Raw genomic sequence first — 57,671 nt, 5'->3', positions numbered from 1 at the left:
CCGCCGTAGCCAGGGGCAAGTTTACCACAGCCTTCCCTTTGCGTGCGCCGATTGCGGGTACGGTTTCGCAGATTACAGCCAGCTTGGGCAGTTTTGCCGACATGCAGACTCCGCTCATGAAGATTCAGAACAACCAGGCGGTAGAGTGCGATCTGAACATTTTTGAGAAAGATTTGCAGAAGGTAAAGCCGGGCGATAAGGTTTATCTCTCGCTTACCAATCAGCCGGGCGTGAAACTCGCAGGTCATGTTTACGGCTTAAACCAATACTTTAACGATAATTCGAAATCTGTTGCTGTTCATGTAAAAATAGATGCGCAGTCGCTTAAAACCAACGGGGTTCACGGCTCAGCCCGACTCTTCGACGGAATGTATGTAAGCGGCAAGATAGCTACGGGCAGCCAGTCGTGCATCGCCCTTCCTTCCAAGGCCATCGTCACTACCGACGGCAAGCAGTTTGTCTTCGCTCTGAATGGCAAACCAAAGAAGGGCGAGTACAGTTTCTCCCGCCATGAGGTCATTACGGGCGTTTCTGACGGAGCTTATACCGAGGTAAAACTCTGCAAGCACCTGAAGCAGGAAGGAAAGAAGATTGTGACAGAAAACGCGTATTATCTGGCTTCGCTCACGGGCGAGCATGCAGATGAGCATTAATATAATATAAGGTAAGCTTTTTCATCAATAAAGAGCACTTAAAAGAAAGACAGATTATGTTTCAGAAACTGATTACTTACTCCATCCGCCACAAGCTGGTGGTGGGAGTTTTCACGATAGCCCTTATCATCTGGGGCATCGTATCGCTCATCCATCTTCCTTTCGATTCCACACCAGATATTACTGACAATCAGGTTCAGGTCATTACTCAGGCGCCTTCGCTCGGAGCGCAGGAGGTGGAGCAATACGTTACTACTCCGGTGGAAATGGCACTCGCCAACATCCCCGAACTCAAGGAGCGAAGAAGCATCTCGCGAAGCGGACTCTCGGTCATCACCCTCGTCTTTGATGACGATGCAGATATCTACTGGGCACGTTCGCAGGTGAGCCAGATGCTGACCCAGGTGGAGAAAGATTTGCCCAATAATGTGGAAACCGAGATGGGGCCGATTGCTACCGGACTGGGCGAGATTTACCATTATACCGTGCGTGCCGAGAAGGGTTACGAGCACAAATATTCGCTAACCCAGCTGCGAACCATCCAGGACTGGATTGTGAGAAAGCAGCTCTCGGGAACCCCGGGCGTAGCGGAAGTGAGCGGCTGGGGAGGCTACGTGAAGCAATACGAGGTGGCCATCAATACGGATCAGCTCAACGCCAGCAATCTTACCGTGAGCGACGTGTTTGATGCGCTCGAAAAGAATAACGCCAACACGGGCGGAAGTTACATAGAGGAGAACTCCAATCAGTATTTCATCCGCGGCATAGGCGTGGTGAAGAGTCTGGAAGATGTGGCGAATATCGCCGTCAAGACCATGAACGGCACTCCTATTAAGATAGGTGATGTGGCGAAGGTTCAGCTGGGTCACGCCACCCGTTTCGGAGCCGTTACCCGAAATGGCGAGGGCGAAGTGGTAGCCGGAATAGCCATCATGCTGAAGGGAGAAAACTTTCAGGAGGTTATCAGGAATGTGAAGTTGCGCATAGAGCAGATTCAGAAATCTCTGCCCGAGGGCGTGGTTATCGAGCCGTTTATCGACCGAACCAACCTGGTTGACCGCGTGGAGGGAACCATCGCCCGAAACCTGATAGAGGGCGGACTCATCGTCATCTTCGTGCTGGTTATTTTCCTGGGCAACTGGCGGGCTGGACTGGTTGTGGCGAGCGTCATTCCGCTCAGCATGCTCTTTGCTTTCGGCATGATGAAGACCTTCGGAATCGACGGCAACCTGATGTCGCTCGGAGCCATCGATTTCGGTATGATAGTCGATTCTGCCGTCATTATCGTAGAGGCGGTTGTGGCCCATCTGGGCGTGAAGAGTATTGAGCGGAAGGCAAGAAATTCTGCCGATACTCCCATCCGTTTTTCTCAGGCTGAGATGGATGAGGAGGTTCATGATTCCGCTTCGCGCATCCGCAAGAGTGCGGCATTTGGCGAAATCATCATCATGATAGTTTACATTCCGCTAATGACGCTTGTGGGCATCGAGGGCAAGATGTTCCGTCCGATGGCGCTTACCGTTTTCTTCGCCATCCTGGGTGCCTTCATCCTCTCGCTCACCTATGTTCCGATGGCAAGTGCGCTCTTCCTGAGCAAGAAGGGGCATGTACGTAAAACCTTTAGCGACAGAATGATAGAGAAACTTCAGAGCTGGTACCGACCGGTTCTGGAATGGGTTTTGGCGCGTCATAAGGATGTGATTACCGGCGCCGTTTCGCTCTTCTGCATGAGCGCCGTAGCCTTCCATTTCCTGGGTGGAGAATTCATTCCGAGTCTCGAAGAGGGCGATTTTGCGGTAGAAATGAGCATGTCGCAGGGCACTTCGCTCTCGCAGATGGTGGAGAGCTGCTCCAAGGCGGAGAAACTTCTGAAGGCTGAATATCCTGAAATCAAGCAGGTGGTGAGCCGCATAGGAAGTGCCGAGATTCCTACCGATCCGATGCCGGTAGAAAGAGCCGACATCATGGTGGCGCTCAAGCCGAAAGCCGAGTGGACTTCGGCAGAAACTACCGCCGAACTGATGGAGAAGATGGAAGAAACCCTGAAGACGATTCCGGGCTTGGAGGCAGAGATTTCGCAGCCTATCCAGATGCGTAACAACGAGTTGCTTACGGGTATCAAGCAGGATGTGGCGATTAAGATTTTTGGCGACAATCTCGATGTGCTTACCCAGCAGGCTGATAAGGTTTCAAGAATGATAAAGAATGTGCCGGGCGTGAGCGGAATCTTCATAGAAGAGGTTTCGGGACTGCCTCAGATTCAGGTGAAATACAACCATGAACGTATGGCGGCTTATGGGGTGAGCGTTGACGAAATCAACCGCATTCTTGAAACTACCTTTGCGGGCGCTACGGCTGGAGCTATTTACGAAGGCGATAAAAGATTTGACATCGTTTTGCGTCTTGACCCTAAGGAGCGCAACTTCGAATCGCTCCAGTCGCTCCGTATTCCGCTGGCTGGAGGCGAGAGCATTCCGCTTTCCCAGTTGGCAGATGTGGTTTACGAACCGGCTCCGGCTCAGGTTTCCCATGAGAATGGCGCCCGCCGCATCTACGTAGGTTTCAACGTGAAGGGTAGGGACGTGCAGAGTACCGTGAAGGACATTCAGACCATCCTCGACGAGAAGCTGAAACTGCCTGAGGGCTACTATTATAATTATGGTGGCGAGTTTGAGAATCTTCAGAGTGCCACCCAGCGCCTGATGATCGTGGTTCCGGTAGCGCTCATCATCATTCTGCTGCTGCTCTACGCTACGGTCAAGAATCTGCGCGAATCACTCTTCGTGTTCTCCGCCATTCCGCTTGCTGCGATAGGTGGCGTCTGGGCGCTCTGGTTGCGCGGAATGCCTTTCAGCATTTCGGCGGGCGTAGGTTTCATCGCCCTCTTTGGCGTGGCAGTTCTCAACGGCATCGTGCTGATAGGTCAGATGAACCAGATGCAGAAGCAGACGGCTGAGGTTCATGCGGAAAATGGCGCAAGTAGGTCGGCTGTTATTCAGAACAGAATTATTGACAGTTGCATGATTCGTCTCCGTCCGGTTCTGATGACGGCTCTGGTAGCCTCTATGGGTTTCCTCCCGATGGCATTATCCCATGGCGACGGAGCAGAAGTCCAGCGTCCTCTTGCTACGGTTGTGATAGGCGGTCTCATTACCAGCACGCTCCTTACGCTTCTGGTTCTGCCAGCCATCTACAAGATGTTTACGAAAAAGTAAGATTTTAACTTAAGAAAATAATGAACAGAATAAAGATAATAGAAAATAGGGTGGTGGCTTGCTTTGCCGCCATCCTGCTCCTGCTGCCATCCCCAGCTGGAGCCCAGCATTTTGATGCTCATATTGCGGGCAGGAAAGTTACCCTGCAGGAATGTTTCGATTTGGCTGCCCGACAGAACCTTCAGATGCAGGCAGGAAAGAAGTCGGTAGAGCGCGCGCAGATTATGCAAGGCACGGCTTGGGAGCTGGATAAAACCGAGGTTACTTTCTCGCAAAACCCAGCCACGGGAGGAGAATCAGACAACGGCTTTACCTTCACCCAGAGCCTCGATTTTCCTACCGTCTACGCCTCGCGCCGCAACCAGCTCAAGGCTGAAACCCAGGCAGAAAAGAGTCGCTTGAACATGGTCAACCAGCAACTGAAGGCTGAAATCGCCAACACCTATTATCAGATGCTTTATCAGACTCACAGACTCCAGATATTGCAGCGAATCGACTCAGTATTAGAACGTTACAGCAAGATAGCAGAAATGCGTTACAAGGCAGGAGAGAGCCGCCAGCTGGAATATCTCTCAGCCGACCGCAAATGTAACGAAAACCGCCTGGAAATGGCTGATGTGAAGAGCGAAATAGAGCGTCTGCAAATCGACCTCATGTCGCAGCTCAACACGCAGGAGCCCGTAAAACCGGCAGAAGAGAATCTCTCGGCCATCGCAGCCCAGAATCTCAATTCCTATAATTATCAGCAGTCTGCCGACGGCATTTACCAGCAGGATAAGCTCATCGCTCTGGATAAGGAAATCAAGGCAGCCAAATCAGGTTTTGCTCCGAGTTTATCCTTATCTTTGCGTACCCAATGTGTCATTTCCAGTTGGAATCCATACAACATAGACCGTTCGAGATTTGCCGAGGGCAATTTTTTCGGTTTTGAGATTGGCGTAGGCATTCCTTTATTTTACGGTTCCACGAAGGCAAAGGTAAAGGCAGCCAAGAAAGACCGCGAATTGGCTGAAATCGAAATGCGCCAGGAGCAGACAGAGAAAGAGCGCGATTTCCGTCTCTGTACGAAGCGTCTTCAGGCAGCATCCAACCGTCTGAAATATTACGAGCAGAACAACCAGGCTCATTCTGCGCAAATTTCGAAGTTGAGTGCGATAGAATATGAAAATGGCGAAATTTCGTATGTAGAATATGTGAATGCCATAGAAGAAACCATCGATGTTCTGATGAAGCATGCCGATGCGATTAATGAATACAATCAGGCAGTAATCGCCATCCAGCGTCTTACGGGCATGATGTAAGCTTCCTGTTCTGAGATTTTTCTTTTTGATTGAAAAGAGAATTTATCTCGGAGCAGGCAGAAAGGAAGAAATGATCAGAAAGGGGTGAACCGGTTCCATTTTTCAGGCTCCAAATTTCACCTCTTTCTTATTCTCATAATGCCTATTTACCATAATACCGGTTAGAATTAAAAAGAGGAAAGAAAAAAAGGGAGGTATAAACACGCCCTTGTTACACATGTCATTCAGGTTCCTGCAGTTTTCCTGCGCAAAACAACACATTTTTGATAAACCACCAAGAAAAATGCTCAAAAAACTTTGCTTATTCCAAATAATAATCTTAACTTTGCGGCATAAAAACAAAAAGTTGGTTTCGATTATGGCAAAAATAGAAAGACAAAAGCGAATCTATCGCAAGCGCATCCCTTACGGAATGCAGAACTTCGAGGATGTTATCAAGGAAGATTGCTACTTTGTTGACAAGACTCCTTTCATCGAGAATATAGAAGAATCAAACAAATATTTCTTCTTCATACGCCCTCGCCGTTTCGGAAAGAGCCTTACAATCTCTATGCTCGAAAACTATTACGACATCAATAAGAAAGATCAGTTCGAAAGTCTCTTCGGGAAACTTTACATCGGAGCAAATCCTACCCCCGAACGCAACAGCTATCTCATCCTACACCTGAATTTTGCCATGATTTCTGCAGCATTGGATAATTATAAAAAAGGACTCGATGCCCATTGCAACAACAAGTTCAATTCCTTCTGCAGCAGATACGCCTACCTTTTACCACCAGGCATAAAGGAAGAGATGAACCAGAAGGAAGATGCCGTTGCCCAATTGGGATTTCTATGCGACAAATGTGCTGAAGCTGGCTTGAAGATTTATCTCTTCATCGACGAATACGACCATTTTACCAATCAGATTCTTGCCCACAAGGAGCATGAAACCCGATACCGCGAGCAGACTCACGGCGAGGGATATCTCCGCCATTTCTTCGATACCATCAAGGGAGCCGCAGGCGATTCATTGGGCAGAATCTTCGTTACAGGAGTAAGTCCCGTAACCATGGATGATCTGACCAGCGGTTTCAACATCGGCACCAACTATTCCCTGTCTCCGGAGTTCAACGAGATGGTGGGATTTACCGAGGATGAAGTACGCGAGATGCTGGCTTATTACGCCAGCGTGCTGCCATTCCGCCATAGCGTGGATGAGCTGATAGAAGTGATGAAGCCATGGTATGATAACTATTGCTTCGCAATCAGAAAATACGGCAAGACAACCATGTACAACTCCGTGATGGTACTCAATTTTGTGGACAATTACATCCGCAACGATTACGATATTCCTGATAGCATGTTGGAAACCAACATCCGCATCGACTACGACAAGATTCGCATGCTCATCCGCCACGACAAGGAGTTTGCCCACGATGCCAGCATCATACAGGACATCGTGACCAAGGGATTCACCACGGGAACCCTGATGGAGAATTTCCCTGCCGAGTGCATCAACGATCCTGACAATTTTCTTAGTCTGCTCTTCTATTTCGGCATGGTAACGATAGGCGGCACCTACCAGGGCACCACCCGCTTTGTGGTTCCCAACGAGGTGGTACGCGACCAGATGTACACCTATCTGCTGGATACCTACAAGGAGAACGACCTCACCTTTGAGCAATACGACAAGACCCAACTGGAGAGCAAGCTTGCATACGAAGGCGCATTCAAACCCTACTTCGCCTACATAGCCGATTGCCTGAAGCGTTTCTCTTCCCAGCGCGACAAGCAGAAGGGCGAGGCCTACGTTCATGGTTTCACTCTGGCTATGACGAGCCAATGCAAGTTCTACCGTCCTATTTCAGAACTTGACAACGATGGCGGTTATGCCGACATCTTCCTCCTACCCCTCTGTGACATCTATAAGGACATGGAAGATTCCTACATCGTGGAGTTGAAATATTGCAAGCCGGGCACCAGCGATGAGCAGCTGAATCATCTCTTCGAGGAAGCCTCTGCTCAGATAAGGCGCTATGCTGATAGCGACATCGTGCGCGAATCTGTAAAAACCACGAAGCTTCATCAACTCGTTGTGATTTACCGGGGAGCAGAGATGGCGTTGTGCGAGGAGGTGAAATAAAAAGAAAGGGCAAAAGCATATACCTGATAGATAGGTAATGCCTTTGCCCTTTTATCTTTAGCTGATAATATATTTCAAGATGCCGATAACGGCAAGATTTGCTTCATTATCTTCTGGAACTTCTATGGTCTTGAAACCATCCTTGTTGAGCGGTTGGAGTTCTATCTTAGAATGAACTTCCGCCCCGTCCTCGTTTGCAGTTTTCTCACTATGAAACTTTTTGATGGTATATTTTCCGCCATATTCCTCGTAATATTCATTAACCTGCGAGAGTACGATTTCTCCTTCTCTCGATCCTCCATGGTAACGCTCAAACACGCACAAGTCTACATCCTTAATTTTCGGCAGCATCGAGTTGCCCTTGGCGTGAACCACGAACATTTCTCTGTTCGGAGTGAAAGGTAATGAGGATACATCCACCCATCCTTCCGCCTCCGGCTCCTCATATTCATCGAAGTAACCACATGCAGCCTGAATGGAATACAGAGGGAGAAAACGGGTGAAGCGGTCGGAAGGAGAGATGCTATGAAGAATTGCTGCATTCAAGCTACCCCCATCCATAAGCACATCAAACATATCCTGCATCATTTTCCATCCATCTGTACTACCAGGCTGATAGGCATATTCCTCATTATCATTATAATACCATGTACCATTAGCAGCTATTACAATACCGCCAACGTATTTTATTCTGCCTTCAGCCAACCTGTTCAACATGGCAAGACGCTTCTGCAAAGCCTCAGCCTTGTTTTTCGTGTCTTTAGATGCAGCCGTCTGACCTCCTTTGGTGTCAAAAATGCCGATAGTACCATCCTTCTTTTTGAAAACCCAATCGGGATAGAAAAGTGCTTCTTCGTTGCGTTCTTCGCTGAAATAACGAATGGCAAGCCAATCCTTACCGCTATCTCCATTCTTAAACCACCATTCTATACCATCCTGGCTCTCAAGATACTTATAAAAGCTCTCTTCCGTTTTTCTGCCAGTATAGTCTTGCCCCAAGAAGAAAGGATGCAACAGGCATTTCTGCTCCGTCAGTTCATCATGTTCTTCTGTATAAGAATACATCTTCTTCAATACAAAAGGAACACTCTGCCGCTTTCGGTTTTCCTCTCTGCGCTTACGTAGTTGTTCTTCAAGCAAAGGATGATATGCCTTAAGCGTATCTGTGATAAGACGTCTGAATATACTTGAAGCAGAACTGTTTAATGCATCATGTAAGAAGATACGATACCATTTATCTTCGTCTTCATTCTTCAGAGCATAATACTTGAACCACAAGCGTAAGGCACTTTTCAAAGTTGGAACAGAACGCACGATGTTTCCCACCTTGCAATCATTATCTGATTGCGAACGTAGGATTTCCACCAAAGTGAAAGTAAAGAGTTTCTGCACATCACTCCTACTCCACTCACGCTCTACTCCTTTAGCTTCCTTGAGGTTGATTCCAATATTTTCGTAATCATAGAATTGAGCATCTGAAACTATCTCATGCGCCAAATTTCCCTTCAAGTTGAGTCCTTTAGCCTCTAGTTTTCTTTTTACAACATCTTCAAAAACATCCCCATCAGTAATGCCGAAATAGCGATTGAATGTATCAAACAGACATTGTTGGAATTCCCCCGATTTACCCAAATCTCCATAATCTACACGCGACAGCATATCTGTCATCAGATTAGGGTCGATGATATAATCTTCCCCCTTTTTGTTGTAAGAGATAAGCGTTTTTGGCTTGTTGCCCATTCCGCCATAATCAGCCTCTGTTACAGCTTTGCGCGAAAAGTTGGTATAAAGATAACCATTACGGAAAACCTTAGACACTTCTTCGTGCATGATTGGAACACGGAGAATTCTTCCGATGGTCTGAGTACTGAAAATTTCAGATTTAATATCACGAAACATGACCAGAACCTGAGCACGGGGACAATCCCAACCTGTACCGGCTGCGGTTTTAAACAGAAGGTATTCGTATTCGCTATCATTCCGTTCCAGCCCCTCAGGCTTAGCCTTACCAGTAAACCAGGATGCAATTCTGTTTGCCTTTACCCCCTGCGAGATAAGATATTCTTTTGTAATCTCTTCCTTGGTAGGCTGCCCCTGTTCTATCAAGGTTTCATCATCATTTGGCAACTGGATAATGACCAGCGGATTGACATTTTTACCGAAAGCCTCAATCTCTGCCTTAAGTTCCCTGCGCTTTTCGATAGCAAGTTTCAGCAGGACATGATCTTCGTCTTCGCCTTTATATTTATCCAAATCCTCTTTCGTCTGGGTAACGATGCTCTCCTTGATCAGCCCTTGTGCTACCACATCTTCATGCTTTATCACTACATTCGAGTCATAATCTGCAGCTTTTGCCATCACTTCAGGAGGCGGAGTAGCAGAGACATGAATGCAGATTTTCGGGTCGAGTTTACTTATCACGTCACGATTAGCAGCTTCGGTTACATTCAGATGACACTCGTCGATGATAAAGACTATTTCCACGCCGTTGGCATGGGTATTCTCTACAAAATCCTCGAAGTATACTCTACTCTCATGTCGCTCATCTGGATTTTCCGGTCGTCTGTATATACGGTTTCCGGCTTTCTCGCTCACCAGTTTTTGCCAGTTGATGAAAAGCACATCGTTTTTCTGCAAAGCCCTAAGGCTAAAATCTTCTATCGTCAACAATCGCCCATGCTTACTCGTAGGGAAGTAGACTTCAAACTTATGCTTGCTCTGCATGGCGAGGTCGTCGGAGAATGTGATCCATACATAAGCCACATCTCTATTCCAATCTGGCTGTTCTGCCATCTCGCAAATCATCTTCTGAGTCATATAAGTCTTACCGCTTCCTGTAGGAGCTTTCAGAACGACAGGAATCTGGCGATCCCCATGCCCCCATAATCGCTTTATATTAGCCACTAGTTTATCAACGGCTTCTATCTGAAAAGGTATCTGTTCCATACTTTCTTAAGCATTTAAAGATTTGTAAATATCGAGGATAGGCTGAGGAATGCTCTTCAGATTTACCCCAGAAAGATATTCGAAATAGGAATCGAATGATCCTACATCGCCCCAACTGAAAATATATACATTCTTCACGCCCTGAAGCTGCTCTACTTCATGAACAAATTCGTTGAAATATTTCGGGCGATAATCTTCTTTAAAATAGATTGCCGTCCATACATCATGATTTTTGTCCTTGAATATCTGATAGCTATCAGTTTTCTTTATTTCGTAAAGCGTATTCTCAGCCAAGGCCAGCAGGCATCCAGCCTTTTGGGCAAGGATTGTCTTGTCATGGTCTGTAGCCTGATTGGCCGTACTTGTTCCTACGAAAGAAGTGCGATAGTACTTGAGAGAATTGCCGAGAGGTAGGACCTCAGCATTCATTTTATGAGTTCCTTCCAACACTAGGGCATCTTCTTTTATTAAAGTCTTAAACGACTCATAATTATTTTCGTTATCAAATTGTATTTCTCTAATCTGAGACAACAAGTCTTCGGATTTCAAAATATTCTTTGTTGTAAGTTTTATGCGACACAACTCTTCCGTCAAATTATTGTGAGCTACATAGCCTTTTATTGCAGCAGAAACTCGCGGATAAGTAAAAGAAGAACACACTTTATCCTCATCATCGTTAGATTGACACAAGATACATCGTCTAGTTCCACCATCTTCTTCATTCAATTGCATAACAGCTTGTAGCGTAGTACCAGTACCAGCAAAGAAATCCATGACGCAAATGTTTTTATCTTCATAGAATCCCATTTTCACTAAATATTTTACTAATGAAAGTGGCTTTGCATAATCAAAACTTCCCACCAAACCTATACTACGCAATTCCTTTTTTGCATCCTCATTTGTTCCAACTCCTACTTGAGAATCTATTATGTTAGAGGGTATTTTATATGACTTACTAGCCTTCTGATAACGTATAGAAAACAACTTACTTTTAATCAAACAGTATGTACCATTCCCTATTTCGTTCATCAAATTATTCTGCCCCCATTTAAAATGACCTGAAGCTCTAAACTTTTTGGCATTCAAACCATTCTTTACCACCACCTCATCCAACAATTTTATTTTTTTGTCATCAGATGCAGAATACACACCATCGGCTATGTTGAAATGTACAGAACCTATTGGAAACTCTAATGTACCAATAGGATTACCAGCATTTAATAAAGGGGCATCATCTCCATCCACATAACCTTGAACAAACTGCCGCTTAGGAAGAGGCTTTGATGTATAACATAATACATACTCTAATTTTCGTCTTACTTTATTTGACAAAGAAGGTGGCGTATCTGTTCTTTTCCATAAAAAGACAGCTGCAAAATTTGTTGAGTCGAAAATTTGATCACATAATTCTCGTAACTTTGAAAACTCATTATCATCTATAGAAATAAAAATAACTCCCCTATCAGATAAAAGACTTTTTGCCAACTTTAAGCGTTTAGCCATAAACGAAAGCCAAGAGCTATGCCTTAGCGGATGGTTTGAAGGAACTTTTGCCCCATCAGGATACTTATCTAGGAATCTCTTATCCTTATACGTAAACCCATCACTACCCGTATTATAAGGAGGATCAATATAAATTACATCCACCTTACCTTGATGCGTATAATTAAGGCAAGTAAGAGCATGATAATTATCACCTTCTATGAGTATATGAGTAGGTTTTCCATCATCTGTCGTGATGGAAAGATCTGGTACTTCCTCAAGAATCGGAATAGCATTTTCTCCTCCAGCTTCAAAAGCTTCAGGCACATCTATCCAATGAAGTCCAAAACGGTTATCTTGCTTCAGCTGAGCATTAAGATAAGCCACTTCACCCTCCAAATCTTTTATTTTCCGATGTAATTCATCAATATTGTCTGCCATATTCTGATAGTTATTAATAGCTGCATCCAACTATCATCAGGCTATTCACAAAGAGACACAAAAGAAGGGTGTGAACGATTCTTAAGGTCTTCCGTGGCAAGCCTAGGAAATGTCTGAACCACCGTCAAATATAAGAATGCTCACACCCTATATCAGGCATGAACATTGACTCTACATATTTGACGAGAGGCTCACCTATGCTTACCACAGATGAAGCCAACCATTATTGGTGCGGTCGTATATTCAGAAAGAAAGTTTCCTAGGCTTTTTCTGGAAGACCACAATAATAGTCAATGCTTTGTTTTTACTAAAATGTCTGGAAGCGGCTCCTGCCGAATCCATCTGCAAAGGTACGAAGAAACTGGCAAAAAACAAAAAGAAATGGGATTTATTTTCATTTTTATTGCTGATAAGCAAGATTAAAAGAAGCTCTTTAGCTATTCATAAATTAAATTTTACCATAGAATTGGCTTTTTAAAGCAGGAAAAATAACGAAAAACACAACTTTTAATATTAAATTACGTGAATTTATCACGAAACACGAGATTTCGCTTTGCGTTTCTGTTTTTTTATCGTAAATTTGCATCAAAATAAAAAAGAACAGCTATGAATCAAGTATTTCAAGTACAAAAATTTCTTCAGCATCAGGGAAAGGCAAACGCTAAGTTCCTTCCTACTAATGATAACAAGATGAGAAGCCAATGATGAATTTGCCTCTCCTTGGAAGTTTTTTATCTGGATAAGGAGGATTAGACCGAGTTGTATGGAGAATATTAAAACATAATATAGAAAACTTAATAATATAGATAAAAATGAATTTCGAGATTACTGCAATCAGATACCAAATGCCTGGAAAGAATTTCGAGGAGAAGACCAAAAATGCCATAGAATTTGTAGCACAGCTACCTATTCCATCAACGGTTTATTTGAAAAGAGAACCAGACAATATCTATAGTCCAAACGCAATTGCCGTATACAACCAAAACTATACTAAAATTGGCTATGTATCAGAAAACTACACCAAAGAAATACAACGTGTATTTCCCCAAGAGCAGTCTTCTACAACAATAGTAAAGGTCAAGGTTATTGGCAAGGTTGGCTACATCACTTTAACAGCAGATGTTGACATTCCAAAGGAATGCCTGTTGCCCCCCGAACCATACAAAAGAAAAATCGATCCATCCCCATTTGATATTTCTATGCCATTCATGGAGGAAGAAAATAAGATTGAGTTAGTAGCAAGTTTACTGCTACCAAGAGATTTCAAGGATGAGGATGCAGAAGAACTCATTAGGCTAAGTGAGCACTACTGCGCCCAAATTCCCCTAACACTTTGCGATGTTGATTGCAAAAATACAAGTCGAATTCTCAATAAGTTGAAAGATTTCACAAATAATCACTCAGCAATATCAAGTTCAACTAAAAAGAAATTAGAAAAACTCTGCCATAAAATCCAGAATCTTGTGGCAAATATACATAGAGAAGAGGATAGAAACAAGATTTACGAGACCCATCTGGTTAGAATGAAAGAGTTTTTCTCCAATGAAAAGGATGGATTTTTTAAAAGATACGACGACAACTATTTAAAAGTTCCTTTGGGGCTGGCTAAAACGGATGTAATAGAATCTGAAATCAACAGGCTTACAGCTTGGCTAGACAAAGTACCAAGAGGAATTTTTCATTCCCACAACTTGAAAAAGAAAGATATCGTACCTCAAATGCGTTATCTGCACCTTTCAAGAAGAGAAATGTATGATATCATGGGTACCGAACTTGTGGTTTTAAGACTCAAAGAGCAACTCTATCAAAACGAGTTGATAGAGAATTTGGAATCCAATACAAAACAGCAAAATGCAGTTCCTGATGAAGTATGCATCCCAGATGACTGTAGAGATGCCATCAATAAAGTAATGAAACCTACTTTTACTTTGCCAAATGGGGTTGTGAAGATTTCCAGAAATCAAATTGTAAAAGCAGCTTATGTGATTGACTTGACAACCAATGTACAGGTAGCCATGCTCATGGCTATTGGCATGGAAGTAAAAGCTATCCGTCCTGGAGTGAAATGTATAGATTTTATCCGTGCTCTGATTGGAATTGGAGTACTTAAGTATAGTGATGAAAAAGCCATAAAAAATATGGCTGATGGAATGAACAAAAAATTGCACGGAGGCAAACAAAAAGGCAAGACAGTACTACCGCTCCCACCAAAACATTTACAATGGAAGGAAATAGATAGAAATATCGGAGAGGATATATTTAAAGCTATGACAACGGAATAACTATAATCTGTTGTTTTCTGAAGACTAAATACGCTATTGAAAGCGGCAACGATTATCCGACAAAAGGATGGTGGTTGCCGCTTTTTGTGTTTTTGCATTCCGATTGATTCCTTGATTTTATTCCGATTGATTCCGATTGATTCCTACTGATTCCTAATACCATGAATTTCAAGGATTTAAACCGAATATTTTTGCACTCGCACGGATTTTTCGCCTTATCTTTGCACCCGTCATCAGATAACAAGATGGCTACCCATCAGGCGAGTTGCAAATCACAAAATGGGGAATGATGGTACTAGAAAAGATGACGGGGAAACCTCTTCGAACGTCATCGTACCAAAGAGGCTTATTTAATACTCAGAAAAAAATGATTATAGTATTAAATGGCAATATGAACGAAAGTTCAAGTAAGGATGGAAAGGGATTCTACCCAAACACAGAATTGGGTATCGACCTCAAGTTGATGACTAAGGAGCCAGGGCGCATGGCCGTTGGCGAGTATCTGGATGGAGCCATTACCCACGATGGAGAAGACCACTTCACCTTCGTACAGAACGACTCCGAGAAGAAGAAGGAAAAGGTGGTGCAGAGAAACCCACACGTGTATGAAGGAACATTCATCAACGTGAACCGGAAGAAAGACGGTACGCTCTACCCTACCTTCAACCGGCCGCAGTTCACGGAGAGTTTCACTTTCCAGGATTTTTGCCAGGGTGCCGCCGACGAGCTGCGCATCATCAGCGGAAAAGGTGATAACAGGTAAACGGAGTTTAGGCTTTCTAGAGGAAATGGGGACTTCGTGGGAGTGACTGGAAACAGGCTCAACTAAAATCTTCCAATATTCCAGTTCTTCCAATATTCCAAAAAGGGTGTTTCAAGACAAATCCCCTTTTTATAGATTATATAACTACTTAATATATAGATAGTTATATATATAATATAAGGAATTGGAATCCTCGAAAAATTAATTGGAAGAACTGGAATTGGAAGATTCTGGAAGTCCCCATTTCCCCTAAAAGGCTCATTATCAAAACATTAATTAAAAATGAAGAAGACAAATTTAAAGTACGACATTACAAAAAGTACCGCTCCGAAGATGCCAAAGCTGGGAAAAGGAACGGAATGTGTGCAACTTTTGCTCTCTCAGGTGTCAAAAGACATGCATGAACCCTTAGTTCCGATGCTCTTCCCTATTCTCGGAGCGCAGGTTAGCGGTACGGAATTTCAGTATCCCGACCTCAGTTGGAAGGAATTATGTGGCATGATGGGCAATCTAGTGGCAGATTCAGGCTGCAATAAAGGACAATTGGGAAACTTAGTGGAAGCTATCTGCCGAAATTTCCGCGAACATGATGAAAAGGAATTAGAGAAACTCGTGGAGTGGCAAAAACAGATAAAATCCAAGTCGGCAAACAAGGAAAAGCCTATAAGACCCGACGTGAGTTTCTGGTTTCCTCCTGCCGACGTAACAAATGCCGCCTTCATTCTGAACGCCATGGGATGCGAGAAGTTGGGTGACAGAACGCAATACCTCAATCTGCCTGAGGTAGAGATGGCTGACCGGATGTGTGGCGGACATAAGCAGATATCGCAGATGCTGCGCAATATCTACGACCGCCAGCGTTCGGGTGCATTAAGAGCTACAGCCGATGGTGTGACAGGAAATCCTATTCTACGTGCCAACGTCACCATCTCTTCCACCCCGTATGCTGCCCGAAAATTCTATAAGAACGAACTTTTCAATGGTACATTCGGACGAATGGTGTTCTCGTATAAGCCTAGAATGGGGCGTGATGGAAAAATCCCGAGACAGGGAAAATATGATGAAGCATTCTATAAGAAACTGGATGAGTATCTAGTAAAGCTCAGCATCTGTAAAGGTCGGTTCGTCATCAAACCGCTGAATAAACTCACAGACCAGCTGGCTGCTGACATGGCTTCGCTTGCTGACTTGACGGATGATGATGTTTTTTGGGATATTTCGAAGCGCTCCATCGTGTCGGCATGGAAGGCGGGTTGTTTGCTCTGGGTGCTGAACGACCAGACTTGGACGAAGGCGATGGGTGATCTGGTGGAGTGGCTGGTGTATCATGACCTTTGGAGTAAGGCGAAAATCTTTGCCGATTTGCTGAACCAGGATGCTGATTCGGTTAGCGAGGCTCAGAGAAGAGGACCGAAGAATCTGCTCGATGATCTGCCAAATTCATTTAACGAGGCACAACTGGAAGCACTCCGCATTTCGCAAGGAAAGACAAAGGAGGGTACGAAAAACCAACTCTACAAATGGATATATCGCAAGTTTATCACCTTTTCGGCAGAAACGGGGCTCTACACGAAGACTCCTGAATATCTGACAGGAATGCCGGCTGAGAAAGAAAAAAGATAAAGTAAATTTTTATGGAGAAATATGAGATTCAGAAACTGCGCGAACTTCCGATAGAGAAGGTTGCGAAAGAGATGGGGATGAAGGTGGAGCACCATAAGGCGCTCTGCCCCTTCCATGACGACCACCACGCCAGCCTCACGTTCAATAAGACCAAGAACAGCTGCAGATGCTATGTCTGCATGAGAAACTCCTTAGGCACCATCGACCTGGTGATGAGATACCTGGGGAAGGATTTCCCCGCGGCTTGCAGATGGCTCGCTGGGGAACATCAGGTGCAACTGGAGGAGGATTCTTCATCTGGCTCTTCATCCGGTGATTCTTCTTCGGGTGATAATTCGGAGAAATCTTCCTTCGATGCCAGCAGGTATGCTAGGTTCTTTGAGCATCCCTGGCTCAACGAGGCAGCTCGTAGGTTTCTCTTCGAGGAGAGGAAGATTGACTGGAGAGTGGTGAACTGGTGCCGACTGACTTCATGGACGGATAAGAAGGGCATTAACTGGCTGCAGATTCCTTACTTCGATACCGATGGGCGGCTTATCGGAATCCAGAACCGGAACCTGGATTACCGGAAGGCTCCCACAGATTTAAAGGGGGTGACTGCTGATAAATCTCCCACAGATTTCACAGATTTCACAGATTCTGCTTCGCATCGGAAGGACGGGATTGGGATGGCTGCTGACAAATCGCCCACAGATTTCACAGATTCAGCTTCGCATCGGACGGACAGGATTGGGATGACTGCTGATAAATCTCCCACAGATTTCACAGATTCTGCTTCGCATCGGATGGACGGGATTGGGGTGACTGCTGACAAATCGCCCACAGATTTCACAGATTCTGCTTCGCATCGGAAGGAGCAGGATGCTCCCCGCTTCCGGTTCCCTTACGGCGCCAGATGCAACATCTATAACCTGCCGGTTATTAGGAGACTGAAACCGGGCGAGAGGTTGTTTATTACAGAGGGATGTAGCGACTGCTGGGCGATGCTTTCTGCCGGACATAAGGCGATAGCCATCCCTTCTGCCACGCTCCTCAAGCCGGAAGATAAGCAGCTGCTGGCGGATATCGGAAGACTGTATCAGGTGGAATTCCACATGTTTCCTGATCAGGATGTGCCGGGCGAAAGCCTCTTCATGCAACTCAAGGAGATGCTCCCCCAGCTGGTTCACCACCAGTTGCCACCGGGCTGCAAGGATTTTAGCGAATACTATCTCTCGAAGGTTTCCCGTCCTTCTGGGCGTAAGGAGCCGATGAGCGAAAATTCAGAGAAATGATTTATTTAAAAATTGAGATTATGGAAGAATTTATAAACCGTTCGTATACGAAGAAGGAACTGGGGTTGATGTACTTCCCTGAGAGTATGCCTCGCACGGCCGTGAATCATCTTATGAGTTGGATTCGGCGTTGCCAGCCGCTATGGGATGAATTGCTAGAGATGGGATATGATAAGAGATGCAAATCGTTTACGCCTAAGCAGGTGAAGGCTATTATCGATAACCTCGGGGAACCGGGATAGTTTTTAATGTTGAATGTTGAGTGTTGAATGTTGACTTGGCGTGTGACGGACCAGCGATAGAATCGCTGGGAACGGAGGCTTTTTTTATGTTGAATGTTGAGTTTTTATTCAGAAAATGTTCCGCTATCGCATGGTATCGCACGCTATCGCACACCTGATAAATCGGGATTTCGTATCTTTGCATCGTGATTCAGAAAGCGCGCAAAATCACTTGCCCAGTTGGAGAAAAATATCTCCCTAATTGGGAAAATAAAAAAGGCCTGAAGAAAGAGAAAGATGGAGCACAGGAAAACAAGACAACAACCACGATTCTCTCATGGCAAGGCTTTTTAAAAGAAACAAGAGTAATGAAAACAAGACTCCAAGCCTCGAAACGAGTCGTTTCGTTAAGCGAAACTTAGCAGGGGGCAGAAAAAAGATTATGAACCAGAACATGAAGGCATTCATCCGGTATCTCATCGTGGCGATTTGCTCTGCCATCGTCACCTTCCTATCCAGCTCCTGCACGGCAGGACTCGTAATCGGAAAGAACCAGCGGCAACATCAGGAGAACAACATCTCCACCAAGGTAGATTCTACCTACTATGTGCCAACCATTACCATCTGGTAATTTAGAGTTAATAGTTGATAGTTAATAGTTTATAGCAATTTAAAATTCAAGAGATTATGGCAATTAATTTGAAAGCAAAGGAGACCCTTATCCAAGTAGGCGAAATGAAGGGTCAGTACAGATTCATCCTCGGTACCGAACTTTACAACAAGCTCTCAGAGAGCAAGGTTATCAAGGAGGCGGCTATCAGAAGCGGCGTAAGCGTGGGCGTGATGCAGGTTTGCTGGGATGCAGCAGGCGAGGTGATCAAGGCGTGGTGTACCGAAGGCCATTCCGTAGCCGTTCCGGGATTGGGAACCATGCGATTCGGCGTAAGAGCCAAGAGTGTGCCTACCGTAGGCGAAGTGGCTACCAGTCTGATTACCAACCGCCGCGTTATCTTCACCCCAAGCGTTGACATCAAGCGCGAACTGCAGGAAACCTCTATCCAGATTACCTGCTACGACCGCAACGGAAAGGTGGTGAAGAACGTTACCTCCGACGACAAGGGCGATGTGGAAGACCCAGACAATAACCCAGGTGGTGGCGGCGGTTCGGATACCAACCAGGGCGGAAATACCGAAGGCGGCGGAACCACCGGCGGTAACGAAGGCGACGGTTTGGAGTAAGCGAACTCCCCGAAAAACCGAACAGGAACCCCTGATTTTACCATAATAAAAAAAGAGCCCCTGATGCAAGGAAACGAGCATCGGGGGCTTTTATCTTATCCCATTACATAAAGGATGGAGGTATAGAGTTGCATCACGAGAATGTAGAAAAGGAAGCAGGGCGACAGGAGGCGGATGCCCAGATTCATCGCATCATAAACCTGGCTGATGCCCTTGATGCTCTCGCTCATGATGCCGTAACTCATGCTCATCACCATGACCGAGAAACAGATATAAGGAATGATACTCTGCGAGAACGGACCCGGAAAGAGCGCTCCTACGGCATTCAGCAGAATGGCATGGGGCAAGAGGGTGAGCGCCAACATGATACCTACAAAGATGCACAACTCGATGAGCATCAGGCGCAAAGCCGTGCGCTGGCGATACTGGGTATGGTCGAAATGGAGCACCCTACTCTGCTTTACCACCCCGATGGTGATGCTGATGAGCACCAGCCATACGAGCCAGGCAGAAGTGAGATGGTCTACGAAATGGCCCGTAAACCAGCGGATGCCCTCGGCGCTGGTAAGCGAATGGGTGAACGACTCGGGCATCGCAGCTGTAAGCAGCCACGAAACCAGAACCACCACTACTTCGGCTATTCCCAACGATAATGCCAGATAGGCCAATACTTTCTTATACATTCTTTAAAATGAACTTATACTGAAGTTTTGCATGTGAGGAAGTTAAGGGAAGTTAGGGAAGTTAGAGAAGTTAGAGGGAAGTTAAGGGACAAATGTCCTATGTTTAAGCTAGAAGACTATTGTCTCTTAACTTCCCGAACGACCGTAGGGAGTGATAACTTCTTTAACTTCAATCAATTCCCTCACTTGCGAAACTTGAAACTTACATATAAACTTTATTCTTCATCTGCCTGCAGATGGTCGATATCGAGGATGCGGAGCTCGCAGGCTTTTACTACCAGGCGCGTAGCGTTGATGCCCATGCCGTGGTTGCCATCAGGAAAGAGTTTCTGAACCAGTTCTGCCTGGCGCTTCTCCAGACTCTTTACGCCGAAAGGCATTTCGCGCAGGTTGGTAATCTGCTCCTTGGTATAGCCCAGCGCAAGATGGCGAAGGAAACGCTCATCATACTCATCAATCTCGTAATTCACCAGAGCCTCCTGACGCATCAGCTGGCTGTTTACGCTCCGCTTGAAACGGTCTACTATCTTCTGAAGGATAGGCTGGTTGAACACCAGTTTCTTACCTCCCATGCAGCTCGCCACATCGCCACGCGTAAGGAGTTCGCCACTCTTCAGGATGATGCCGTCGCAGCCCGCATCGAGCACATCTACCCAGAGCTTTTCGTTCAGAATTTCTCCCGTAAAGATGAGCACCTTCACGTTAGGATACTGCTCCTTGGTCTGACGGCAGATTTCTACGCCTACCGTGGTAGAACCGCCCAGACCCAGGTCGAGCAGAACCAGGTCAGGCAACTGCTGCTTGATGAGTTTCCAATAGGCTATTTCGCTCTCGGCAGTACCGATGATTTCAGCCTCGGGAATATCGTTTTTAAAGATTCCCTCTGTGCCCTTCAGTTCCAGGGGCACGTCTTCTACTATGATGACTTTAAAATTTTCCATTGTCTAATATTTTTATTTTCTTATGATTTTAAACTTTCCCATTTGATTCGTGCAGGCAGCAAGGCCTCTATCCTAAGGCAACCTTTTTCGCCCTTACATGCCTTGATACCGCAGCCACGCAGATTGGTTACCTCGCCCAGTTCCCTCACAATCTGCCGGCAAAGCAGATAGCGCAAATCGCCCGTGAGAGGAGTGAAGAGCTGGGCATGGAGCGCCTCGTCGTAGGCCACATCCTGCTGGTCAACCCAATAGCGCACGTAGGCAGAATCCGGAATCTCAGCCGCCCCGGTATGGTAATCATTGGAATTGCCGCGCATCAGAGAAACAAGATAGCGGTTCAGGAAATCATCTGCCTTGATGTTGCCCTCTACCTGCTCCATCGCCTGGGCGCTAAGCAGAGAATAGAGCGATTTATAATAATCTACCAGTTCCTTGAGCGAATCAACATCATCGGGCTGCGAATCGATAAGCTGGCGGATGCGCGAAGGATAATACATCGTTTCGTGCTTGAGCGTAGACAGACAGTTGTCGAGCACGGAATTGGAGATATGTAGCTTATCGTTCTCATATTCAGCACGATGCAGTTCATCGGTCAGCAATTCCAGCTTCAGGGATTCCTGTTCGGCCTCGTCGGTCCGTTTAGCCTTGGTCTGTTCAATCATGGCAAACCGGTAGCTCAGCACGTGGCGGTAATAAATGAGATAATAAGCCAGCGGCAACTGCAGCAGCAACAGGATGAGGAGCACCACAGCCACGGTCTTCGAGTTCTCGCTCTGCTGCATCGTGTGCACATAATTACCGAGCGTATTATCGGCACTTATCTCGCGGAACAGCTGGGTATAAACCTTGTTGTTACTCTGGTAGAGCGACCATTGGTGCAACGCCAGGGCAGCCACGGCACACTCGTTTCTCAGGTCGAGAATAACGTGATAATTGGTAGGCAGCCCCGAGCGAATCCAATAGAGTTCTGCCGCCATTCCCACCTCCGGATGAGCCACCATGAGATACTTTCCGTCGGGATACTTCGAGAGGTAGAACGCGTTGAGATAATAACGCGAAGAATCGGCAAAAGCCAGGGTGCGCTGGTAGGTGCCGTTGATATTGCTGTAATAGGCGCTATCGGCAAAATCGTCGGCACGCTGGAGATTGGCATCTACGTTCGTCTTGAGATGATTGTGGCGTTGGCGGATGCCGTTGGTCTTCTTTGCCTCGCAAGGCTGGACCGATGCCGACAGCAGCACGAAAAGCATGATGATGATGCCCAGCAGCTGATGGGTTCGGCGTGCGATGCCCTTAGGCAGACGGAAACTGAAACGGCTCCCCTCGCCCAACTTGCTTTCTGCCTTGATCTGACAGCCGGCAAAGAGCGAACTTACCTTCTTATATTTCTCGATGATGCCCTTGCAGTTGAGCAGTCCGAAGCCGTGGCCGCCTGTATAGGTCCGGTCGAAGACATGAGCCAGCTGCTCCTCGTCCATACCCTTTCCGGTATCTGAGATGCTGATTTCCACGAAGTCAGAAACCTTGGCGCTAATGGTTACCTTTCCGCCTTCGGGTGTAAACTTGCGGGCATTATCGGCGATGGTATTGATCATGAAGAGCGTAAGGATGCGGTCGGCCTTGACCACGGCATCTGTCGGCTCTACTTCGAGCGTTACGCCCTGCATCTGGAAACTCATCTTGCCCTTGGCTACAATATCGAAGAGCCCCTGGAGCGGGAAACTCTCTATGCGCAGACTGAGCGAGCCCTGGCGCATCTGAATCCACTCCGTAAGCACGTTGTTATACTGGTTTATCTTATCCGTGAGTTCGGCGATATACTGGTAGCGCTCCCGTCGTACCTCGTCGCTTTCGCCCCCTTCTGAGAGTCGGTTTACCTCATGGATCATGCGGTCGATGAAAGGCGTAATGCTGTTTACGAGCGAAATTTTAGCCCGTTGCTCCAGATTGCGTTTCTTGTTTTCTTCGATGTGCAGTCGGGTTACGTTCAGATTATCCTGTACCTCCTCTTGCTCATCTTTTAATTCGTTGATTTTCTTAGTGTTATTCTTGCTCCATTCACGTAAAGGTGCAAGTAGTTCGTCCATCGACTTGTTCTTCATTTTCTTACGTTTCATGAGGTCGAAAACGTAGAGCAGAACCACCACGAGCACAATCATCGCCACCACGGCAGCAATCATCAGGTTGAGCTGCTGGGCGTTCTCGTCGAGCGCCGTAGCACGTGCCTCGAGCTGGCGGTCCTGTCGGGAGTGGTCTTGCAAATCCAGATAGATGTTGCGGTTGTAATCGCTCTGCTGCTTATCGTCGATAGCCGAATAAACCAGACAAAGCTGTTCGCGGATGGACGCCACAAGGTCGGGAGCCTGCTCTATCGCCTTGTTGTCGTTCAGGGCATGGTTCAGACAGGAGAGTGCCGAAGAATAATCATGAATATCCCAGAAACATTCTGCCAGCGTACGGTTGGCTCCGGCGGTTTGATAAACATCTCCGTAGCTCGAAAAGAGGTTGAGGGCACGCTGGGCAAAGTTGCCTGCCAGCAGATTGTTTGGCATCTGCTCGATGTTGAGATACTGGAAGGCCGGCAGGTTGTTGCGGATAAGGAATTCGCTCACCTCCCCTTTTCTGAGGTGCTCGCTAATAGACTGCAGGGCGTTAGCCTGCCAGTAAGGATATGGATTTGCTGCATCGCTAGCCAGCATGTAGCAGCTGATCAGCCGGTCGAATTCCGCCTGATTAATTTCGTTTTCGGTTCCCTTGACGATGGCTCCGCCCGAACCGAAATTATAAAGATAGTTGAGGTATTGTGCCGAATCCTGTTCCAGCTCATCCGGGTCCAGACGGTTCAGTTCCTGAAACATCGGTTCGTCTAAGCCCACATAATAAAAATAGGTGGCGGCAACAATATTGAATTCAGATTTCGCATAAATCACACGTTTGCTTTCCCTCGGGGGCATGGAATTCACCTCTTCGCGAATTCTGCGCAAACGCCTCATCGCCTTTTCGCGATAAGCATAAAAATCTTTGTTGTGCGATTCTCTCTGGCAGAGTCGCATGTTTTGAACATCGGCAATAGCGAGTTCAATCTGATTATCGCTCTCCTCTTCAACCTTCTTCAGCCATCCCTTGGCTCCCTTATAATCCATCTTGGCTATGCATACAAAGGCAAGGTTGTTGTAGGCTTCGGCACGACCAGAAGGATAATCTTCTGAAAGCTTTAAAGCCCTTTCTGCCAGCACTTTAGTGGAATCGAGGTTGCGGTAATGATAAGCATAGGATTGCTCGTTCAGCTCATCAACCCTTGCCTTATTCGCAGGAGAACAAGCTGAAAGAAAAAAAGCCGCCACCACCAGAACTGATGATGGCGACATAAAACAAAATGATTCGAAATTTAGCATCTCGAATGGAAAAATAAAATCTCTTTATTAAGCGCGAGCCTTCGCGATATAACCGAGAGCCTCCTGACACTTGGCTGTGATGGCAGCCCAGTCGCCAGCAGCAACAGTCTCCTTAGGGAAGAGCTTAGAGCCCATACCTACGCAGAGAACGCCAGCCTTGATCCAAGGAGTAAGATTCTCCTCTGTTGGCTCTACAGCACCTGTTACCATGATGTTGCTCCAACGCAAAGGTGCCATAACGTTCTTAACGAATGAAGGACCACCTACGTTACCTGCAGGGAATACCTTTGTTACGTCACAACCTGCAGCCTGAGCATTATTGATTTCAGTTACAGAACCGCAACCTGGTGAATAAGGAACCAGACGACGGTTGCAAACTGGAGCGATATCAGGGTTGAAGTTAGGGCCTACGATGAAGTTAGCGCCGAGCTGGAGATACAGAGAAGCTGTACCAGCATCAACAACTGTACCGGCACCCAGAATCATCTCAGGGCAAGCCTTGTCAGCCCACTTTACCAATTCTCCGAAAATCTCGTGAGCGAAATCACCACGGTTAGTAAACTCGAAAACACGTACGCCACCCTCGTAACAAGCCTTGATGACGTTCTTGCAGATTTCAACATCCTTATTGAAGAAAACAGGTACCATACCAGTCTCTTTCATGGCTGCCATAACCTGCATTTTGCTAAACTTTGCCATTACCTTATTATAATGTTAAATTTTAAATGTTAAATGTTAAATTAGGAAGAGCAAATGATTTTTTCCCTCTTCACTCTTCCCTCTTCACTTAAATTATCTCTGAACGCGACCATTGGCGTTACCGCCAGCCAGGCTCTCTACCTCGTCAGCAGATACCAGGTTGAAGTCGCCAGGGATAGTATGCTTCAAAGCAGAAGCAGCTACCGCAAACTCAAGAGCCTCGCCCTGAGTCTCCTTGGTAAGAAGACCGTGGATCAGACCACCTGAGAAAGAGTCACCACCACCTACGCGGTCGATGATAGGGTTGATGTCGTAGTGCTTGCTCTGATTGAACTCCTTGCCATCATAGATGAGAGCCTTCCAGCCGTTGTGTGTAGCAGAAAGAGACTCGCGGAGAGTAGAAACTACATACTTGAAGCCGAACTCCTTCATCATGCCCTTGAAGATTCCGTAGTAACCCTCAGCATCAGTCTTACCGCCCTCTACGTCAGCATCTGGCTTGAAGCCCAGGCAGAGCTGAGCATCTTCCTCATTACCGATGCAAACATCAACATACTTCATCAGAGGACGCATAACAGAGATAGCCTTCTCAGAAGTCCAGAGCTTCTTGCGGAAGTTGAGGTCAACAGAAACAGTTACGCCGTGACGCTTAGCAGCCTCACAAGCCAACTTAGTAAGCTCAGCAGCCTTGTCGCTAATAGCTGGAGTAATACCGCTCCAATGGAACCACTGGGCACCCTCCATAATCTTATCGAAATCGAAATCAGATGGGTCAGCCTCAGCAATTGCGCTGTGTGCACGGTCGTAGATTACCTTGGATGGGCGCATAGAAGCACCAGTCTCAGCATAGTAGAGACCTACGCGGTCGCCACCACGAGCGATGAACTCTGTGTTAACGCCGTAACGACGGAGACCGTTGACAGCAATCTGACCGATCTCGTGCTTAGGGAGCTTAGATACGAAGTAAGCATCGTGACCATAGTTAGCCACGCTTACAGCTACGTTAGCCTCACCACCACCAGGGATGATACGAAGTGATTCACTCTGAATGAAACGATCATTGCCTTCTGGTGATAAACGAAGCATGATCTCGCCCAATGTTACAATTTTTGCCATGTTTGATAGTTTTAATTTTTTTGTTTTTATTTTGTTTGTTATGAGTAACAAATTAAAATTCCACTTTTTTGTTGAGAAATGAAGTTCAATTATTAGTTGGCGTTCAATTTCGTGGGCAAAAATAACCATAATTTCTCGAATAACGAAATAAAATCGCATTTTTTTTTGTTTTTCGTGCAAAAAAGTTGCTGTGTCTTCGCACAATTCAAAAAATTGTTGTATATTTGCGGCAAAATTCGTACTTGTGGTCGCACACAACAGAATTGCTTAATACTAATTGTGGTCTGTGCACAGCTAGGAAGTACCTGCGACGTTTTATCTATCGTAGCCCCCAGGAGAGGCTCCTTATATAATAAGTACACGCGAGGCAACAAGACCCGTAATGCTAAAAAACAATGGCCGAAAAAATCAGAATCAAGGATATTGCCGAGAGAGCTGGCGTATCCGTTGGAACCGTAGACCGAGTCCTGCACGACCGTCCTAACGTGTCGAAACCTGCACGCGACAAGGTGGAGAAAGCCCTCAAGGAAATGAATTATCAGCCTAATGTGTACGCTAGCGCTCTGGCTTACAACAAATCCTATACCTTCTACCTGCTGATTCCGAAACACGAATCGGAGGCTTACTGGGAGGAGATTGAGGAAGGCGCAAAAAAATGTGAAGATACCCGACGTGACTTCCACATCGACGTAGAGATTCGTTTCTATGAGCGTTCCAACGAGGAATCGTTCCGCGAAGAAGGCAACATGATTCTTGAGGCCAGTCCGGAAGGAGTCATCGTGGTGCCTTCTTCGCTCGATGTAACCCGCGAGTTTACCGAGGCGATGCACCACAAAGGCATCCCATTCATCCTGCTCGACTCCTACATGCCCGATCTCCGTCCGCTCTCTTTCTACGGTCAGGATTCGTTCTGTTCGGGGTTCTTCTCAGCCAAGATGCTGATGATGTTAGCCGCAAAGGAAGATGAAATCATGCTCATGAGGCAAACCAAAGACGGAAGAGTGGTCAGCAAGCAGCAGGACAACCGAGAGGTAGGATTCCGCCATTACATGCACGACCACTTCCCTAACGTGAAGATTACCGTGCTAGACCTGCCGCTGATAGGAACACGTGCAGAATATGCCAAAATGCTGGAGAAGTTCTTTGCCGAGCATCCTAACGTGCACCATTGCATTACCATGACTTCGAAGGCGCATATCGTGGGCGACTTCCTGCTGAAGACCAACCGCCGCTACGTTCAGATCATGGGCTATGATATGGTAGAGAAAAACGCCCGCTGTCTGCGCGAAGGAAGCATCTCCTTCCTCGTCGCCCAGCACGCCTACATGCAGGGCTACTCCTGCGTAGAGACGCTCTTCCAGGCCATCGTGCTGAAGAAGAAAGTTACGCCGGTAAACTATATGCCTATCGAGCTGCTGATGAAGGAAAACGTAGATTTCTATCGCAGAACCCAGCTCTAAGGCTATCGGGCAGAACAGGGCTTCCGCATGGAAGACAATTCATACAGGAACATTATAAATTATAAACAATAAATAAAAGACAGACTACGTATGGAACAATCAAGTTTTATCAAGATTAACCCTGCCGACTCGGTAGTGGTTTGCTTGCGCCCTATGAAGAAGGGTGAAACGATTGAAGTAGATGGCAAGGCCATCACATTATTGCAGGATACTCCTGCAGGACACAAGGTGCTCATCAACGATGCAGCCGAGGGTACAGACATCCTGAAGTATGGCTACCCTATCGGTCACGCAAAGACCGATCTCAAGGCGGGCGAATGGGTAAACGAGAACAACCTCAAGACCAATCTTGCAGGTACACTCGAATATACCTACAACCCGGTAGACGAGCAGCTGAATATCGCTAAGGAAAACCGCACCTTCAAGGGCTACGTTCGCAAGAATGGCGAAGTAGGCGTAAGAAACGAAGTGTGGGTAGTTCCTACCGTGGGCTGCGTTAACGGCGTGGCTGAGAAACTGGTAGAACTCCTCAAGAAAGAAACAGGCTGCGAAGGTATTGACGCCATCCATGCATGGCACCACAACTTCGGTTGCTCACAGCTCTCGGGCGACCATGAGAATACCCGCAAGGTGCTTCGCGATATTTGTCTGCATCCAAACGCAGGTGCCGTGCTCGTTCTCTCGCTCGGCTGCGAGAACAACCAGCCAGATGATTTCATGAAGATGCTCGGCGACTATGATCACGACCGCATCAAACTTCTTGTAACACAGAAGGTTGAAGGCGATGAGCTCGAGGAAGGCATGAAGATTCTGCGCAACCTCTATGCCCAGGCTAAGGAAGACAAGCGCGAGGAAGTTCCGGTAAACAAACTGCGCGTAGGTTTGAAGTGTGGCGGTTCTGACGGCTTCAGCGGAATTACAGCCAACCCATTGGTAGGTGAATTTAGCGACTGGCTCGTAGCTCAGGGCGGCACAAGCATCCTGACAGAGGTGCCGGAAATGTTTGGCGCAGAAACCATTCTGATGAACCGTTGCGAAAATAAGGAACTCTTCGACAAGACCGTTCACCTGATTAACGACTTCAAGGAGTACTTCCTGAGCCATGGTGAACCAGTTGGCGAGAACCCTTCTCCAGGTAACAAGGCAGGTGGTATCTCTACCCTCGAAGATAAGGCTTTGGGTTGCACCCAGAAGTGCGGACGTGCTCCGGTAAGCGGCGTGCTCCAGTATGGCAACCGTCTGGAGACAACCGGTTTGAACCTGCTTTCAGCTCCGGGTAACGACCTTGTAGCAGCCACAGCTCTGGCTTCAGCAGGTTGCCAGCTCGTACTCTTCACCACAGGTCGCGGAACCCCATTCGGAACCTTCGTACCAACGATGAAGATTTCTACCAACAGCAATCTGGCTAAGAACAAGCCAAACTGGATTGACTTCAACGCCGGCGCTCTGGTAGAAGGTGTAGAAATGAAAGACTTGGTAAGCAAGTTTATTGATAAGATTATAGCCGTAGCAAGTGGCGAGGAGGCTCGCAACGAGTACAATGGTTATCGTGAAATCTCCATCTTCAAGAATGGAGTAACTCTGTAATAAGAATAATAAAGAAGTATGAGTAATAAAAAAGGTTTGTTGGCGTTATCGCCATTATTTTTGCTGATAGTCCTCATCGTTGCTTTTACCGCTTATTCGGTAGACAGCAGCCATAAGGACACCAGCCTCTCGCTCACAGTAGCGTTCATGATTTCGAGCATTTATGCCGTGGCTATTTCCGGCGGAATGCCTGTCAGGAAACGAGTGGACACATACAGCAAGGGAGCCGGCGCCAACAACCTGATGCTCATGCTCTGGATTTACGTGCTGGCTGGTTCGTTTGCCGCATCAGCCAAGGCGATGGGAGCCGTTGATGCAACCGTCAACCTGGCGCTCAGCATCCTGCCAGCCAGCATGATTCTGCCAGGACTCTTCCTGGCTGCCTGCTTTATCTCCGTATCTATCGGAACAAGTGTGGGAACCGTTGTGGCTCTGGTTCCGATAGCCGCCGGACTGGCCCACTCGATGGATGCTAACGTAGGCATGATGACCGCCATCATCGTAGGTGGCGCTTATTTCGGCGACAACCTCTCGTTTATCTCCGATACGACCGTCGTTGCTACGCAGACGCAGAACTGCAAGATGAGCGATAAGTTCAAGGTCAACTTCATGATTGTGGGTCCTGCCGCCGTACTCGTCCTCATCGCCTATTCTGTCATGGGAATCGGTCTTCAGGCACCTACCCACATCAACGAGGTAGAATACATGAAAGTATTGCCTTACCTCATCGTCCTCATTACCGCTATTGCCGGCATGAACGTAATGGCTGTTCTCACCCTGGGCACCCTACTCTGTGGCGCCATCGGCATAGGCAGTCATCTTCTGGGCGCATCCGGAAGCTACGACCTCTTTGGCTGGTTTTCGGCCATGGGCAACGGCATTATCGGCATGGGCGAACTCATTATCATCGCCATGATGGCAGGTGGTATGCTCGAAATCATCCGCGAAAACGGCGGAATCGATTTCATCATCAACAAGATTACAGCCCACGTAAACAGTAAGCGTGGAGCCGAACTTTCTATCGCCGCCCTCGTTTCGATGGTGAACATCTGTACAGCCAACAACACGGTAGCGATTCTGACAGTAGGAAATATTTCGAAAAAAATAGGCGACCGGTTTGGCGTAGACAACCGCAAGGCAGCCAGCATTCTCGACACCTTCTCGTGCATGGTTCAGGGACTGATTCCTTATGGCGTGCAGATGCTTCTGGCAGCCGGTCTGGCCAATCTCAGTCCGATGGACATTCTTCCTTATCTCTACTATCCGCTGGCGATAGGTGTGGCAGCCCTGCTGGCCATCCTCCTGCGCTATCCTAGGAGATATAGTTAGGAAGACTTCTCAAAACAGAGGATGGTTTCCTTCTGCGTTAGAGATTTCTTGACAGGAATACTTTATTATTGACTATTATTTTAAGAACAAGGCTTATGAATTTTCTTCAGCGCAACCTTTTTACTAAGCTCCGTGCCGACAACTTCGGCATTAAGGAAGAAATGGAACCGATGACTACCTTTAAGAAGAAAAAGATAGCTCAGATGCTCAAGAACGTGAATGATGTTCCTGCAGGAGAGGTGAAGATGAACAACAGTTTTCTGAACCGCCGACTCAGCAAGATACAGGAAGACGAACGCCACGCCATCGATACTTCTATCGAGACCATTTATCTGCTGCGCATTATCGTGGCAAACGTAAATGGAATGCTGGCTAACGGCATCAATCTCAGAGGAATCATCCAGCTGGGAGACTATCTGAGAACCCGAGGCGACAAGGTAGATTTCGTAAAACTGGAGAAGTGGCTCGCCAAGCTCCGTATCCAAAGAATCGCCCAGTTGGAAGGAAGCGTGCTCATCACCTTCTTCGATTTCGAACAGGACGAAATCCCTTTCGTTCATCACATAGAAAGAGGTGCCTACAAGCTGACGCTCCGTTCGCTCTACTATAACATCATGGACCAGCAGGCCATCCAGTTTGAGCAGACCAGTAGCGGCTTTGTACGCACCACGGGGGGAACCATGCGCAAGAATCTGCGCCGCAGCATGCGCTATCTGCAATATGCTCCGATAGAAACCATGAGCAATTTCATGAACAATTTCTTCCGTTCATTATCTGAGATAGAGGAGTAAATTTCAGAAAGATTTGAAGAATGTTTCCGAAGGAAAGAGGCTTGTTTCTGGAATGATTGAAGGGGCTAATCAGGGATTCTTCAGGGCGAAGAGTAAAATATCTATAAAATTAATCTCTTAGTAGTACGATTTTCATCTGATTTTCGTATCTTTGCATCTATGAAAAAGTTATTTATCTCTATTATAGCATCCATTATTGCCTTGGGCGCCCATGCCCAGGTGCAATGCGAAGACACTTGTCAGCACGTTCACGGCATCGACTTGAGTCATTATCAGGGCAACGTGTTCTGGGAAACCGTGGGTGACAACTCTAAGATGGCTTACGTTTATCTGAAAGCTACCGAGGGAGGAACCAACATCGACAGCAAATACAAGCAGAATATCGACCTGGCTCATCGCTACGGAATGAAAGTGGGTTCTTATCATTTCTACAGAGCCCGTATCCCGCAGCAGACGCAGCTGGAAAACTTCATGGCCCAATGCCGTCCGGGAGATCAGGACCTTCTGCCGATGATTGACGTGGAGACGAAAAGCGGCATGAATACAGAAGAATTCTGCGATTCGCTTTTCAAGTTTCTTCATCTTGTAGAAAAAGCATACAAGCAAAAGCCCCTCATCTATACGGGAGCCAATTTCTATGATAACTATCTGCTGGGCAAACTCGACAGCTACAAGCTGATGATTGCCCAGTATACGAAGCGCATACCTGTGCTGCGCGATGGTAGGGATTTCGAAATGTGGCAATATACGGGTAAGGGCAGGCTCAACGGAATAAACGGCTATGTTGACAAAAGCCGTTTTATGGGGCGCCATCGCCTGAGGGAAATCAGATTCAGACACAGATAAGGACTTTGAACTTTGAATATGGAACTTTGAACTTTATGATTAGCTTCGTGGTTTGGGTTCTATTGGTCAGAAATATCAATATTATTAAGTAAATCAATAAACATAAAATAGAATTATGGCAATTATCAAATGTCCGGAATGCGGACGCCAAATTAGCGATAAAGCACCTACCTGCCCTAGTTGCGGAGTAGAAATAGCAGGCAAAATTACCAAATGCCCAAATTGCGGCGAGGTTTATTTCAGCAATCTGGAAATGTGTCCAAACTGCCACGAACTGAATCCTTCGCTCACAAGAATGACTCCTCAGGCAGGAATGAACCAGCAGGTTCCTGCAAACCAGGCTCCTTCTATGGCTCAGCAGCAAGAAACAGAAAATGCAGACAAGCAGAATGCTATCAGACAAGAGGAAATGCGCCGTCAGGAAATGCTCAGACAGCAGACCCGTCCTCAAGCGCCTGTCAGAACAGCAACCCCTCCTACTCCTCCTGTTCCACCGGTTCGCCCACAGCAGACCCATTCCCAGAACGGCGGAAACGGAGAAGGAACCCAGGAAAAGAAAAAGAGCAACCGTGGCGTTATCATCATCTCGCTTATTTTCGCCTTCCTCGTTTGTGGCATCTTCTATTATTTCTACGATAGTGCCAATAAGAATAAGGAACTGGAAGCTTACGAGTATGCCATGCAGAGTAGCGACCCGATGGTTCTGCAGAGTTACCTCGATACTTACAAGGATGCTGACGAGGCGCATCGTGATTCCATCATGGCTCACCTTGAACTCCTGAAGCAGACTGATCAGGACTGGACCAACGCCGTAGTTAGCGGTTCGAAAGAGGCCCTGCAGGCTTATCTCGACAAATACCCAAACAGTCCGCACAAGCAGGAGGTTCTGAACAAGATAGATTCCATCGACTGGAATGTAGCCAAGAATGCTGATAATGTGGAAGCTTATCAGGCTTATCTCGCCGCTCATGCTGACGGTTCACATATCGAAGAGGCTGAGAATGCGATGAAGAAAGCCAAGAGCAGAGATTTGCAGCCAGAAGAGAAAGACATGATAAGCAGTCTGTTCCGCCATTTCTTCCAGAGCATCAATACCCGCGACGCAGATGGTTTGCAGGCTTCATGCGAAGATATTCTCTCTTCTCTCCTGGGCAAGAATTCAGCTACCAAGGCAGATGTTGTTACCTTTATGAATAAGCTTTATAAGGATGACGTGACCAACCTGAACTGGTTCCTTACCAACGATTACCAGATCAAGAAGCGCGAGGTGGGTGACGAAGATTATGAATATCAGGTTCAGTTCTCAGCCCGTGAGGAAGTTCAACTTACCGACGGCACGAAGAAAACCAACCATTTCAAAATCAACGCAACCGTATCGCCAGACGGCAAGGTTTCTGCGTTCAACATGTCGAAGATTAATGCAGCAGAATAATAAATAAAGACTCATCTGAGACGAAGCGATTTTAATTTCAGAGAATCGTTTAAAGATAAATAGAAAAAAATGCCCTGCAAGAACAGGAACTTCATTTCTGAATGTTCCCTTCTTGCAGGGCGTTTCTTTTTTGCTTTCATGTTTCGGGAAAGTTCTCATGTCCGAGAACCTGTTCCCTTCCTACAGAAACTACTTTGCATCCTTCATCTGACGGAGCAAATCTTTCTGCTTTTCATTCAACCCGGTTGGCAACTTCACGTTAAAAGTAATCATCAGGTCGCCAAAGGTTCCATCACCTCGGTCGTATCCTTTTCCGCGAACACGAACCTTCGTACCATTCTGCGTTTCCGGTTTAATCTTCAGTTTGATTTTAGAACCATTACTCAATTTAATGATTCCTTCACCTCCCAACAGAGCCGTGTAAAGGTCGATGTTCACATTCATGTTCATTTCGCCGTTATTGGCACGGGCATTCTGGCCGCAACCGCCGCCACAACCGCCAGTACCAAAATCAGCACCAGCTCCATAGCCAGCCCCATTAAAGCCACCAAAGTTGCCAGAACCGAATCCACCTGCCGACTGCTGACTTCTGCCACGGCCTCCGAAGAGATTTTCGAAGAAGCTGGAGAAGCCTCCACCTCCGCCAAACTGGCTGAAGTCGAAACCTTCGAATGGATTTCCACCTGCTCCACCATAGCTTCCGGAACCGCCTGCTCCACCAGCTCCGCCGAAACCTCCGAATGCATCAGCATTCTTCCATTGTTCGCCATACTGGTCGTATTTAGCACGCTTATCTGGGTCAGAAATCACCTCATACGCCTCGTTTAGCGCCTGGAACTTAGCCTTCGCCTTCGGGTCGTTAGGGTGCAAATCTGGGTGAAACTGTTTTGCACGTTTACGATACGCAGCTCTCACATCCTTCTGTGGAATGTTCTTGTCTACGCCGAGAATCTTGTAATAATCAACAAATGCCATATTATAAAACCTCCTATTTTTTTGTTTTTAAAAAATATCCTACAAAAAGTATGCCTATTTAAGTTCTTTTTTGTACTTTTGCAGAGAAAATAGGAAACAGAGCTCATCTGATGGGCTTTCATTACTCAAAAGTAATACATTAATTAATATGAAACAATTATTTGCGGCGCTTCTTCTGGCGCTAACATTCAATTCACAAGCGATGGCACAACAACGTACCGTAAAACTGAGAGTGATAGAGACAAGCGATGTGCACGGCTCTTTTTTCCCTTACGATTTCATCAACCGTAAGCCAAAAGCAGGAACCTTGGCGCGCGTTTCTTCCTACGTCAACAATTTGCGTAAAGACTACAAGGATAACCTCATCCTCTTGGAAAATGGCGACATCCTGCAGGGCCAGCCTACCTGCTATTATTATAATTATGTAAACACAGAGGCAAGAAACGTGTCTGCCGATGTGGTAAACTACATGAAGTATGATGCGCAAGTATTTGGAAATCATGATATTGAGACGGGTCATCCGGTTTACGACAAATGGATAAAAGAACTCAACTGCCCAGTTCTTGGTTCCAACATCATCAGCACTTCTACAGGCGAGCCTTATGTCAAGCCTTACCTTATCCTGAACCGCGAAGGCGTAAAGGTGGCTGTCTTGGGAATGATTACTCCTGCCATTCCAAACTGGCTCACGGAGAATCTCTGGAGCGGACTGAAATTTGAGAATATGGTAACAAACGCCCGCAAATGGGTGAAATATCTTCAGGAAAATGAGAAACCGGATGTCATCATCGGCCTCTTCCATAGCGGAAAAGACGGAGGCATTCAGACTGCAGAGTATGATGAAGACGCCTCTATCAAGGTGGCAAAAGAAGTGCCGGGCTTCGACCTGATTCTCTTCGGTCACGACCATACGCGCGACAACGAAACCATTACCAACGCAGACGGAAAGCAGGTGGTTTGTCTGGACCCTGCCAACAACGCCATTAGCGTGGCAGATGCTGAAATAACCCTCACCCTCAACAAGAAGAAGGTGAACGGGAAGAAGCAACTGATGGTTACTGACAAGAAAGTGACAGGCAAGATTGTAGATGTGACAGATTGTCCTATCGACGAGGATTTCATGAAGGCATTCGAGCCTCAGATTGCGGAAGTAAAGAAATATGTGGGCAAGCAGATAGGCAACTTTAAAAATACCATCTACAGCCGCGACCAGTTCTTCGGTAATTCTGCCTTCAACGATTTCATCCTCAACCTCCAGTTGCAGATTACAAATGCCGACATTTCGTTCAACGCTCCCCTTCAGTTCAACTCGGTTCTCAACGCCGGTCCAATCTGTGTGAGCGACATGTTCAATCTCTATAAATATGAGAATCAGCTCTACGTAATGCGCATGACGGGCGAAGAAATCAGAAAGCATCTGGAAATGAGTTACGACCTCTGGGTGAACACCATGAAGAGCCCGGACGACCATCTCCTGCTGCTCGATGAGAAGACCGCTGGCGACCAGCAACGCCTCGGTTTCAAGAATCTCTCGTTCAACTTTGATAGTGCTGCGGGAATCGATTACGAAGTTGACGTAACCAAGCCAGATGGCGAGAAGGTGAAGATTCTGCGCATGAGCAACGGCGAACCTTTCGATGAGAAGAAATGGTACAAGGTAGCCGTTAACAGCTATCGTGGAAATGGCGGCGGCGAACTCCTTACCAAGGGTGCCGGAATCCCGAAAGACAGTCTTGAAAGCCGAATCATCTATCGCAGCAAGCGCGACCAGCGCTACTATCTGATGGAAGAAATTGAAAAGATGGGAACGGTTGATGCAAAACCAAACAACAACTGGAAGTTTGTGCCGGAAGCATGGACCAAGCCAGCTGCCCAGCGCGATTTTGAATTGCTGTTCGGTAAGAAGGAATAGCTCCTTGAAACGCTTCTAGAAAAGCATATTATAAAGCTCAAAGTACAAAAGCAAATAAGTTCAAAATAAAGAATGAAGTATTGGTTTATATTTTGCAAGACTGATCTCTTGCTCGAAAAGAAAGAAGACGGAACCTATACGATTCCTTGTTCAGAAGAGAGTCCAATCCCAACAAAGCCTTGGACTCACATTCTCAACATTACCACGATGGAAGACGGAACAGAGGTAAAGACCTTCACCATTCCTGAGCCCGTTACCGGCAATCCGAAGTACGAAATGTGCGGCTTGCGCCCTAGTTTCTACAAACTCTCTCCTGCCCTTTACCAGAAAGCAGGAAAGTGTCAGGAACTCAACTATTGGGACATGAATACCCAATTCTGCGGCGTTTGCGGAGCTCCGATGAAAATGGCAACCGACATCAGTAAGAAATGTACAGAATGCGGCAAACAGGTCTGGCCTTCGCTTGCCACAGCCATCATCGTTCTGATTAAGAAAGATGATCAGGTCTTGCTGGTACACGCTCGCAATTTCAAGGGAAATTTCGACAGTCTCGTGGCTGGTTTCGTAGAGACTGGCGAGAATCTGGAAGAGGCGGTTCATCGTGAAGTAATGGAAGAAACCGGTCTGACTATCAAGAACTTGAAATATTTCGGCTCCCAGCCTTGGCCTTATCCGAGCGGTCTGATGATTGGCTTCTCGGCAGAATACGTAGATGGAGAAATTCATCTTCAGAAAGAAGAACTCTCTCGTGGTAAATGGTTCACGAAAGAGAATCTCCCTATTCTCCCAGAGAAACTTTCCATCGCCCGAAAACTCATCGACGCCTGGCTGGCGGACAAACTCTAATAATGAGGACAAACTCTAAAAGTGAGGATAAACTCTAAAAAATGATGAAAGAGAAACTTTGGAATGCAAACTACATCAAGGTGATGACTACCAACTTTCTGTTGTATTTCGCCTTCTATCTGCTCACACCTTTGCTCCCTCTCTATCTGAGCGAAAATTTTGGAGCCACGAAAGATGTGATTGGAATTGTGCTGAGCGGCTATACGGTTGCCGCCCTCATCATTCGTCCGTTCAGCGGATATGTGGTTGACAGCTTTTCGCGCAAGAAGGTTCTGATGGTCTGTCTCACGGCCTTCGCCATCTTCTTTGCCGGCTATATTGCAGCCAGCACCATCCTGATGTTTGCCATCTGCAGAACCCTGCACGGAGGTCCGTTCGGAGCCGTAACGGTTGCCAACAGCACCTGCGCCATCGACGTTCTTCCGGCAAGTAGGAGAAATGAAGGAATCGGACTCTACGGACTGAGCAACAATTTTGCCATGGCAATTGCTCCATCCATCGGAATCTATCTCCATAATGCGGTAGACAGTTACATGATTCTCTTCTGGATAGCTTTCATCGTGGCGATTGCCTCAGTTGTGATTGCAGGAACCATCCGCCTTCCCGAAAAGGAAATCGTTAAGAACAAGGAGAAGCTTTCTCTCGACCGCTTCTTCCTGACGCGTGCCTGGCTCCTTGCCATCAACATCGCCATGTTCGGTTTCTGCTGGGGCGTTCTGAGCAATTATCTCGCAATCTACAGCAAGGAGGAACTCGGAATTACGGGCGGAACGGGCACTTATTTCGCCCTTCTTTCCATGGGTCTGTTCCTGTCAAGACTGCAGGGAAGAAAAGCTTTGAGCCAGGGCAAACTTACCCAGAATGCGGCCGAAGGAATGCTGCTTTCGCTTGTTGGTTTCATCATCTTTGTTGCCGTCAAGCACCCGGTAGCCTATTATCTTTCGGCTTGTCTTATCGGCCTGGGCAACGGTCATCTTTACCCAGCCTTTCTCAACATGTTTATTAATGTGGCTCGTCACGACCAGCGTGGAACGGCAAACAGCAGCATTCTTACAGGTTGGGATTTGGGCTTCGGAATCGGCTGTCTGCTAGGTGGAGTTGTGGCAGAACATTTCGGTTACAACGGAACATTCTGGATGGTTGCGATAGAAAATGCAGCTTCAGTTCTCCTCTTCTTTGCTGCCTCAAAACAATTCTTTGAGAAGAGACGGAGAGAATAAAAGTTGTTGACAAAAGAATAAATAAGACTATCCTCAATAGGTAATCATAAAGAAAACAGAAGATAGGATTAAGAAAAAAATTAATTGAACAAAAAAGAGCACTTCATCCGAGACAGAAGAAAGTCTCAGGCGAAGTGCTCTTGTTTTTATCTTACTTTTCTATATTAGAAAGGAAGATCATCTGCGCTACCACCCTCAGCTGCAGGAGCTGCAGGCTGAACTGGAGGGAATGCTGCAGTTGCACCATTAGCAGGAGCTGCTGGCTGAGCAGGAGCTACAGGAGCACCTACAGGAGGAAACGCACCTGGCTGCATTCCACCCATAGCACCAGCTACGGCGTTAGGATCAACACGCTGGATGTTCCAGGCGCGGATGCTATTGAACCAACGGCCCTGATACTCGTGAGCATCGATGTCGAAAGAAACCAGAAGTTCCTCACCACTCTGAATATTGAACTGAGCCAGACGGTCTGCTCCGAAAACATCAAAGCACAATTTCTTTGGATACTGCTCATGAGTTTCAATTACGAACGACTGAGCTTTCCACTCTCCTCTTGCAGAGACGCCGCTTCTTTCAGGCAAAACGGCAATAACCTTTCCTTGTAATTCCATATGATAATATTTAAAGTTTTTCCTTTGTTTAAAGGGTGTTTTTTTCTTTCAGACTGCGAAATTACTAAAAATAGTTCAAAAACTAGAACTTTTCTCCAATTATTTTTGCTTATCAGCGATATTTTTTGTATTTTTGTGCTCAATTAGGTGATATTGCCTAATTAAATTAAGGTGAAACAGAAAACAAAATAAAATTTAAATAAAATACTCATGAGATTTACAGTATCAAGTTCTGCATTGAGCAGCAAGCTCAACATGCTCGCAAAAGTGATTGGAAGCAAGAATTCGTTGCCAATCCTCGATTGTTTCCTTTTCCAAGTTGCTAACGGTGAAATGAGCATCACGGCTAGCGATAGTGATAATGTCATCAAGAGTACACTCGCTCTTACCGACCACGATGGAGAAGGTGAGTTTTGTGTGCCTAACCGCGTAATCCTCGATGCGTTGAAGGAACTGCCTGAGCAGCCTCTTCACTTCGATGTGGATGCTGCCGGAGAAGCCGTTGCCATCAAGATTGTTTACCAAAACGGTCTTTACAACTTCACAGGTCAGAGCGCAGAGGAATATCCTCGCACACAGAGTATGAACGATGCTTGCACCACCGTTTCTTTGCCTACAGAAATGCTGATCAACAACATTTCACGCTCGCTCTTCGCTACAGCCAACGATGAGTTGCGCCCTGTCATGAACGGTATTTACTTCGACCTGACAGCAGATGCTCTCGCTATCGTAGCAAGCGATGGTCACAAGCTGGTTCGCAGCAAGAACTTCACTATCAAGAGCGAATCTCCTTCAGCATTCAACTTGCCTAAGAAGCCAGCTTCTCTGCTGAAGAACATTCTGAGCAAGGACGGCGACGACGCAATCATCAAGTTTGATGACCGAAGCGCAGAAATCCAGTTTACTGACGGCGTTATGAGATGCAGACTGATTGATGGCCGCTACCCTAACTACAACTCTGTTATTCCAAACAACCCTAACGAGGTTACAGTAGACCGCAGAGGCTTGCAGAGTGCTTTGCGCCGCGTATTGCCATTTGCAAGCGAGAGCAGCCAGCTCATCCGTTTCCACATCGAGTCAGGCCGTTTCGAGGTTTCTTCTGAGGATATTGACTTCTCAACATCTGCAAAGGAACAGTTGTCTTGCGAATACAACGGCTCTCCTATCAGCATCGGCTTCAAGGGAAGCAGTCTGATGGAAATCCTGAGCAATCTCACCAGCGACAACATCATCATCCAGCTGGCAGACCCAAGCCGTGCCGGAATCATCGTACCAGCAGAACAGCCTGAGAACGAAGATATTCTGATGCTCATCATGCCTATGCTCCTTAACGACTAAAGGAGCACGGGCTTTCTCTGAAACAACAAAAAGAAAAGTATTTCTACAAAAATGAAACTCAATTTAACAAAGCCTCTGATCGTGTTCGACCTGGAGACAACGGGTCTTGACATGATCAAGGATCGTATTATACAGATTTCTTACATCAAGGTAATGCCTGATGGAACTGAAGACCGCAAGAACCTCTACGTAAATCCTTGCAAGGAGATTCCTGCCGAAGTAGTTGCCCTTACAGGCATCAGCAACGAAGATGTAAAAGATGCGCCAACCTTCAAGCAGCTGGCTGCCACATTAGAGAAGGAATTTACAGGTTGCGATTTCGCAGGCTACAATTCCAACCACTTCGATGTACCGATGCTCGCAGAAGAATTCCTGCGTGCTGGAATCGACTTCGATTTTAACAAGTGCCGTCTCATCGATGCGCAGACTATCTTCATGAAGATGGAACGCCGTAACCTGGCTGCTGCCTACAAGTTCTATTGCGGCAGAAAGATGGAGGAAGATTTCGAAGCTCATCGTGCAGATCAGGATACAGAGGCTACTTACCGCGTGCTCATGGGCGAGCTCGACAAGTATGCTCCAGGCGTGCAGGATGAACCTGAGCGCGTGCTCAACAACAACATGGATGAACTTGCCGATTTCTCTAAGCAGAAGGATAATGTAGATTTCGCCGGACGCATCGTTTGGGAAGAGGTAAAAGACGCCCAGGGCAACGTTGTAAACGATGAGAACGGAAATCCTTTGAAGCACGAAGTATTCAACTTCGGCAAATACAAAGGATGGGATGTGGCTGAGATTCTGACCAAAGATCCGGGTTATTTTACATGGGTCTTGGGAAGCGATTTCACCAACAATACCAAGCAGGTACTTACCCGCATCCGCCTTCGTGAATTCAACAAGAGAATGGGAAAATAATTGTTACCGGACTTTCGCAAGCAGTTGAAGAACAAACCTTGCGAAATTCGGATTTATTTCTTAACAGTTAGAAAAATTCATGTTAAAAGGAAAGAAAATCGTATTGGGCATTACGGGCTCTATTGCAGCCTACAAGTCTTGCCTCATCATACGAGGTCTCATCAAGCGCGGAGCCGAAGTGCAGGTGGTCATTACGCCTGCAGGAAAGGAGTTTATCACTCCCATCACCCTTTCGGCTCTTACGCATAAGCCTGTGGTAAGCGAATTCTTCTCGCAGCGCGATGGAACCTGGAATTCGCACGTAGACTTAGGTCTGTGGGCCGACGCCATGCTCATCGCTCCTTGCACAGCCTCTACCATGGGAAAGATGGCTCACGGAATTGCTGACAACATGCTCATCACAACCTATCTGTCGATGAAAGCGCCTGTTTTCATCGCTCCAGCCATGGACCTCGACATGTATAAGCATCCTTCTACCCAAGCCAACATGAAAACACTTCTGGGCTATGGAAATCACATCATAGAACCCGAAGTGGGATTCCTGGCAAGCGGACTGGAAGGAAAGGGACGCATGGAAGAACCTGATATTATCGTAGAATGCCTTGACAGATTCTTCGATGAACAGGCTCAGCAGAATGCAGAGACCGATGAAGCTGCATCAGAAAACTGCAAAGAAAAAGAAAGCGAAAAGCTCGATTTGAAAGGCAAGAAGATCATGATTACAGCCGGACCAACTTACGAAAAGATTGACCCGGTACGTTTCATCGGCAATTATTCTTCCGGCAAAATGGGCTTTGCCCTTGCTGAAGAGTGCTGCCGTCGTGGTGCTGAGGTTACGCTGGTTGCAGGTCCGGTTTCGCTCAGCTGTTCCGAAGCCATTCATCGCATCGATGTAGAAAGTTGCGAGGAAATGTACCAGGCTGCCACACAAGCCTTCGCCTCAACCGATGCTGCCATTCTCTGTGCTGCTGTTGCTGATTTCAAACCAAGCGAGATTGCAGACAGGAAAATCAAGCGCGAGAAAGATGATTTGGAACTCCGCCTCGTACCTACTCACGATATTGCCGCAGCCCTTGGCAAGATGAAACAAAAACATCAGCGAATTGTGGCTTTTGCCCTGGAAACCAACGACGAAGAGGCTAATGCACAGAAAAAGCGCAAAAAGAAAAACGCCGATTTCATCGTGCTTAACTCAACTCGCAATCCGGGAACCACATTCCGTACTGATGACAACCAGATAACGATTATTTCTGAAGAGGGTAAGAAAGAATATGAGAAGAAACCGAAAACTGAAGTGGCTCGCGACATTATCAACGAGCTGGCTCATCTCTTGTAGTCCCATCACATCAGCCGCTCAGGAGTTGCAGGCTAAGATTACCATCAACCATGCACAGATTCAGGGCACGGAAAAACGGGTATTCGATAATCTGCAGCAAACTCTTGAGCAGTTTGTGAACGACAGGCAATGGACGAATCTTCAATTCAGGAAGAACGAGCGCATCGTGTGCAACTTCAATATCACGGTAAGCAAGTATGATAAAGACCAGAATATCTTTACCTGCAAGGCGCTCATCCAGGCCAACCGTCCCGTCTACAATTCAGCCTATACGTCCACCTTATATAATAATGTGGATGAAAACTTCACGTTCAAGTTTGCCGAGTTCGATCAGCTGGAGTTTACCGAAGAGCGGATTGACAACCAGCTAACGGCTCTGCTCGCCTACTATGCTTACCTCATCATCGGTTTAGATCTTGACAGTTTTGCGCCTAAAGGTGGTGAAGACATTCTGCAACGTTGCATGAACCTCACCAACAACGCCCAGAATCTTGATTTTCCGGGCTGGAAAGCGTTTAGTGACAACAGAAACCGGTTCGCCATCATTTCCGATTATCTCGACGGAGCCATGGAACCTTTCAGAATGCTGCAATACAACTATTACAGAAAAGGGCTCGATGAAATGGCGAATAATGTGGAACGAGGCAGAACTGAAATCACCAACACCCTGCTCCAGGATCTGAAGAAGGCACGTACGGACAGACCGCTCAGTCTGCTGCCACAAATCTGGACCGACTATAAGAAGGACGAGCTTGCTAACATCTATCAGAAACATGGTACTCAGAAAGAGAAAGAAAGCATTTATGAGCTGCTCTTCTCCATCAATCCTTCTCAAAACTCATATTGGGACAAAATCAAGGAATAAGGCTACATACAGAATGAGTCGAGGCAACTTCTCGGATGATAAAGCAAAGATTCTTCCTAGGTAGGTTAAGTTCCTTTAAAACAATAAGATAAGAAAATATGCTCAAGCAATTATACATCAAGAATTTCACGTTGATTGACGAGTTGGACATACCTCTTTATCCAGGATTCTCAGTCATCACGGGCGAGACGGGTGCCGGAAAGAGCATCATTCTCGGAGCCATCGGATTGCTCCTGGGCAACCGTGCTGACAGCAAGGCCATCAAGGCAGGAAGAGACCGATGCGTGATTGAAGCCCACTTCGACCTGTCAAAATACGGAATGCAGGATTTCTTCGATGCTAACGATATTGATTATGATGCAGAAGACACCATCATCCGCCGCGAACTGACAGCTGCCGGAAAGAGCCGTGCCTTCATCAACGACACGCCCGTCCCCCTGAGCAAGATGAGAGAACTGGGCGAACAGCTCGTCGATATTCATTCGCAGCATCAGAACCTCCTACTGCAGAAGGAAGACTTCCAGCTCAGCGTGGTCGACATTATTGCCCACGATGAAAAGCAGAAGAAGGCTTATCTTGCCGAATACAAGAACTATAAAAAGGCTAAGCAGCAGCTGGAAGACCTGAAAGCAGAAATCGCAAAGAACAGGGAGAACGAGGAATTCATGCGCTTCCAGTTTAAGGAACTGGATGATGCAAACCTGCAGGAAGGCGAACTTGAGCAACTGGAACAGGAAGCAGAAACCCTGAGCCATTCTGAAGACATCAAGACTGCGCTCTATGAAGCAGATAATGCACTCTCGGGCGAAGACGGCAGTATTCTCGACAAACTGAAAAATGCAGCCCAGCAGATTGACAACATCAAGGAGGTTTATCCGGATGTGAAAGAGGTGGCTGAGCGAATGCAGAGCAGCTATATAGAACTCAAGGATATTGCCCAGGAAATAAGCGGAAGCGTTGACAATATAGAGTTCGACCCGAACCGGCTTGAAACCATCAATTCCCGGCTTGACCAGCTCTACTCGCTCCAGCAGAAATTCCATGTGGAAAATGTAGAGGAACTCATCGCCACTCGCGAGCGAATCAACGAACAGTTGCAGCACATAGATAATGGAGATGAAGACATAGAAGAGCTGGAAAAGCAAGTTGCCCTTCTGCTTGCCAAGGCTGAAAAGCTGGCTGGTGATCTGACTGCCATCCGAACGAAATCGGCTAGAAAGATAGAAGAAGAAATGAAGAAACGTCTCATTCCTCTGGGGATTCCAAACGTCCGCTTCGAAATTTCATTCTCCGCCAAGCCGCTCAGTTCTGATGGTGTTGACAAGGTCAATTTCCTGTTCAGCGCCAACAAGAGCACGCTTCTTCAGCCGGTGAGTCAGGTTGCTTCCGGTGGAGAAATCGCCCGCGTCATGCTTTCTCTGAAGGCCATGATCAGCGGCGCCGTAAAACTGCCAACCATCATCTTCGATGAAATCGACACGGGAGTAAGCGGTAAGATTGCTGAAAAGATGGCGGAAATCATGACAGAGATGGGCAACCTGAACCGTCAGGTTATTTCCATCACCCACCTGCCTCAGATTGCTTCCATGGGAACCCATCATTACAAGGTTCTGAAAGAAGAAACCGAAGAGGGAACTCTTTCTCACATGAAGGAACTCAACGAGCAGCAGCGTATAGAAGAAATCGCCCAGATGCTCAGCGGAAGCGACATTACGCCTGCTGCCCTGGCAAATGCTAAGGAGTTGCTCAATAAACACAAGCAACACAAATAAGATTATGAAAAAAATAAATATGATCATGATGGGACTGATGCTCGGAGCATCGTCCCTCTATGCCCAGCCGGGTTCGGTCCAGAAACTGGCTAAAAGCGTTTTCACCTTGACTACTTTCAATCAGAAAGGCGACATTATCGCCTCTACCCAAGGTGTTTTTATCGATAACAAGGGAACGGCTATCAGCACCTTCAAACCATTTGTCGGAGCTGTAAAGGCAAGCGTTGTTGACGCCTCCGGCAAATCGATTCCTGTTGAGGCCATCATGGGAGCCGACGAGCTCTACGATGTGGCTAAATTCCGCATCAACGCCTCTACAGTTGCTGCCCCTATCGCAACCAAGGAATCGGCTGCTGGCGACAAGGTCTGGCTGGTTCCTTATTCTATCAAGAAGCCGGCTTACCAGCAGGAGGACATCAGCAGCGTAGAGAAGTTCAAGACTACGTACAACTATTACATCTTCTCAAATAGTGCTCCCGAAAATGCAGTAGGTTGTCCGTTTGCCAACAAGAACGGCCAGGTCATCGGTCTGATGCACAGCAATGGTCAGGTAACTGCCATCGACGCCAACTACGCCAAGCAGCTGAAGGTAACCGGTCTTTCGAGTCTTGACGCAGCCCTTCGCCAAACCACCATCCGTACAGCTCTTCCTGATACAGAGAACGAAGCGATGACAATGATGACTCTGAAGAAGGGCCAGACTACAGCTGATGAGTATGCGAAATATAGCGATGAGTTTATCAGCAAATTCCCTACTTCAGCCTTCGGTTACAAGGAGAAAGCCACTTATCTGACGGATAAGGCCGAATATGATGCAGCTGCCAAACTGATGGAAGAAAGCATTAAGAAATCGGCTGCCAAGGATGAGGCTCATTCCAACTATGCCGACCTGATTTATCAGAAGATTATTTACAAGGGCGATTCTGTTTATAAGGACTGGACGCTTGATAAGGCCATAGCTGAGGCTCAGAAGGCATACGAAATCAAGGCTCAGCCTATTTACCGCCATCAGGAAGCGCAGATTAATTTTGTAAAAGGTGAGTATCAGAAAGCTTACGATACTTTCATGGATTTGACCAATACTTCACTTCTCAGCGGCGAACTCTATTTTGAGGCTGCCCAGGCTAAGAAGAATCTCAAGGCTCCAGCCAAGGAGATTGAGGTTTTGCTCGATAGTGCGGTAAGCGTTGGAAGCAAGACCGGAATGGTTGCGAATTATTATCTGGCACGTGGAGAATTTCTGAAGGAGCAGGGTGAATTCCGCCGCGCTATTCAGGATTATAATATGTACGATTCCATTGCCCGTCCTGTTTCGCCAGCCTTCTTCTACACCCGTTACCAATGCGAAACCAAGTTGCGCATGTGGCAGCCAGCCCTGCTTGATATTGCCCGCACCTGTTACCTGGCTCCTAAAGAGCCTACATATTTTGCAGAATGGGCAAGTCTCGACTTGCGTGTAAAGCGTTATGATGAAGGAATCAGCGCAGCCACCCATTGCATAGAGTTGGCTCCTGAATATGCTGACGGCTACCTTCTCTTAGGTCTGCTCCAGAAGGAGAAAGGAAATAAGGAAGAGGCCATCAAGAACCTGAAGAAAGCCCAGGAGCTCGGCGATTCCCGCGCTGGAGAATATCTCAAGAAAATGAAGTAATAATTTTAGTAATAAGTAAGAAAGTCCGTAGGCATTTTAACAGAACGCTTACGGACTTTCTTTTACATTTTAGTCATGTGGTAACCCAGCATTTTTAGCTCTACGGCTATTCCCATGAGGAACATCTGGTGAAGGGCGGCAACGAAACCCCGGAAGGCTTCCTCGCTTCCAGGCTGCAGATTCAGATGAATCAACTTGCTGTAAGAGCGCGAAGCACATTCTGCCACTACATTCGTAACAGCCTTATGCGCTTCCTCATTCAGCAGCAGAACCTTTTCGCAGATGTAATCATCCATGTGGTCGAAATCTATTCTGTCACGAAGATATTCATAATGATTCTCTACCTTGCTGTAGAGTTCCCAATCCTCATCCCAATACTTGGCAAGCGCCATTCCTACATACATGATCCAACCCAATGAAACCGTAGGATATTTGGCAAACTCGCGAATCGCATCAGGCAGATAACTCTCGCCTACTTTCTGCCACAGCTCTTCCAAATCCGGAGCTTCCGGCAAATGAGCATCTACCTTATCAATACCTAGCAGATATTGATAAAGATCTTCCTTGAAGACAGCTTCAAAATTCTTTTTCTCTTCCATTTATCTTTTCTTTTTCTAATATTTTTTTACTGAACTCTGCAAACCCTGATTCCTATTTGCACCGGATGTTTGTGCATGTAAGTATAAAGCGTCATCGGTTCATCAATCACCTTCTTGTGAATGCTACTGGCGTTGAGCAGATGCAATCCGTCTTTGTGCCAGGAAGCAATACCGATGTGGGTCGTGTCGAGACCCTTCTTGTTGGTAATGATGGCGATAATGTCACCATCGTGAATAGCGTTGCGGAAAACTGCCGTGTTGGCAATCTTGCCCTTCGGAACATAACGGTAACGCTTGCCATTCACACTCTGTTCCAGTTTTCTGATTCCCGATTTCCATTCCGGATGAGCCTTAAGCATCTTATAGCTCGAAACATGCGTACTCATCCAGTTGATGTTCACGGTCTGAACGGCCGAGAAAGGAGGATTGGGCGCAATATTCTTTACGATTCCCTCGCGCTCGTTTGCATCCATCCAAATCGTGAAATAATGCTGGCGCTTCACATAGGAAACCTCTCCGCCCACATAACGTACATTTCGGAGATGTTCACAGAAAGCCGAAAATGAAGTCTCGTTCTTCTTGGTGCACAGGGTGAGCGCCGTAACCATCTCTACGTATGTGGTGCAGTCCAGCTCACGGGTGTTCACGATGAGCACCTCTTCCTTCGTCCGGTCCAGCGTGCCGCCCACATAAGGAACGCCCGCCATCTGCTTGCCGAACCAGAGCATCCAACTGGCTGGTTTCTTCTTCATCGCCCTTGCCTGCTGCAGCAGTCCTACAATCCGCAGACTGTCCTGCCGCTGATAAACCACATTCACCCTGGCTTCTCCCGGAACAGCCAGCACGCAAGCCAGCACGACAGCTGCCATTTTCGTAAATATTTTCATCTCTTCTCTTTTTATATGTTAATGATGACGTTTCCTGCCGAAGTTCACACCCACATAAATATTGAGTGAGCCAAACGAATTGTTGGTAGAAAACTGTTTTTTCTTATAGTTGTAGGAATGGATGATGGTGCTGGCGCCCGCGTACCAATGCGTGTTGTTCCACACAATACCGAAGCGGCCTATTCCATCCAGGTTCACATTCTTGAAACTGAAGTTGGTAATGTCCAGATGTTCCCTTTCATTATCCGATTTCGAGCTGTTGTAAGCCACACCTACCGAGAGCGAAGCGTTGAAGAGCCAGTTCTTGGCGAAAACCCAGTTGTAAGCATAACCGCAGGTTACGTTCACATCGCTGTATTTCACCTTGCTGAACATCAGCGAACTGTCTATTTTGGCTTCCGGAGTTCCCCCGTTTGTCAGATTTTTGTTCAGCCGTTCATCTACAAGATTGGTCAGTTTATCCCAGTCCACCTCCAGTTCATGCTCCGTGTAACCGATTCCCAGAAGCATGGAACCGGCACTTCTCCGCTGCACCGTACTCTGCGAATAGGCGGCAGGATAAGAGAAGCGGCGATGGTTGAAGATGTAATAAAGATTGAATCCCTTGATGCTCGATTTGAAACCGTCGAAAGGAGCCTTGCGGATAGGGGCACAATCGATGTGTTCACCTAGATTCATCCGCTGAACATGATAATCATTTCCCGTCTGTCGCCAGAACAGGTCTATTCCCAGCAGACTGCTGTAGAGGCTCAGGTCAAACTCCTTTTTATTAGTGTGGTTATTCCTGAAATTAATGTGCTTCAGGTCGAACGTATAACCCAGAAACACCCATCGCCAGCCCAGATAAGGCCCCAGGCGGTAAGAAGGATCAGGCGAGAAGGAAATGCTCTGTCCTTCGCTGTTTCTGAGCGTATATTCCTCGTAGGTATTGGTGTTCTGCAGCATCACCGTATAATTGTAATGCTGGTCTTCGATATAAGCCGAATCCGTACTATTGAATTCTCTGAAGAACCGGGTGAACACATCTCCCACCTGATGGAAGAAGGTTTTGCGATGGCGCTCTTTCACGAGGCTGTCCTGGGAATTGGACATGAACATAGTCTTGTTGAAGAGCGTTCCCAGCATGGTAGAATCCACGGGCTCCCCAGCCCTTGCCGAAGTGCAGGCAAGGGAACAGATAAATCCTACTATACAGAAACATCTCTTCATAACTTACGCTCTAATCCTGATGATGATTTTGTAAAAAATCAGTTCTTCCACAATACTCGGTCCAGCACCCAGTTGACAGCCGTAGCCGAAACGCTGGTACAGTCGCATTTTCCTATTCCCTGCAGATGCTGAATCACACTCTTGATGAGCGGCAGCTGCACATAAGGCGGATTCGGAACCGTAATCAAGTTCTTTCCTTCGCTCGTAATCACTTCTATCGGCTGGTAAGTGAACACCGAAAATGAGAGCGAACCTTTCTCGCCAATCACCTCGATGCAGTCTTCCTTCGCACTCTCATGTCCCACGAAGCACCAGCTTCCGCTGCCCGGAATTCCGCTCTCAAAGAAGAAGCACGCTGAGAGCGTATCTTCAGCCTGATAAAGATGCGCTCTGTTGGCAGGATAGCCGTGCGCACGGGTAATCACACCAAACAGATTCTGGAGCAAATCTATCTGATGAGGAGCCAGGTCGTAGAAATAGCCGCCGCCCGCAATATCCGGCTGCAGTCGCCAAGGCATTTCCTTGCCGCTCTGAAAGTCGAGATCGCGCGGAGGAACCGAGAAGCGCACCTGAACATTCACCACGTTACCGATGGTTCCGCTCTCGATAATCTCCTTTACCTTCTGGAAGTAAGGAAGATAACGGCGATAGTAAGCTACGAAGCAGGGAACACCCGTTTGCTCGCTGATGCGGTTGATGCGGATGCAGTCGTTGTAACTCGCTGCCAGCGGTTTCTCTATATAGCAGGGTTTGCCCGCATGCATCGCCATGATGGCGAAGGTGGCGTGAGAAGAAGGTGGCGTGGCGATGTAAACAGCATTCACATCGGGGTCTTCTATCAATTCCGATGCATCCGTGTACCATTTGCGCACATGATGGCGCTCAGCATAGCTGCGTGCCTTGTTCTCGCTTCGGCTCATCACAGCCACCACCTGCGAACCCTCCACTTCGTTGAAAGCCGGTCCGCTTTTCTTTTCGGTTACTTCTCCGCAGCCGATAAATCCCCAATTAATCTGTTTCATTCTCTGTTGGTTTATTCTCTCCCGAAAGATTATTCTCCGGCGAGCGATTTGTTGATTTCGTCAATATAGTCGAGCACCTCGTCGCGTCCCATCTTCTTTTCACTACTGGTAATGAAATAAGGTGGAAGTGCTTCCCAGCGGTCTTCCAGCGCATGCATCCATTTCTCCGCATTCATGCGAGCCTTGACCGGACCCAACTTGTCGGCCTTGGTAAAGACGATGCAGAAAGGAACGCCACTCTCGCCCAGCCAGTCTACAAACTCGCGGTCTATCTTCTGCTGGTCGTGGCGCACGTCGATGAGCACAAAAACATTAGCCAACTGCTGGCGCTGCAGAATATAACTGCTTATCATTTGTTCCAGTTGCTTCTGTACGGTCTTCGAACGCTTGGCAAAACCATAGCCAGGAAGGTCAACCAGATACCATTCGTTGTTGATAATGAAGTGGTTGATAAGCAGCGTCTTACCCGGTGTGGCCGAAGTTTTAGCCAAACTCTTGTGGTTGCAGAGCATATTGATGAGGCTCGATTTTCCCACATTACTTCTGCCAATGAAAGCATATTCAGCCTTCGTATCTTTCGGACACATGCTCACTCGTGGAGCCGATATTGTAAATTCTGATTTCTTAATTTCCATTCTTTCTATTTTCTTTTATAAATGTTTATTATTAACGGCCGCACATCACTAATCATAAAGTTCAATGTTCAACACTCAAAGTTCAAAGTCTAGAGCATTTCAGCCAGTTCCAGCCATCTCATTTCCTTCTCATCAAGTTCATCCTTGATTTCAGGCAGGCGTTTGCTTTTCTCCGTCAGTTCCTCAACCGATAGATTTCCGCTGCAGAGTTCCTCTTCCAGCTTCTTCTGTTCCTCGGTCAGCGCATCTATTTCCTGGGTCAGCTGCTCATATTCGCGCTTCTCCTTGTAGCTCATCTTGCGCTTGTTCTCAAAGTTGGCGTCGCGCTTTGCCGTGCCAGCTCCGTCGCTTTCTGCCGTTGCATTTCCGCTCTTTGCCGGTTTCGCCTGTTCCGCCTCGTCCTTCGCCTGCATCCGGCTCCATTCCCTGTACTGCGTATAGTTGCCTGGGAAATCCTGTATTTCGCCTTCGCCCTTGAAAACCAGCAGATGGTCTACTACCTTGTCCATGAAATAGCGGTCGTGGCTCACCACGATGACGCAACCCGCAAAATCCTGAAGATATTCTTCCAGTACCTGCAGCGTCTGGATGTCGAGGTCGTTGGTCGGCTCGTCCAGCACCAGGAAGTTCGGATTCCTCATCAGCACCGTACAGAGGTAAAGCTTGCGCTTCTCGCCGCCGCTCAGCTTGTAAACGTAGTTGTGCTGCTCCTCGGGCGTAAAGAGGAAGAACTGCAGAAACTGCGAAGCCGTCATGTGCTTGCCGCCCAGATCTATGTAATCGGCAATCTCCGTAATCACGTCAATCACCTTCTGGTCTTCACGGAATTTCAGTCCCTCCTGCGAGAAATAGCCGAAGCGAACCGTCTCGCCGATGTCAAACTTGCCGCTGTCGGGCTGAACCTCGCCCAGCAGCATCTTGATGAAGGTCGATTTTCCCGTTCCGTTATTACCCACAATACCCATCTTCTCGAAGCGGGCAAAGTTGTAGTAGAAGTTGTCGAGAATCACCTTCTTTTGTCCCCTGTCGTCGAAAGCCTTGCTCACATACTGGCATTCAAAAATCTTCGAACCTATATAAACGGTAGAAGCCTTCAGCCTTACCTGTCGGTCTTCTATGCGCTGCTTCGCCACCTTCTCCAGCTCGTAGAAAGCATCCTCGCGGTATTTCGCCTTGTGTCCGCGAGCCTGAGGCTGGCGGCGCATCCAGTCGAGTTCTCTGCGGTAGAGATTCTTCGAGTGCTGAATTTCGGCTCTCAGATTGTCCATTCTCTCCTGCCTCTTCTCCAGATAATAGGCATAATTGCCGCGGTAGGTGTAGATGGTGCGGTCGTCGAGTTCCAGAATCGTATTGCACACCTTGTCCAGGAAGAATCGGTCGTGCGTAACCATGAAGATGGTCTTGTTGCCGCGGTTCAGATAACCTTCCAGCCACTCTATCATCTCCAGGTCCAGATGGTTGGTCGGCTCATCCAGCATCAGGAAGTCGGGTTCCGTAATCAGCACATTCGCCAGCGCCACTCGCTTCTGCTGTCCGCCGCTGAGCTGTCCCATCGGCTGTTCCAGGTTGGTAATGTGCAGCTGTGTGAGAATCTGTTTCGCCTTCAGCACCTTCTCCGGATCATCCTCATGATTGAAGCACGCCTGCAGCACACTTTCCTCCGGATCAAACTGCGGCGACTGCTCCAGATAGCCCACCTTCAAGTCGCGTCGGTAGATGATATCTCCGCTCTCGTGTCCCTCTTTATCCATCAGCACCGACATGAGCGTAGACTTTCCCGTGCCGTTTCTCGCCACGAGTCCCACTTTCTGTCCTTCAGCAATAGAGAAGGAAATATTATCAAAAAGAACCTGTGCACCAAAGCGTTTGGTGAGGTTTTGAACGTCTAAATAGGGTATTTGACTAGCCATTTTTATTTTTTTTGTGCAAAGATAGGCAAAATATTTGGCAGAAACAAATTTTTTAATTATCTTTGCACACGAATTTATCAATCAATACCGTGTTTCCATTCAGAAACGCGACATTTCAGAAAGAAAATCATTAATATACAATATATAATATATGTATAGCAAAGAAGAATTACAAGCAAAGAGTGTCGTTCAGTTGAAGGACATTGCCAAGGAACTGGGAGCCAAGGTAAAGAAGAGCGATAACAAGGGAACTATCGTCTATGCCATTCTCGACGCCCAGGCAGAACAGCCAGCTCCTGAAGCAGCTCCTAAGCGCAAGCGCACCCGCATTGCAACCAAGAAAGAAGACCGTGTTTATTCCGTACACGGTAATGAAGGAGAGAATTTCGACGTGCAGAAGAACCAGGTACTGGGTCCTAACGGCGGCGAGACTGCTCCTCAGGCTATGAACGAAACTGCCCCAGCCCCAGCGGTTGAGGAAGAAATCCAGTTCAGCCCGGCAGAGCAGAGTTTACAATCATCTGCCCAGAAGCAGACTCTAAACCAATCAGGCGAAGACATCGAGGCTCAGGTACTTGCCAACTTCCCGAAACACCGCGGCAGAAGAAGCAAGGCTGAACTCGAAGCCATTGCAGAAGCCAGAGCAGCTGCCATCAGAAAGCATCAGGCGGTAAAAGCCGAGATAGAAGCGCAGATGGCGAAAGATGCACAGGAGACGGCTAACCAGCAGGCTGCTACTGAGGCAGAACAGCCGGAAGAGGCAACAGCCGATAACCAGCAGACTGCTCCTGAGCAGGCAGCACCTGAGCAAGCTGCCGTTCCTGAAGAGCAGTTCTCTGCAGGAAACGCTGAGAGCGCTAACATCAGCGGCGATTTGCAGGCGATGCTCCAGGCTAAGATGAATGCACAGAACGCAGCAGCAGTTCCAGCTCCGGCAGCCGCTCCGGCTCAAGCTGAGGAGGCAAAGGAAGAAGTTACTGAAAAAACTGCAACCGATAAGAAACCGGAGTCAGCTCCTATCCACTATACTGAAGGTATGAAGGTAGAACTCGATGCAGACGGAACCTGGAAGGGTGATCCGGGCGATGGAACCGATTTCATCCCGGTAGTCGACATTCCTATCGAAGACCAGGCTGCCATTCCTACTGTCGACATCTTCGACCGTCCTACCACTCCGCAGACTTCTCACCAGCACACACCTGCTGCTGCCCCTGCAGCCAAGAACAAGCAGGAAGCACCAGCCTACGATTTCAGCAATCTCGTGAAATCCAACGGTGTGCTCGAAGTGATTTCAGAGGGCTACGGATTCCTGCGCAGCAGCGATTACAATTACCTTTCTTCACCGGACGATGTTTATGTAGCATCCAGCTTCGTCAAGAAGTTCGGTCTGAAGACTGGCGATGTCATCGAGTGCAAGGTGCGTCCGCCTCACGAAGGCGAGAAATACTTCCCGCTCACCAGCATCATCAAGATCAATGGCCGTGACCCGTCAGAGGTTCGTGACCGTGTTCCTTTCGAGCACCTCACCCCACTCTTCCCTGATGAGAAGTTCAATCTCTGTGGCGACCGCCGCACCACCAATCTCAGCACCCGCATCGTAGACCTCTTCTCGCCAATCGGTAAGGGTCAGCGTGCGCTCATCGTGGCTCAGCCTAAGACCGGTAAGACCATCCTCATGAAGGATATTGCCAACGCCATCGCAGCCAACCATCCTGAGGCTTACCTCATGATGCTGCTCATCGACGAGCGTCCTGAGGAGGTTACCGACATGGCACGCACCGTGAATGCAGAGGTTATCGCCTCTACCTTCGACGAGCCAGCAGAGCGCCATGTCAAGATTGCCGGAATCGTGCTCGAGAAGGCTAAGAGAATGGTAGAATGCGGACACGATGTTGTCATCTTCCTCGATTCCATCACTCGTCTCGCCCGTGCCTACAACACCACAGCTCCTGCATCTGGTAAGGTGCTCACCGGTGGTGTAGATGCAAACGCCCTCCAGAAGCCTAAGCGTTTCTTCGGTGCTGCGCGTAACATCGAAGGCGGCGGTTCGCTCACCATCATCGCTACAGCCCTCATCGATACAGGTAGTAAGATGGATGAAGTCATCTTCGAGGAGTTCAAGGGAACAGGTAACATGGAGTTGCAGCTCGACCGCTCACTCAGCAACAAGCGTATCTTCCCTGCTGTCAACCTCATTTCTTCGTCTACCCGTCGCGACGATCTGCTGCAGGACAAGACAACGCTCGACCGCATGTGGATTCTGCGCAAGTATCTGTCCGACATGAATTCTATCGAGGCGATGAGCACCATCCACAAGAATATGCAGCATACTCGCAACAACGACGAGTTCCTGCTCTCTATGAATTCATAACCCCTCATCCGGGTTTAACCATATCTGAATATCCGGCAAAAGGCTCCGTTCATCGGCAGTCTTTACTAGATATAAAAGAAGAGAGATTTGAAAGAGAAGGGCAAGTTCCATTTTCGGGATTTGCCCTTCGTGTTTTTTACTGTTTAAAATCATTAAAAAAATATCGCATTTCATTTTTTATTCGTATCTTTGCTAATCTTAAACTCAGAGGGTCGCAAAGCCCTAATATAAATAATGTATAACTTAAAATCAAAAGAACCATGAGCAAATATTTTGCAGAATCAGAATTGATTATCAATGAAGACGGAAGCTGCTTCCACCTTCATCTTCGCCCGGAACAAGTGGCTGATAAAGTAATCCTCGTTGGCGACCCAGGTCGCGTAGCCCTCGTAGCCTCCCATTTCGATGAGAAGGAATGCGAAGTTTCAAGTCGGGAATTCCACGCCATCACCGGCACATATAAAAGCAAGCGAATCACCGTGCAGAGCACCGGGATAGGATGCGATAACATCGATATCGTAGTCAACGAGCTCGATGCACTGAAGAACATCGATTTCAAAACCCGCACCGAGAAACCTGAGCACACCACGCTCACCCTCGTGCGCATCGGAACCTGCGGCGGACTGCAGCTCAACTGCCCAGCCGGAACCTTCGTAGCCTCGCAGAAGAGCATCGGTTTCGACGGACTCATCAACTTCTATGCCCGCCGCAACGAAATCTGCGACCTCGAAACAGAGGCAGAATTCAAGCGCCAGGTAAAATGGAACGACCAGATTGGCAATCCATATTGTGTAAACAACGACCCAGAACTGCTGGAGAAGATTGCCGGCGATGATATGGTGCGCGGAATCACTATAGCCTGTGGCGGTTTCTACGGTCCTCAGGGCCGCGAACTCCGCGCTCCTCTTGCCGACCCGGAACTTAATCAGAAGATTGAAGCATTCGAGTATAACGGTCTGCGCGTCAACAACTTCGAGATGGAAAGTTCAGCCCTTGCCGGTCTTTCCCTTCTCCTCGGTCATAAGGCATTAACCTGCTGCATGGTCATCGCCAACCGCCGTGCCCTCAGCGCCAACACCGGCTACAAGAGCACCATCGACAATCTCATCAAGGTTGTATTAGATAGAATTTAAACAATAAAAAATGAATCAAGAAGAATGTATCTGCGCCCTGGCAACCCCAGCCGGCGGTGCTATCGGAATTATCCGACTCAGTGGCTCTAACGCCATTACCATCACCGACAAAATCTTCCAGTCTGCCAACGGCAAATCCCTGGAAGAAGCCAAACCCTACACCCTGCATTATGGAGAAATCAAGGATAAGGATGGCAACACCATCGATGATGTACTGGTAAGCGTGTTCCGTGCACCCTACAGTTATACAGGCGAGAATTCTACCGAGATTTCCTGTCACGGCAGCCGGTACATTCTTCAGCAGGTTCTCCATCGCTTTACCGAGGTAGGATGTCGCCAGGCAGAACCGGGCGAATACACTCGCCGTGCCTATCTCAATGGTAAGATGGACCTCTCCCAGGCAGAAGCCGTTGCCGACCTCATCGCCTCTACCAACAAGGCAACCCACAAGATGGCGCTCAGCCAACTGAAGGGTCATTTCAGCAATGAGCTCTCCCTCCTTCGCGAAAAATTATTAAAGATGACTTCACTCCTGGAACTGGAACTCGACTTCAGCGACCACGAAGAGTTGGAGTTTGCCGACCGCAGCGATCTCCAGGCACTTGCCGAAGAAATCAACC

The 57,671-nt window shown here is 47.3% G+C and carries 46 protein-coding genes (1 of these 46 running past the window's edge); 31 read left to right on the top strand and 15 right to left on the bottom strand.

The genetic code is table 11. The features are described from left to right. The 4 genes from ACWJAO_RS05655 to ACWJAO_RS05640 form a co-directional block, all read left to right on the top strand. A protein-coding gene (locus tag ACWJAO_RS05655) for an efflux RND transporter periplasmic adaptor subunit (protein ID WP_449139555.1) crosses the window boundary here: on the top strand, positions 1-653 show its 3' portion. It extends 568 nt beyond the left edge of the window; the window shows 653 of its 1,221 coding nt (coding positions 569-1,221); its start codon lies beyond the left edge, outside the window; it ends in the stop codon at positions 651-653. A gap of 56 nt (positions 654-709) precedes the next feature. Beyond that, on the top strand, positions 710-3,868 hold the full coding sequence (locus tag ACWJAO_RS05650) for an efflux RND transporter permease subunit (protein ID WP_449139554.1): 3,159 nt from the start codon (positions 710-712) through the stop codon (positions 3,866-3,868). 20 nt (positions 3,869-3,888) lie between these two features. Continuing rightward, complete coding sequence (locus ACWJAO_RS05645; RefSeq protein WP_449139553.1) at positions 3,889-5,169, top strand: TolC family protein; 1,281 nt, start codon at positions 3,889-3,891, stop codon at positions 5,167-5,169. 358 nt (positions 5,170-5,527) lie between these two features. After that, entirely contained in the window at positions 5,528-7,294 is a 1,767-nt protein-coding gene (locus ACWJAO_RS05640) for an AAA family ATPase (RefSeq protein WP_449139552.1), read from the top strand. Positions 7,295-7,351: 57 nt separating this feature from the next. Here the strand turns inward: ACWJAO_RS05640 and ACWJAO_RS05635 are convergent, their stop codons facing one another. Both ACWJAO_RS05635 and ACWJAO_RS05630 read right to left on the bottom strand, forming a co-directional pair. Beyond that, on the bottom strand, positions 7,352-10,240 hold the full coding sequence (locus ACWJAO_RS05635; RefSeq protein WP_449139551.1) for a DEAD/DEAH box helicase family protein: 2,889 nt from the start codon (positions 10,238-10,240) through the stop codon (positions 7,352-7,354). A gap of 6 nt (positions 10,241-10,246) precedes the next feature. After that, positions 10,247-12,163, bottom strand: coding sequence for a site-specific DNA-methyltransferase (locus tag ACWJAO_RS05630; RefSeq protein WP_449139550.1), 1,917 nt, complete (start codon positions 12,161-12,163; stop codon positions 10,247-10,249). Between the two features lie 210 nt (positions 12,164-12,373). Between ACWJAO_RS05630 and ACWJAO_RS05625 the strand changes: the two genes are divergently transcribed. From ACWJAO_RS05625 to ACWJAO_RS05585, 9 genes are all read left to right on the top strand, one after another. Further along, positions 12,374-12,586, top strand: coding sequence for a hypothetical protein (locus ACWJAO_RS05625; RefSeq protein ID WP_040552577.1), 213 nt, complete (start codon positions 12,374-12,376; stop codon positions 12,584-12,586). Positions 12,587-12,975: 389 nt separating this feature from the next. After that, positions 12,976-14,445 (top strand): HIRAN domain-containing protein, encoded by a 1,470-nt coding sequence (locus ACWJAO_RS05620; protein WP_449139549.1) that lies wholly within the window; start codon positions 12,976-12,978, stop codon positions 14,443-14,445. 367 nt (positions 14,446-14,812) lie between these two features. Beyond that, positions 14,813-15,208: a hypothetical protein gene (locus ACWJAO_RS05615; protein ID WP_449139548.1), complete on the top strand. Its 396-nt coding sequence runs from the start codon at positions 14,813-14,815 to the stop codon at positions 15,206-15,208. 282 nt (positions 15,209-15,490) lie between these two features. Further along, positions 15,491-16,831 (top strand): hypothetical protein, encoded by a 1,341-nt coding sequence (locus ACWJAO_RS05610; protein ID WP_449139547.1) that lies wholly within the window; start codon positions 15,491-15,493, stop codon positions 16,829-16,831. Positions 16,832-16,842: 11 nt separating this feature from the next. Further along, positions 16,843-18,105: a CHC2 zinc finger domain-containing protein gene (locus ACWJAO_RS05605; protein WP_449139546.1), complete on the top strand. Its 1,263-nt coding sequence runs from the start codon at positions 16,843-16,845 to the stop codon at positions 18,103-18,105. A gap of 20 nt (positions 18,106-18,125) precedes the next feature. Beyond that, positions 18,126-18,347 (top strand): DUF4248 domain-containing protein, encoded by a 222-nt coding sequence (locus tag ACWJAO_RS05600; RefSeq protein ID WP_287828490.1) that lies wholly within the window; start codon positions 18,126-18,128, stop codon positions 18,345-18,347. Between the two features lie 185 nt (positions 18,348-18,532). Then, positions 18,533-18,748 carry a hypothetical protein gene (locus ACWJAO_RS05595; RefSeq protein WP_449139545.1) on the top strand — a complete coding sequence of 72 codons (216 nt, stop codon included), beginning with the start codon at positions 18,533-18,535 and terminating at the stop codon, positions 18,746-18,748. A gap of 20 nt (positions 18,749-18,768) precedes the next feature. Next, entirely contained in the window at positions 18,769-18,957 is a 189-nt protein-coding gene (locus ACWJAO_RS05590; RefSeq protein WP_449139544.1) for a hypothetical protein, read from the top strand. A 56-nt stretch (positions 18,958-19,013) separates the two neighbouring features. Continuing rightward, the gene (locus tag ACWJAO_RS05585; protein WP_449139543.1) at positions 19,014-19,565 is read left to right on the top strand and encodes an HU family DNA-binding protein; all 552 of its coding nucleotides are present in this window, start codon (positions 19,014-19,016) and stop codon (positions 19,563-19,565) included. 95 nt (positions 19,566-19,660) lie between these two features. On the opposite strand, the gene ACWJAO_RS05580 is transcribed toward ACWJAO_RS05585, so the two are convergent. From ACWJAO_RS05580 to ACWJAO_RS05560, 5 genes are all read right to left on the bottom strand, one after another. Next, a complete protein-coding gene (locus tag ACWJAO_RS05580) occupies positions 19,661-20,248 on the bottom strand; it encodes an AbgT family transporter (RefSeq protein WP_296079754.1) in 588 nt (195 codons plus the stop codon). Positions 20,249-20,463: 215 nt separating this feature from the next. After that, on the bottom strand, positions 20,464-21,189 hold the full coding sequence (locus ACWJAO_RS05575) for a DUF5932 domain-containing protein (protein WP_449139542.1): 726 nt from the start codon (positions 21,187-21,189) through the stop codon (positions 20,464-20,466). 20 nt (positions 21,190-21,209) lie between these two features. Next, a complete protein-coding gene (locus tag ACWJAO_RS05570) occupies positions 21,210-24,557 on the bottom strand; it encodes a DUF5112 domain-containing protein (RefSeq protein WP_449139541.1) in 3,348 nt (1,115 codons plus the stop codon). Between the two features lie 54 nt (positions 24,558-24,611). Next, entirely contained in the window at positions 24,612-25,283 is a 672-nt protein-coding gene (locus ACWJAO_RS05565) for a bifunctional 4-hydroxy-2-oxoglutarate aldolase/2-dehydro-3-deoxy-phosphogluconate aldolase (protein WP_006846600.1), read from the bottom strand. Positions 25,284-25,376: 93 nt separating this feature from the next. Further along, on the bottom strand, positions 25,377-26,399 hold the full coding sequence (locus ACWJAO_RS05560) for a PfkB family carbohydrate kinase (RefSeq protein WP_449139540.1): 1,023 nt from the start codon (positions 26,397-26,399) through the stop codon (positions 25,377-25,379). Positions 26,400-26,794: 395 nt separating this feature from the next. Here ACWJAO_RS05560 and ACWJAO_RS05555 point away from each other — a divergent pair, with 395 nt between their 5' ends. The 6 genes from ACWJAO_RS05555 to ACWJAO_RS05530 all read left to right on the top strand — a co-directional run bounded on the left by ACWJAO_RS05555 (position 26,795) and on the right by ACWJAO_RS05530 (position 33,844). Next, positions 26,795-27,859 (top strand): LacI family DNA-binding transcriptional regulator, encoded by a 1,065-nt coding sequence (locus ACWJAO_RS05555; RefSeq protein WP_449139539.1) that lies wholly within the window; start codon positions 26,795-26,797, stop codon positions 27,857-27,859. A gap of 90 nt (positions 27,860-27,949) precedes the next feature. Beyond that, positions 27,950-29,446 carry a UxaA family hydrolase gene (locus tag ACWJAO_RS05550; RefSeq protein WP_449139538.1) on the top strand — a complete coding sequence of 499 codons (1,497 nt, stop codon included), beginning with the start codon at positions 27,950-27,952 and terminating at the stop codon, positions 29,444-29,446. 18 nt (positions 29,447-29,464) lie between these two features. Next, a complete protein-coding gene (locus ACWJAO_RS05545; RefSeq protein WP_449139537.1) occupies positions 29,465-30,775 on the top strand; it encodes a Na+/H+ antiporter NhaC family protein in 1,311 nt (436 codons plus the stop codon). Between the two features lie 95 nt (positions 30,776-30,870). After that, a complete protein-coding gene (locus ACWJAO_RS05540) occupies positions 30,871-31,566 on the top strand; it encodes a hypothetical protein (protein ID WP_118190628.1) in 696 nt (231 codons plus the stop codon). A 159-nt stretch (positions 31,567-31,725) separates the two neighbouring features. Next, positions 31,726-32,412 (top strand): glycoside hydrolase family 25 protein, encoded by a 687-nt coding sequence (locus tag ACWJAO_RS05535; RefSeq protein WP_449139536.1) that lies wholly within the window; start codon positions 31,726-31,728, stop codon positions 32,410-32,412. Positions 32,413-32,527: 115 nt separating this feature from the next. Beyond that, complete coding sequence (locus ACWJAO_RS05530; RefSeq protein WP_449139535.1) at positions 32,528-33,844, top strand: zinc ribbon domain-containing protein; 1,317 nt, start codon at positions 32,528-32,530, stop codon at positions 33,842-33,844. Positions 33,845-34,033: 189 nt separating this feature from the next. On the opposite strand, the gene ACWJAO_RS05525 is transcribed toward ACWJAO_RS05530, so the two are convergent. Further along, entirely contained in the window at positions 34,034-34,819 is a 786-nt protein-coding gene (locus ACWJAO_RS05525; RefSeq protein ID WP_449139534.1) for a DnaJ domain-containing protein, read from the bottom strand. 148 nt (positions 34,820-34,967) lie between these two features. Between ACWJAO_RS05525 and ACWJAO_RS05520 the strand changes: the two genes are divergently transcribed. The 3 genes from ACWJAO_RS05520 to ACWJAO_RS05510 all read left to right on the top strand — a co-directional run bounded on the left by ACWJAO_RS05520 (position 34,968) and on the right by ACWJAO_RS05510 (position 38,797). Next, positions 34,968-36,731 carry a bifunctional metallophosphatase/5'-nucleotidase gene (locus ACWJAO_RS05520; protein ID WP_449139533.1) on the top strand — a complete coding sequence of 588 codons (1,764 nt, stop codon included), beginning with the start codon at positions 34,968-34,970 and terminating at the stop codon, positions 36,729-36,731. A 72-nt stretch (positions 36,732-36,803) separates the two neighbouring features. Then, positions 36,804-37,577, top strand: coding sequence for an NAD(+) diphosphatase (nudC, locus tag ACWJAO_RS05515; protein WP_288574508.1), 774 nt, complete (start codon positions 36,804-36,806; stop codon positions 37,575-37,577). 44 nt (positions 37,578-37,621) lie between these two features. Next, positions 37,622-38,797 carry an MFS transporter gene (locus tag ACWJAO_RS05510; RefSeq protein ID WP_287597602.1) on the top strand — a complete coding sequence of 392 codons (1,176 nt, stop codon included), beginning with the start codon at positions 37,622-37,624 and terminating at the stop codon, positions 38,795-38,797. A gap of 164 nt (positions 38,798-38,961) precedes the next feature. On the opposite strand, the gene ACWJAO_RS05505 is transcribed toward ACWJAO_RS05510, so the two are convergent. Further along, positions 38,962-39,408: a DUF3127 domain-containing protein gene (locus ACWJAO_RS05505; RefSeq protein WP_117727805.1), complete on the bottom strand. Its 447-nt coding sequence runs from the start codon at positions 39,406-39,408 to the stop codon at positions 38,962-38,964. A gap of 210 nt (positions 39,409-39,618) precedes the next feature. On the opposite strand from ACWJAO_RS05505, the gene dnaN reads away from it, so the two are divergent. The 6 genes from dnaN to ACWJAO_RS05475 all read left to right on the top strand — a co-directional run bounded on the left by dnaN (position 39,619) and on the right by ACWJAO_RS05475 (position 47,285). Next, positions 39,619-40,746, top strand: coding sequence for a DNA polymerase III subunit beta (gene dnaN / locus ACWJAO_RS05500; protein WP_022120654.1), 1,128 nt, complete (start codon positions 39,619-39,621; stop codon positions 40,744-40,746). Positions 40,747-40,797: 51 nt separating this feature from the next. Further along, positions 40,798-41,661 carry a 3'-5' exonuclease gene (locus tag ACWJAO_RS05495; RefSeq protein WP_022120655.1) on the top strand — a complete coding sequence of 288 codons (864 nt, stop codon included), beginning with the start codon at positions 40,798-40,800 and terminating at the stop codon, positions 41,659-41,661. A gap of 79 nt (positions 41,662-41,740) precedes the next feature. Then, the gene (gene coaBC, locus ACWJAO_RS05490; RefSeq protein WP_449139532.1) at positions 41,741-42,997 is read left to right on the top strand and encodes a bifunctional phosphopantothenoylcysteine decarboxylase/phosphopantothenate--cysteine ligase CoaBC; all 1,257 of its coding nucleotides are present in this window, start codon (positions 41,741-41,743) and stop codon (positions 42,995-42,997) included. Further along, positions 42,933-43,862 carry a type IX secretion system protein PorD gene (porD, locus tag ACWJAO_RS05485; protein WP_228113213.1) on the top strand — a complete coding sequence of 310 codons (930 nt, stop codon included), beginning with the start codon at positions 42,933-42,935 and terminating at the stop codon, positions 43,860-43,862. Before coaBC ends, porD begins: the two co-directional genes overlap by 65 nt. A gap of 98 nt (positions 43,863-43,960) precedes the next feature. Further along, complete coding sequence (recN, locus tag ACWJAO_RS05480; RefSeq protein ID WP_118415299.1) at positions 43,961-45,634, top strand: DNA repair protein RecN; 1,674 nt, start codon at positions 43,961-43,963, stop codon at positions 45,632-45,634. A gap of 4 nt (positions 45,635-45,638) precedes the next feature. Then, positions 45,639-47,285, top strand: a complete 1,647-nt coding sequence (locus tag ACWJAO_RS05475; RefSeq protein ID WP_144153217.1) for a tetratricopeptide repeat protein — start codon at positions 45,639-45,641, stop codon at positions 47,283-47,285. 62 nt (positions 47,286-47,347) lie between these two features. On the opposite strand, the gene ACWJAO_RS05470 is transcribed toward ACWJAO_RS05475, so the two are convergent. The 6 genes from ACWJAO_RS05470 to ACWJAO_RS05445 all read right to left on the bottom strand — a co-directional run bounded on the left by ACWJAO_RS05470 (position 47,348) and on the right by ACWJAO_RS05445 (position 53,547). Next, a complete protein-coding gene (locus ACWJAO_RS05470; protein ID WP_153080092.1) occupies positions 47,348-47,884 on the bottom strand; it encodes a hypothetical protein in 537 nt (178 codons plus the stop codon). 26 nt (positions 47,885-47,910) lie between these two features. Next, on the bottom strand, positions 47,911-48,771 hold the full coding sequence (locus ACWJAO_RS05465; RefSeq protein WP_449139531.1) for an N-acetylmuramoyl-L-alanine amidase-like domain-containing protein: 861 nt from the start codon (positions 48,769-48,771) through the stop codon (positions 47,911-47,913). A gap of 18 nt (positions 48,772-48,789) precedes the next feature. Further along, complete coding sequence (locus tag ACWJAO_RS05460; protein WP_144153360.1) at positions 48,790-49,863, bottom strand: DUF4421 domain-containing protein; 1,074 nt, start codon at positions 49,861-49,863, stop codon at positions 48,790-48,792. A gap of 155 nt (positions 49,864-50,018) precedes the next feature. Beyond that, positions 50,019-51,002, bottom strand: coding sequence for a Gfo/Idh/MocA family protein (locus ACWJAO_RS05455; protein ID WP_144153223.1), 984 nt, complete (start codon positions 51,000-51,002; stop codon positions 50,019-50,021). Positions 51,003-51,031: 29 nt separating this feature from the next. Beyond that, positions 51,032-51,637 carry a ribosome biogenesis GTP-binding protein YihA/YsxC gene (gene yihA, locus ACWJAO_RS05450; protein WP_449139530.1) on the bottom strand — a complete coding sequence of 202 codons (606 nt, stop codon included), beginning with the start codon at positions 51,635-51,637 and terminating at the stop codon, positions 51,032-51,034. An 89-nt stretch (positions 51,638-51,726) separates the two neighbouring features. After that, positions 51,727-53,547 carry an ABC-F family ATP-binding cassette domain-containing protein gene (locus ACWJAO_RS05445; RefSeq protein ID WP_119229018.1) on the bottom strand — a complete coding sequence of 607 codons (1,821 nt, stop codon included), beginning with the start codon at positions 53,545-53,547 and terminating at the stop codon, positions 51,727-51,729. A gap of 151 nt (positions 53,548-53,698) precedes the next feature. Between ACWJAO_RS05445 and rho the strand changes: the two genes are divergently transcribed. The 3 genes from rho to ACWJAO_RS05430 form a co-directional block, all read left to right on the top strand. Beyond that, positions 53,699-55,918 (top strand): transcription termination factor Rho, encoded by a 2,220-nt coding sequence (rho, locus tag ACWJAO_RS05440; protein WP_449139529.1) that lies wholly within the window; start codon positions 53,699-53,701, stop codon positions 55,916-55,918. 260 nt (positions 55,919-56,178) lie between these two features. Continuing rightward, positions 56,179-57,051 (top strand): nucleoside phosphorylase, encoded by an 873-nt coding sequence (locus ACWJAO_RS05435; protein WP_449139528.1) that lies wholly within the window; start codon positions 56,179-56,181, stop codon positions 57,049-57,051. A 10-nt stretch (positions 57,052-57,061) separates the two neighbouring features. Next, positions 57,062-57,671 (top strand): tRNA modification GTPase (locus ACWJAO_RS05430; protein ID WP_449139527.1); only part of this gene is annotated, 610 nt, incomplete at its 3' end.

It is taken from the genome of Segatella sp. (genome assembly GCF_977051555.1).
The sequence above is the reverse complement of the archived record's forward strand: the minus strand, read 5'-3'. Positions and strand labels throughout refer to the sequence as shown.

Bases quoted from the DNA above. Each gene is read 5' to 3' on its own strand.
- coaBC (WP_449139532.1), top strand. From the start codon at position 41,741: ATGTTAAAAGGAAAGAAAATCGTATTGGGCATTACGGGCTCTATTGCA.
- ACWJAO_RS05615 (WP_449139548.1), top strand. From the start codon at position 14,813: ATGATTATAGTATTAAATGGCAATATGAACGAAAGTTCAAGTAAGGAT.
- ACWJAO_RS05540 (WP_118190628.1), top strand. From the start codon at position 30,871: ATGAATTTTCTTCAGCGCAACCTTTTTACTAAGCTCCGTGCCGACAAC.
- ACWJAO_RS05650 (WP_449139554.1), top strand. From the start codon at position 710: ATGTTTCAGAAACTGATTACTTACTCCATCCGCCACAAGCTGGTGGTG.
- ACWJAO_RS05455 (WP_144153223.1), bottom strand. From the start codon at position 51,002: ATGAAACAGATTAATTGGGGATTTATCGGCTGCGGAGAAGTAACCGAA.
- nudC (WP_288574508.1), top strand. From the start codon at position 36,804: ATGAAGTATTGGTTTATATTTTGCAAGACTGATCTCTTGCTCGAAAAG.
- ACWJAO_RS05510 (WP_287597602.1), top strand. From the start codon at position 37,622: ATGAAAGAGAAACTTTGGAATGCAAACTACATCAAGGTGATGACTACC.
- ACWJAO_RS05435 (WP_449139528.1), top strand. From the start codon at position 56,179: ATGAGCAAATATTTTGCAGAATCAGAATTGATTATCAATGAAGACGGA.
- ACWJAO_RS05560 (WP_449139540.1), bottom strand. From the start codon at position 26,399: ATGGCAAAAATTGTAACATTGGGCGAGATCATGCTTCGTTTATCACCA.
- ACWJAO_RS05565 (WP_006846600.1), bottom strand. From the start codon at position 25,283: ATGGCAAAGTTTAGCAAAATGCAGGTTATGGCAGCCATGAAAGAGACT.
- ACWJAO_RS05590 (WP_449139544.1), top strand. From the start codon at position 18,769: ATGAACCAGAACATGAAGGCATTCATCCGGTATCTCATCGTGGCGATT.
- ACWJAO_RS05470 (WP_153080092.1), bottom strand. From the start codon at position 47,884: ATGGAAGAGAAAAAGAATTTTGAAGCTGTCTTCAAGGAAGATCTTTAT.
- ACWJAO_RS05580 (WP_296079754.1), bottom strand. From the start codon at position 20,248: ATGTATAAGAAAGTATTGGCCTATCTGGCATTATCGTTGGGAATAGCC.
- ACWJAO_RS05475 (WP_144153217.1), top strand. From the start codon at position 45,639: ATGAAAAAAATAAATATGATCATGATGGGACTGATGCTCGGAGCATCG.
- ACWJAO_RS05605 (WP_449139546.1), top strand. From the start codon at position 16,843: ATGGAGAAATATGAGATTCAGAAACTGCGCGAACTTCCGATAGAGAAG.
- ACWJAO_RS05445 (WP_119229018.1), bottom strand. From the start codon at position 53,547: ATGGCTAGTCAAATACCCTATTTAGACGTTCAAAACCTCACCAAACGC.
- ACWJAO_RS05625 (WP_040552577.1), top strand. From the start codon at position 12,374: ATGAAGCCAACCATTATTGGTGCGGTCGTATATTCAGAAAGAAAGTTT.
- ACWJAO_RS05545 (WP_449139537.1), top strand. From the start codon at position 29,465: ATGAGTAATAAAAAAGGTTTGTTGGCGTTATCGCCATTATTTTTGCTG.
- ACWJAO_RS05550 (WP_449139538.1), top strand. From the start codon at position 27,950: ATGGAACAATCAAGTTTTATCAAGATTAACCCTGCCGACTCGGTAGTG.
- ACWJAO_RS05575 (WP_449139542.1), bottom strand. From the start codon at position 21,189: ATGGAAAATTTTAAAGTCATCATAGTAGAAGACGTGCCCCTGGAACTG.
- dnaN (WP_022120654.1), top strand. From the start codon at position 39,619: ATGAGATTTACAGTATCAAGTTCTGCATTGAGCAGCAAGCTCAACATG.
- ACWJAO_RS05555 (WP_449139539.1), top strand. From the start codon at position 26,795: ATGGCCGAAAAAATCAGAATCAAGGATATTGCCGAGAGAGCTGGCGTA.
- ACWJAO_RS05620 (WP_449139549.1), top strand. From the start codon at position 12,976: ATGAATTTCGAGATTACTGCAATCAGATACCAAATGCCTGGAAAGAAT.
- ACWJAO_RS05530 (WP_449139535.1), top strand. From the start codon at position 32,528: ATGGCAATTATCAAATGTCCGGAATGCGGACGCCAAATTAGCGATAAA.
- ACWJAO_RS05635 (WP_449139551.1), bottom strand. From the start codon at position 10,240: ATGGAACAGATACCTTTTCAGATAGAAGCCGTTGATAAACTAGTGGCT.
- porD (WP_228113213.1), top strand. From the start codon at position 42,933: ATGAGAAGAAACCGAAAACTGAAGTGGCTCGCGACATTATCAACGAGC.
- ACWJAO_RS05600 (WP_287828490.1), top strand. From the start codon at position 18,126: ATGGAAGAATTTATAAACCGTTCGTATACGAAGAAGGAACTGGGGTTG.
- ACWJAO_RS05535 (WP_449139536.1), top strand. From the start codon at position 31,726: ATGAAAAAGTTATTTATCTCTATTATAGCATCCATTATTGCCTTGGGC.
- ACWJAO_RS05570 (WP_449139541.1), bottom strand. From the start codon at position 24,557: ATGTCGCCATCATCAGTTCTGGTGGTGGCGGCTTTTTTTCTTTCAGCT.
- rho (WP_449139529.1), top strand. From the start codon at position 53,699: ATGTATAGCAAAGAAGAATTACAAGCAAAGAGTGTCGTTCAGTTGAAG.
- ACWJAO_RS05645 (WP_449139553.1), top strand. From the start codon at position 3,889: ATGAACAGAATAAAGATAATAGAAAATAGGGTGGTGGCTTGCTTTGCC.
- ACWJAO_RS05520 (WP_449139533.1), top strand. From the start codon at position 34,968: ATGAAACAATTATTTGCGGCGCTTCTTCTGGCGCTAACATTCAATTCA.
- ACWJAO_RS05585 (WP_449139543.1), top strand. From the start codon at position 19,014: ATGGCAATTAATTTGAAAGCAAAGGAGACCCTTATCCAAGTAGGCGAA.
- ACWJAO_RS05460 (WP_144153360.1), bottom strand. From the start codon at position 49,863: ATGTCCAATTCCCAGGACAGCCTCGTGAAAGAGCGCCATCGCAAAACC.
- ACWJAO_RS05630 (WP_449139550.1), bottom strand. From the start codon at position 12,163: ATGGCAGACAATATTGATGAATTACATCGGAAAATAAAAGATTTGGAG.
- ACWJAO_RS05525 (WP_449139534.1), bottom strand. From the start codon at position 34,819: ATGGCATTTGTTGATTATTACAAGATTCTCGGCGTAGACAAGAACATT.
- ACWJAO_RS05640 (WP_449139552.1), top strand. From the start codon at position 5,528: ATGGCAAAAATAGAAAGACAAAAGCGAATCTATCGCAAGCGCATCCCT.
- recN (WP_118415299.1), top strand. From the start codon at position 43,961: ATGCTCAAGCAATTATACATCAAGAATTTCACGTTGATTGACGAGTTG.
- yihA (WP_449139530.1), bottom strand. From the start codon at position 51,637: ATGGAAATTAAGAAATCAGAATTTACAATATCGGCTCCACGAGTGAGC.
- ACWJAO_RS05610 (WP_449139547.1), top strand. From the start codon at position 15,491: ATGAAGAAGACAAATTTAAAGTACGACATTACAAAAAGTACCGCTCCG.
- ACWJAO_RS05495 (WP_022120655.1), top strand. From the start codon at position 40,798: ATGAAACTCAATTTAACAAAGCCTCTGATCGTGTTCGACCTGGAGACA.
- ACWJAO_RS05465 (WP_449139531.1), bottom strand. From the start codon at position 48,771: ATGAAAATATTTACGAAAATGGCAGCTGTCGTGCTGGCTTGCGTGCTG.
- ACWJAO_RS05505 (WP_117727805.1), bottom strand. From the start codon at position 39,408: ATGGAATTACAAGGAAAGGTTATTGCCGTTTTGCCTGAAAGAAGCGGC.